Genomic DNA, 57,671 nt, shown 5'->3' with positions numbered 1-57,671 from the left:
AATAAAACATTTAAGTTTGATGAGCGTATCAGGGAAGGCTGGTTCTCGGCAGTATATTTTTTGAAAACAAAAGAAATTGCTGAGAAAAGGCTTCCCAATAATTATGTAACGATGCAGTTTTTTCAGAAAAAACATGCCGTTTTATGTGGAACCGATGAAGCTATTGCATTAGTACATACATTTGCGCATGAACCTGAAAAATTGGAAATCCACTCATTAAAAGATGGCGATAAGATTGCACCCTATGAAACGGTCCTGACCATTTCTGGAGCCTATCAGCATTTTGGCTTTCTGGAGGGGATTATTGACGGAATTTTAGCAAGAAGAACATCGGTAGCAACAAATGTATATAATGTCGTAAAAGCGGCCCGATCTACAGGTAAACAGAAGCCGATTATTTTTATGGGCGATCGTGACGATCATTTTACCCAGCAGGCAGGTGACGGTTATGCTGCCTTTATCGGCGGTTCAACAGCACAAGCAACTCATGCAATGAACGAATGGTGGGGGAAAAAGGGAATGGGCACAATGCCACACGCGATGATCCAAATGTTTCGCGGTGATGTTGTCGCTGCATCAAAAGCGTACCATGAAATGTATCCTGAGGATGAGCTTGTTACACTTGTTGATTATAATAACGACGTGATAACAGATGCGTTAAAGGTTGCCAGGGCATTCGGCACAGATTTAAAAGGTGTACGTGTTGATACATCACGGACACTTGTTGATAAATATTTTTTGCGAAATCATCATTTGATGGGCACTTTCGATCCGCGTGGAGCAAGTCCTGAACTTATATTTGCATTGCGAAAAGCACTGGATGAAGAAGGATATCCCCACGTAAATATTGTTGTAAGCGGCGGATTTACTGAAAAACGTATTGAACAGTTTGAAATGCTTGGTGTTCCCGTGGATATGTATGGTGTTGGCGGCAGTTTATTAAATATAAACATTGGCTTCACAGGTGATAATGTCCTGCTTAACGGCACACCAGAAGCAAAAGAGGGAAGACGGTACAGACCAAACCCACGTCTTGAACCAGTAGAATACAGCAGCCAGACGATTTAAAAACGAAAGCGGATACAAACCAGTGCTGGAAGTGGCCATATCTATCGGTTTAGCGGCATTTAGAGTTAACGCTTCCTGAGTAAGAGAAAATACAGTAACATTATTCTGACGGTGGAGAAAAAATAATTTATTTTACTCTTACTTTACTTTTGCTATAATTATGTAATAGCTACCCGAAAAGAAGGATGGCTAATCCTTTTTACACATAAATTTGGAGGTTCTTTTTTATGACAACTTACCATTTTATTGGTATTAAGGGGACAGGAATGAGTGCCCTTGCCCATATACTTTACGATTCCGGAGAAAAGGTGCAAGGATCTGATGTAGAAAAGCGTTTTTTTACACAGGAAGCATTAGAGGAGAAAAGCATTCCGATACTCCCTTTTTTAGAAGATAACATCAAAGATGACTATACGATCATTGCCGGAAATGCATTTTCAGAAGACCATATTGAAATTAAAGCTGCAAGAGAAAAGGGAAACAAATTTTATCGTTATCATGAGTTTTTAGGAGAATGGTTAAAGCAATATACAAGTATTGCGGTAACCGGTGCACATGGGAAAACATCGACAACAGGATTGCTTGCTCACGTTTTAAACGAAACATACCCAGTCTCTTATCTAATTGGTGATGGTACAGGTAAAGGCCATGTGGACAGCAAGTATTTTGTTTTTGAAGCATGTGAATATCGCCGCCATTTCCTGCAATACGAACCGAATTATGCGATTATGACGAACATTGATTTTGACCATCCGGATTATTTTACGAGCATTGATGATGTGTTTGATGCATTTCAATCAATGGCAGATCGTGTAAAAAAAGGAATTATTGCGTGTGGAGATGATGAAAAATTGCAGCAAATCCAGGCCAAAGTACCAGTAATGTATTATGGGTTTGCAAATACAAATGACTTTCAGGCGCAAAATGTAATTGAAACGGAAAGCGGTACGCAATTTGACGTGTTTGTGCGGAATACTTTTTATGACACATTTACGATTCCGTTTTACGGGGACCATAATATTTTGAATGCTTTGTCTGTCATTGCTATTTGTCATTATGAAGGCATGCAGGCTGAGGACATCAAAAAAATCAGTACGTTTCAAGGCGTTAAGCGCAGGTTTACCGAGAAAAAAGCGGGGACTCAGGTTTTAATTGATGATTATGCACACCATCCGAAAGAAATAGAGGCAACAATTAATTCAGCAAGAAAGAAGTATCCGGGGAAATCAATTGTCGCCATTTTTCAGCCACATACATTTACAAGGACAAAGACATTTTTGCAGGAGTTTGCCGATAGTTTAGATATGGCCGATCACGTATATTTATGTGATATTTTTGGATCTGCGAGAGAAGAAAGTGGAAAACTTACGATTCATGATCTGGAAAAGCTGATTAATGGCAGCACGATACTGGATTTGACACACACTGAGCGTCTGCTAAGCTATCCCGACAGTGTTTTGATTTTCATGGGAGCAGGAGATATTCAAAAATTCCAGCAAGCTTATGAGGAACAATTAAGTATGTATGATAATAAATTGAAAAATGCCTGATATGGAAGAGTCTATGTTAAATAGGTTGTTCAAAAAGTCATCAAATGATAAGCGGCATACTCGGGGGGAATTTTCCTTGGTGCTCTTATTAAACTGGCTCAACCTTTAAGACCCAGTTTGGCAACTTTTCGAACATGCACGTAAAGGCTCTTTTTCCACATGATGAATATACAAGCATTGCCAAGGAATTTATCCGTTTTTGTCGAAATGAATTGGACAAACCTGTATAGTTGAACAAGGAATAGGTTTAGTCCAATTTTGTTCGGGTATTATTTAAGTAATTGTTGGTATCTTAGTTAATACTAATGACTATCAATCAACATTACTGTATAAAATAAAATACATATATTTAGAAGGAGCTGAATTACATGGAATACTTATTAGCTATTGCTGCGTTTATTGCTGCTGTGGCCTTTGCAGTATTAGTAGCTTATTTAGCAATGACATTGGTAGCTGCCCGACGTACATTAAATAACGTAGCGGATACAATGGAAAATATGGAAAAACAAATGCGGGGGATTACCAAAGAGACAGAGGAATTATTAAATAAAACGAATAAACTAGCAGAGGATGCAAGTCAAAAATCCGCAAAAATGAATGGTCTTTTTGAAGGTGTAAAAGGTATTGGTGACACGGTAAAAGATTTCAATCAAACATTAAGACAAGTTTCAGCAAGCATCTCGAAATCTGCTTCCCAGAATCAAGACAAGGCATCACAGGCAGTGAAGTGGGGCGCAGCAATGATGGATTTATGGAAAAAAAATAAACATAAATAAATTTGGAGGAGGAGATTGTATGGGAGCCAAACAAGATGGTAATATAAACACGAAAGATTTTGTTATTGGAGCGCTAATTGGTGGTATTGTTGGTGCGTCCACTGCACTATTATATGCGCCAAAATCCGGTAAAGAACTACGGGGGGATATTAATCAGGGTGCCACCCAATTAAAAGACCGGGCGAATGATTGGAAAGATGTTGCCTATGAAAAAGGATCTGCATTAAAAGATAAAGCGTACAATATGGGTACAGAGGTGAAAGGCAAAGCAGTAGATTCCGCTTCTCAGCTATCAAAGAATGTTTCACAAAAAACACAGGAGTTAACCAAAACCGTCCAAAACAAGCTGCAGGATAAGCGGAATAAAGAGGACGAGGCATTACAAGCAGCTGAAGAAGTAGCCGAAGCAATTGAAGAAGCTGCAGATGAATTGGAAAAGAAATAACCTTTTACCATAAAAAGGAGCTGCCTTTTAAGGTTAGCTCCTTTTTATGTGTAATAAATGGGGGACGATCGCGTGTCGATTTAATCCTCCCAAATCAGCTCCAGATTATCGCCATCGTGAATGGTTTCATGAAAAGTCGCTGGCTGTTTGTTTTTATACAGTTTGAAATTTCCTGAAGCATTCGCTAAATCGATCTCAATATAACGAAAAATGTCTTGAAAAATATACGGTGTAACAGTTTGTCGTCTCACCTCAAGCTTGTCATTCGGCATAAGAAGTGTATCCTCGGATAATTCCTCCTGATTTCGATAAACTTTGTTGAATTGCTGCTTTACCAAAACCGGTTTGTTATTAAACGTGACCGTAATGGAATCCCAAAGTACTTCATGACACTGGTTAAGTATGTCATTAACAGTCGGATGCTTTCGTGTTTTGATGGTTATATGATCGCCATTTTTTAATGGTTGATTGATTATCGCTTTTTCGTTATTCAAGTACAGCTGTGTCCCACCTGTATTCTGCAGGATAACCTCCTTGTTATTTACATACACATGAAATGCTTGTACTGTTTTACGTTTTTCCGGAGCCAATGTTTCGATAAAGTCCTGAACGGTTCTGGTTTGGTTCCACTCGATGCTATCATTATCTTGCAGAATATAATCCTTTTCTTGACGAACCCCGTTGACATAGAAAGTAGTCGTGATTTGATAGGCTGTATCGTTGAAATAGATCGTAAACGATGAGACTTCGCCAACAAGCTCTTCCAAAGTAACGGTTGGTTCTTTTCCGTCCACGCCTTTTACAAGCGAAATGCTGTCACCATGATGAACGATTGTATCAACATTTGCTGGGCTGTTGTTTAACTGGACTACAGGCGCTTTTCCGTATTCGCCTGGTAGTGTGACGGTCTTGTCGTTTACCGTAACAATAGCTGCAACTCCTGGTCTTCCATACCATTTATTTATCTCAATTCCAGCCTGTACCAAACAATCGCCAATTGTTAATTGCTTCATTTCAAACAGTCGGATGGTTTGATTATTAACACTGATACTGACATAGTGTACTGGATTCTCTATAGCGGCAATGGCAATCCCGATTGGTGTCACATAATCAGGACCTGTCGGAAGTTGTTCTGTTTTTGTTATATGTTGGATCGCGTCAATTCCTCGTACCGCAACACGATTGGCTGGCAGCTGCAGTTTCTTTGCCAGAGCCGTGTTTATCCCTGGGGTCAAACTGCCACCGCCAACAAGCATGACAGCTTTCGGTGCCCGTGAGTTTAATTGAATGATTTCCTCGGCAATTGCACCTGCTAATCGTTCAACATCTGATGTAATGTCATGCATTAACGTAGTATGGTCAATCGTTGTTTCAAAGCCCAGGATGTCCTGAACGGTATCCTTACCATTCAATACAATTTCCTTTTTCGTCTGCTCTGCTTCTGGAAAATCCAATAAATAGTAATCACTGATCGCCTCCGTTATTTCATCGCCGGCAACCGGAACCATTCCATAGGCGACAACTGTACCCTTATCTGTTATAGCAATATCACTCGTACCAGCTCCAATGTCGACAAGTGCCACATTCAGCCGCCGCATTGATTCCGGGATAAGTACATGAATTGCCGCAATCGGCTCCAGGGTCAGTGCTTCCATTTCCAATTCCGCTCGTGATAACGCCGCTAAAAGAGATTCGACGACCACTTTTGGCAAAAATGTAGCAATAATTTCTGCTGCTGCCTTTTTGCCGCTCTGATCAATCAGGGAACCGATTACTTCACCATCAAGCTTATAGTGCAGTACAGAATAACCAACACAATAATAGTTTGTATAGTCACCATCATTTTCATTGTTGGCAAGCTGGCGCTGGGCCGCTTGGACAGCACTTAATTCCAAATGCTTGATTATATCGTTTTCTGCAATTGGCTGCTGGTTTAAATCAAGCTCAGCAGTTGCTTGAACCGTCTTAAGTGCCCTGCCGGCAGCTGCAACACAAACGGACGGTAATTCGCCATATGTCTGTTCGAGCTGCTGTTTAACATCATGGATAACGTCAGCAACTTCAATTACATTATGTATTTGCCCATCCCGCATTGATCGTTCCTTATGTTCTTTTGTATAGAAATCGATAATCGAAAATCTATCACTCTGTTTTTCTAATAAAATACCTGTTACGGATCTTGTACCAATATCCAGTGCAAAAATGCGCTCTTCCATCATGAAAAATCCCTTTCCAGAAAGAATATAGTTATAATTATAAACTTTTTGCTGACAAAGAAAAAATTTTTAGCTATAATTGTCTCTAATTATTAAAAATGTATTATATTTAGGAGGAGATTTTAGGATGAATGAAATGGAACAACTGCGCAATCAGTTAGACAGTGTTAATCTTGAACTGTTAGAGCTTGTAAATCGGCGTGCCGAGCTCGTTCGGCAAATCGGTGAAATAAAGGATAAGCAAGGTATGAAACGATATGATCCTGTACGAGAGCGGGATATGCTGAATAAGCTTGTCCAGCATAATGATGGTCCATTTGAAGATTCGACAGTGGAACACATTTTCAAAGAAATCTTCAAGGCTAGTCTGGAGCTGCAAGAGGATGATCATCGTAAAGCACTGCTCGTTTCGCGGAAAAAGAAACCGGAAGATACGGTGATCGATATTAAGGGAGAAAAGGTTGGAGATGGTAATACCCATTTTGTTTTCGGTCCGTGTGCTGTTGAAAGCTATGAGCAAACGAGCGCGGTAGCGGAGGCGGTTAAGCGAAGAGGGGTTAAACTGCTAAGGGGTGGTGCCTTCAAGCCTAGAACATCACCATATGATTTCCAGGGACTTGGAATCGAAGGACTGCAAATCTTGAAACGGGTTGCCGATGAATATGATCTGGCGGTGGTAAGCGAAATTGTTAATCCAGCACATATTGAAAAGGCGGTGGATTACCTTGATGTCATCCAGATTGGCGCACGTAATATGCAAAACTTTGAGCTGCTAAAGGCAGCAGGGGATGTCAATAAGCCTATATTATTGAAACGTGGTTTATCCGCAACAATATCAGAATTTATCAATGCTGCAGAATATATTATATCACGTGGCAATGGAAATATTATTCTTTGTGAACGCGGAATTAGAACGTATGAAAAAGCGACACGGAATACACTGGATATTTCGGCTGTTCCGATTTTGAAACAGGAGACACATTTACCTGTTATGGTTGATGTAACACACTCAACTGGTCGAAGGGATTTGCTGCTTCCAACAGCAAAGGCTGCTCTGGCAATTGGTGCCGATGGGGTAATGGCCGAGGTGCATCCGGATCCGGCAGTAGCCCTGTCTGATTCTGCACAGCAAATGGATATTCCAATGTTTGATTCGTTCATGGATGCTTTAGCTTCCTATACGGCAACAGCTGCCCGTTCATAAGCACAAAAGCGCAAGCGCCCATTTTGAGGAAGGACGACTAAAACCGGCACGTCCCCTTTCACCGATATTAACTTATCGTATGGAGGGGGAACACTAACAACCTGGAAATGGATTTTTCTAGGTTAGTTGTATAAATCTGTAAATTTTTCGCCTGCTTTACTAAGAAAAATAATGGCTGGTCAACATTTGATCAGTCTTTTTATTTTTTAATTGTTTATTTTGTGGTACAGTATGATATATATAACTTTAGGACGTGTCAACGTTAAAAATTTGGAGGTTTTAGCAAAATGAATATCACAATATATGATGTAGCAAGGGAAGCAAATGTATCGATGGCAACAGTTTCACGTGTGGTTAATGGAAATCCGAATGTGAAACCTGTAACACGTAAAAAGGTACTGGCAACAATTGAGCGGCTGGGATATCGGCCTAATGCCGTTGCCAGAGGACTAGCTAGTAAAAAAACAACGACAGTAGGTGCGATTATTCCGGATGTTTCCAGCATCTTTTTTGCCGAATTAGCAAGGGGTATAGAGGATATAGCAACAATGTATAAATACAATATTATTTTGAGTAATTCGGACCAGAACAAGGATAAAGAATTGCAATTGATCAATACGATGCTGGAAAAACAAGTTGATGGTATTTTATTTATGGGTGGAGACATTACTGAGGAGCATGTGAACCAATTTCAATCATCGTCTGTTCCAGTTGTACTGGCAGCAACATTTGACGAATCAGAGACAATTCCATCGGTTAACATTGATTATGAAGCTGCTGCCTATGAAGCAACGAAATTTCTAATCGATCAGGGAAATGACCATCCTGCTTATGTAACTAGTCAGGATGGAACGCTTATCAATAAATTGAAATTTGCTGGTTATACTCGGGCGCTGAAGGAGTCAGGTGCAACTGTCAACGAGGATTACGTTGTAGAAGGTGACTATTCGTATGATTCGGGAATAGAGGCTGCTGAACAGCTATTATCACATGATAAAAAGCCGGCCGCAATATTTGTCGCTTCCGATGAGATGGCATTAGGGGTTATCCATGGAATACAGGATAAAGGCCTAAACGTACCCGGGGACATCGAGGTGTTTGGTTTTAATAACACGAGAATCGCAACAATGGTCCGTCCCACACTTTCAACCATTGTCCAGCCAATGTATGATATTGGTGCAGTAGCGATGCGGTTATTGACGAAATATATGAATAAAGAAGATGTATCCGAGAAGAAGGTTGTATTGCCACACCGAATTATTGAAAGGGACTCAACAAATCGAAAATAATGCCGATATATAGAATGAGTCATATTGGAAGGGAAACGGCAGTTTAATCAGCTTGATGAGGATCCTGTGTGCAGTTTCCCGTTATTCATCTAGGTTTGGGGAGATTACGATGAGGAAAAGAGATATATTAACTCCAATCGGCATTACATTCGGATTTATTATGATTATGCTTGCCATTTTAACAAATGGTGGAAGCAAAGGGGCTATCACGTTTCTTGATGTTTCTTCCATTTTCATTGTAATTGGCGGGTTGATCGCATCATTGATGATTAATTTTAAAATGGAACAAATGAAGCTGGCAACAAAGGTATTGAAAGAAGCATTTCACAAAAACGATCAGCAGCTCCCACAATTGATCAAACTGTTTGTACAATTGTCGGAACGCGCACGCCGGGAAGGGATATTGGCCTTGGAAAATGAGCTGGATGAAGTGGAGAATCCGTTCATTAAAAAAGGTATATTGCTTGCTGTTGACGGGATTGAACCGGAAGTAATCAATGATATTATGAATGCGGAAATCACAGCAATGGAGGAACGTCATTATCAAGGACGAGCCATTATTGAAAAAGCTGGGGAATACGCACCAGCATGGGGAATGATTGGTACGCTGGTCGGACTGGTTCTAATGCTGAATAATCTTGAGGATCCTGCTACATTGGGGCCGGCAATGGCTGTTGCGCTTCTGACAACCCTGTATGGAACAGTGCTTGCTAACCTGGTATTTATTCCGATGGCAAGTAAATTGGAAGGAAAAACTGAAGAAGAAGTTTTTATGAAACAAATTATTATTGAAGGGATTATTGGAGTTCAGTCCGGACAAAATCCACGGATTCTGGAGGAAAAGCTTAGTGCGTTTCTCTCCAATGAATCGAAGCTGTCAGAAGAGCAGCAGGATGAAGCAGCGTTCGTGGAGGAGAGCGTCCATGAAGCGTAGACAAATAAAGAAAACGAGAAATAACGGTGCACCAAAATGGATGGTTACCTATTCAGACATGGTCACATTAATACTTGTCTTCTTTATATTATTGTTCTCCATGTCACAAATTGATTTAGTAAAATTTGAGGCTATTTCTGAGTCATTTCGGAACCGGATGGTTTTAGATTTTTATCCATCACCTGTACCGATGGAGAATCCAACTGAAAGTACGAGTGATCAGGAAAGCGGGAAAAATTCCAACGAGTTTGAGAACCCCGCACAATTGGAAAATTTAAATGACAGGGATGACGAAACTGGCGATAAAACAGATTCACTGGATAAATTAATGGAAGACGTTGAGAAATACTTGCATGAAAATAAGCTAGAAAACGTAATTTCGGCCAGCCGAACCGACCGTGGTGTCGTTTTGGTATTACAAGAGAGTATTTTATTTGACTCTGGAGAAGCCGCTATTCTCGATTCCGGGAAACCCTTTCTCAATAAAATAGGTACACTGCTTGAAGAGATGCCAAATCATGTGAAAGTAGAAGGACATACAGACAGCAGACCAATTTCGAATTTCCGCTACCCGTCAAATTGGGAATTATCCGGGGCAAGAGCCAGCAGTGTTATTCGTTACCTCATTACAGAGAACGATTTTGAGGAATCCCGTTTTTCCTCAGTAGGTTATGGGGAAACACGACCAATTGTACCGAACACCTCGAAAAAAAATTGGAGTAAAAACAGACGTGTTGAAATCGTCATATTGGAAGATAATACAGAACAGAATAATGGATAAAGGGAGATGACGTGCAGGTGCTATCTCGCTTTATCCATTTTAAATTTAAGTTTCTTTCCAGATTGATCGTTGGATGAAATGGACAATATCGGGCTGGCGCTGATGAATATTGTCAGCTCGACTAGTTCATTGATCACTGTTTATTTTTTGTGTACTTTAATAAACTAAGTAGAAATTTTGCATTTTTTTCTGTGATCTCCGCTTTTCTTGGAATTTCCGGTACGATCGCTGGATCATCATGCCAGGTATCCGGAAGCGTTACTGGTGCTTGCGGTTGCCATTGCTTGATCCATTTATCCGGAATATTGCCTGTCTTTGGATGACCTGTTTTCATGACATTCCAAATCTGGGCCCAAGCTCTTGGAACAACGCGCCAGATATCATAGCCACCACCGCCCAAAGCAATCCATTTTCCATCACAATACTGATGGGCCATTTCGTGTGCCAGTAATGGTATTTTTTCAAAAATGGTCATAGTAGCACAAAGATGTGTTAATGGATCATAGGCATGGGGATCTGCACCATTTTGCGTTACAATAACATCTGGCTTAAAATATGCACAAATTTCCGTTAAAGCGGATTCATATACTTGTAAGAAAGAGGCATCTTCTGTAAACGCATCAACAGGGAGATTGAAGGCATAGCCGTGCCCTTCTTTGATGCCGCGTTCATTGACATTGCCAGTACCCGGGAATAGATAGCGGCCTGTTTCATGGATACTGAACGTACAAACATTTGGATCCTCATAAAATGCCCATTGCACGCCATCACCGTGGTGTGCATCTGTGTCAACGTATAATACTCTTACATTATATTTTTCTCTCATGTATTTGATCGCGACAGCACCATCGTTGTAAACGCAAAATCCGGACGCCTTTCGCTTAAATCCGTGATGCAAACCGCCCCCCAAATTAAGTGCATGGGCTGATTTTTCTTCCAATACCGTGTCAACCGCATTTAATGAACCACCAACGAGAAAACTGGATGCTTCATGCATGTTTGTAAAAATTGGTGTGTCCTCGGTACCGAGACCAAACTCAAAACCTTCATCTGCAGACATTTTTCCGCTGCTTGCCTTTTTAACAGCCTGGATATATGCCTTATCGTGGAATAACGCGAGTTCCTCATCCGTCGCTAATCGTGGGGCAATGATCTCGTGTTGCTCAAGGGTGTTTGCTGCTTCCAACAGCTCTTTTGCCAATACTACCCGTTTTTGGTTAAAAGGATGATCCGAATGGAAATGATAGTTTAAATATGCATTGGAAAAAACAAAGGAAGAATTGCATGTCATAATTTTGGCCCCATTATATCGTTCGGCCACAAAAGTTCATATCCTGCCGCCCGTAAATCCTGTACAACTGGCATCGGATTCATCGTTTGAATGCGAAATACAAGAATTTTATAGTTCGGATCATCATGGTATGGGTAGACTAGCACAGATGTAATGTTTGTTTTGCGTTTCCCGAACACCGATGCTACTTCAGGTAAAATTCCCGGTTTATGCGGTACTTTTATTTCAATATGCGAACTCTGGACATTTGTTCCTGTCAGCTGAATCAATGTGTACAGCATGTCTTTCTCTGTAACAATGCCAATAAGCTCATTATTGCTTACAACCGGAAGACAAGCAAATTCCTCGTCGTAAAAAATACGGGCAATCTCCTCAACGAAATCAAGTGGATGAACCGTAACAACTGGCTGACTCATAATAGTTTGAATTTCATTTTGCAACTCTGTTTGTCCGGTATCCTCATTGAAAATGGATGGGCTGGCATCCCGGACATCACGATCTGAGACAATTCCTATGACGTGATTATGTTCGTTGGTAATCGGTATATGCCTGATGTGGTACTGCTGCAGCAACTTTAAGGCTTCGGCAATCGTTGCATTTGGCGGCAATGTCTGCATATCTGTTTTCATGATATTTTCAACGAGCATTTAGAATCCCTCCCTCATATTACGGTAATGGTGTCTTTGTAAAAAACGCAATGTATCAAATTGCTTAATGGATTCCTCCGGTACATTTTCACCAATTCGGACCATCAGACAGTTGGCTGGATGGGAAATGATTTCCGGGTCGTCTGTTGGGGCAGGGGATAGTCCGCCGGCTGCCATCATTTTTTCCATCACACTGCGGTATTGCCAAACACTTAATTTTGTTCCGTTTAAGTCCCAATGCCAGTAATACTCGGTAGATATCACAATATAGTTTTCCATATAGTCATCCATCATCGAAACCTGTAATAGGCCAGAGGCAATTTTTGCACCGCGATATTGCGGGATTACCTCGATGGCACCTAATTCGATCAGATCGTCCATATTAAATTCTGACCATCTCTCCAGCGGATCTGGATGCAAATATGTGACATAACCGATAATCGTATCACCTGTTCTGGCAATAATCAGTCTGCCTTCCGGGAAATCAGCAATATCCAATATGGCGGCAAATTGCTTTTTGGCGGGGCGGAAAGCGGTCAAGTCTTCATGAAACTGGTACTGTTTTAATTCCGTTGATGCTAGTGGCCCTTCAATGGTAATGATTCCACGAGCAGTATCACGTGTCATCTTGTGACAGGTTTTCGTATGGTTCATCCGATTATGTTCACCACCCTAAATTAAGTTACTAGCAGGATACACTACAAGTATACAGGATTGTGCACCTGATTTTTAGTAAAAGGGGGAATGTTTTAAATAAATTCATAAATAGTATGACAAATTTGTAAAAAGAAGTCAAAAAAATAAAGGAGGGAATTCCCTCCTTATGTGGATGTGCGAAATGCCGATCTTACCCTATGATTCATCTTCTGAGTCATCTCCGGAATCATCCGGTGTGCTGTCGGTATTCTTGTCCTCTTTCTTATCGACTTTTTTGTCAGCTTTTTTATCTTCTTTTTTTTCGGGTTTATCCTTTTTTTCCTTTTTAGGATCGGGGAAATCACCGAGTTTAACTTCACTGGATCCGGAAGATTCCAGTCCAAAATAATCAACTGCTTTTACAATATAAACGCCTTTTCCTTTTGGTACCGAGAAGCTTGTTGATGTAGTGCTGCCAATTAATGAGAATGACCCACTTGGTGCTGCTGCGCGATAGATACGATAACCGACAACATCGTTACTGGCCGATTTTGACCAGGAAAGCGTATTTCCGGAGCTGGAAACAGACGGCGGTGCTCCTGGGCTTTTCCCATCATCACTAATCGAACCACTACTTGCACCTCCACCTGTTGCACCGATTTTTTCCCACAGTTCCCGATTTGTTCTAGGGAATAAAACAGATAAATCGCTATATTTATCATATCCTTCCCGTTTTAAAAACTCCGGATTAAAGGCAAGCCCGCTCCCGGTCGTAAATTCTTTCGGCGTTTTTGGACCAGCTGCAACAGTTCTTCCATTTACTTTGACCAGACTGCCGCTGCCGCCTATCAGACTATCATCTGTTTTGGTTGGTACATATTTTGTGTTAAATATATCCGACTGTACCAATCCTGCCTTTTGACATAACTCAGACGGCAGCATTCCGGAAGTAGCACAGTAACTGCGTGAAGCAATACCATCAGGGCTTTTAAAGCTATTTCCCGGTGCCATCAAATCGGGATTAATCTCTGTCGCTTTGTTGATTAACTGCGCCCATAATTTGATGTTACGGTTACTGTAGCTCAGTGAGCATCCGCTGCATTGCAGACTTTTTGGTGTATCGTAACCCATCCACGTACCAAATGTTACATTTGGATTTGTGGCAACAAACCATGCATCTTTCCAGTCTTCTGAGGTTCCGGTTTTTCCTGCCCAGTCGACTCCGGGTTGATGTAACTGAGAATTCAGATATGCTGCTGTACCGCTGCTAATAACGTCACGCATTAAATCGATGGTTAAATAGTTTGTTTGCGGTGTGAAAACTTCGACCGGCTTCCCTTTATGTTGGTAAATAACGTCACCATCTTTTGTAGTGATTTTCTCAATCATATAGGCATCAACAAAATTGCCGTTATTTCCAAACGTGGCAAATGCATTAACATTTTCCTCAACTGTTACCGTCGTTGTACCAAGTGCCAAGGATTCATTATAATGGTCTTCCTCACTTAAAGTAGTTATCCCCATTTTTTCTAAATATTCCGTAGCGGGATCATTATTTAAGATCTTTTTGTATATTTTTACTGCCGGTATATTATATGATTGTGCCAGTGCCTGACGGGCAGACACAATACCATGGTAACCACCTGCATAGTTTTCTGGATGGTATTTTGCATCGATTTTATAGTCTAATATTGGTGTCCCTGGCTGAATGACGCCCGCTTCCATTGCTGGTCCATATACGAGCAGCGGTTTCATCGTACTTCCATTAGACCGGGGAGCGTTTGTTGCATGGTTTAGTTGACTCTCGGCACTATAACCGCGTCCACCGACAAAGCTAAGAATCTTTCCAGTTTTATTCTCTATTAGAATACCGCCGACCTGTACAGGATCCATGACTTCCACTTTTTCACCTTTTTTATTTTCCACTGTTTCCGGTTTGTCAGGCCCATAGTTGTCATATTCCTTTGCTATTTTCTGAAATGCTTCATAGGTCTTTTTGTTAATTGTTGAATGTATTTCATAGCCTTTTTGCCGCATATCACGGTCCGCCAGAATCATATATTCTTCACGTAATTTTTTATCATTTTTCAGGTCTTCTGCTGTATACCCATCATCTTTTGCCAACTTCTTGGCAAGAATTTCTTTTGCACGTTTTTCAAGTTCATAGGTCAGGTATGGATATTTTTCAATGGCAGATTTCGAAGCCTTTGTAAAATCAGCTGCAATATCGTAATTTAGTGCCTTGTCATATTCTTTTTTTGTAATATATTTTTCGTCATACATTCGTTTTAGTACCGACTTCATCCGATTTATACCGGGTTTCAAATCCTCTTTTTTCTTTAATCCGCCCTTATTGGCAAATGGTGTATAGTAAGAAGGACTCTGCGGCAATCCGGCAAGATAAGCTGATTGCGGAAGATTTAAATCTTTTGCATCAACGCCAAATACACCTTGCGCGGCCGTTTGAATTCCGGCAATATTTTGCCCTGAAGCATCACGACCATATGGAATAATATTCAAATAGGCTTCCAGGATTTGGTCTTTACTGAAGAAGCGTTCCAAGCGAAGTGATAATAATATTTCCTTTGCTTTCCGTTCAAAAGATACTTCATTCGTCAGTATCTGATTTTTGATCAGCTGCTGTGTTAATGTACTTCCGCCTGTTTTAACATCAGCATTGGTGGCTTCTTGAACAACGGCACGAACGATTGCCTTTGGTACAACACCTTTGTGCTCCCGAAAATTTTCATCCTCTGTGGCGACGACTGCATTCAGCAGTGTATCAGAGACATTTTTTAGTGAAACTTCTTCTCTATGTATGTCTGATTGAACATCACCGATATAGTTATTGTCGGCAAAATAGAGCTCTGACGTTTCTTCATAATTATAAATATCTTTTTCCATTTCGTCATAACTTCGGATTGGTTCATCTTTAACAAGTGAAGCGAAATAACCTGCACCAACACCAAATGCAAAGACGGCTCCGACTACACCGACAACGATGAAAATCAGGATAATATTCCAAACAATATCATACGTTACACGGGAGGAACGCTGGATTTTTCCGGCTTTCCACATCTCTTTCACTTTCTTGTTATATTTATGAAGTATTTGCTTGAAATTATCCACGATAAAAACCTCCTAAAATTCCATATTATATTATAGCATATGCGCTTTTTCAGTAGTACATAGAATATGAGATTTTCAGATTATCCTGATAAGAGCGATTGGTGTCCCTTTGTTTGAAAAGGTATAGTAATTTGACAATATTTATGTTAACCTTATTAATAATTAGTTTACATATATGGAGGTGCCGAATGAATCAAAGTCAGTCAAATTTACGAAAAGTCATCATATGTGCGCTGTTTGCAGCTATTACGGCCGTGTTAGCACAAGTTGAAGTACCGCTCCCGCTTGTGCCAATAAGTGGGCAAACATTGGGAGTTGGCTTAACCGCGACCATTATTGGCAGTAAGCTAGGGGCTATTGCAATGATATGCTATGCTGCTTTGGGAGTAGTCGGGGCCCCGGTATTTGCCGGTTTTAGTGGAGGTGCCCAGGTATTGATAGGACCAACAGGCGGCTACATTTTTGGATTTATTCTAACAGCTTTTGTCACTGGACTTATTTTGGAAAGGACAAGTTTCACTTTTTCCATGGCTATTGTTGCTAATATAGCAGGAATGATCATCACATTGCTATGCGGTACAATTCAATTGAAATTCGTTCTTGATTTGAACTGGTCACTCGCTTTAGCATCAGGCGTTTATCCTTTCATTGTAGTTGGTTTAATGAAAGCTGTTTTGGCCAGCTGGATTGGAATTTTGCTTAGAAATCGATTAATACGGGCGAATATCCTGCTGAGGCGAAAAGTGCTTGAAATATTAATTGCATTTTAATTGGAAGTGTGATAAAAATAGATAATACTATTTATATAAAAGGCATGGAAGGATCGAAGTAGTGAAGCAAATCCCTGTTGAAGCGAGCTAGTGGTGGTGGGAACTAGTATATATTTGCTGAACGAATTACAATCCGGAGCTTTTTTCTTTCGCAAAGAAAAACGGTGAGTGCATCGTTAACAACCCCAAAGTGGCATGTATGTGCAACAAGGGTGGTACCGCGAGCAAAATCTCGTCCCTTTACCGTTAGGGATGGGATTTTTTTATTTATTTTCTAGAACAGTTTAAAGGAGAATGAGCAAGATGAATATTTTGAGTGATTTACAAAATCGGGGATTAATTCACCAAACTACAGATTTACAGGGATTGGACGAATATTTGCAGAACAACCAGGTGACGTTATATGCCGGATTTGATCCAACGGCTGACAGTCTGCATATTGGTCATCTAGTTCCTGTATTAATGCTGAAACGGTTTCAGCGGGCAGGGCACAAGCCAATAGCTTTGATTGGCGGCGGAACAGGGATGATTGGTGATCCGAGCGGGCGATCAACCGAACGATCGTTAAATGAGGCTGCGGTCGTCAAAGGATACAGTGACAAAATCAAACAACAATTAGCACATCTGCTTGACTTTAATCATGGGGAGAATGCAGCAGTTGCCCGTAACAATCATGATTGGTTGGCGAGCATGACGATAATCGATTTTCTGCGTGATGCCGGGAAACACTTTGGGATTAACTACATGCTTGCAAAAGAATCGGTTTCAGCACGAATTGAGCAAGGAATTTCATTTACTGAATTCAGTTATATGATTTTGCAGTCGCTTGATTTCCTTAAGTTATATGAGCAGGAGCATTGTACATTACAAATCGGCGGTAGTGATCAATGGGGCAATATTACAGCTGGCATGGAATTAATTCGTCGAACAAATACGCAACCGGATGAGGAAATTAAAGTTTATGGGTTGACTGTTCCGCTTATTACCAAAGCCGATGGCACAAAATTTGGCAAAACTGCTGGCGGGGCTATCTGGCTCGATCCGAAAAAAACGACACCATATGAATTTTACCAGTTCTGGATTAATACGGATGATCGTGATGTGATTAAATTTCTACAATACTTTACGTTTTTGGAGCAGGATGAAATGGAACAACTGCAGCGGGAAGTGGAACAACATCCAGAAAAGCGGCTGGCACAAAAACGATTGGCAGAGGAAGTTACCCGAATGGTTCACAGTCAGGAAGCACTTGACCAGGCCCAAAAAATATCTGCAGCGTTATTTAGTGGTAACATAAAGCAGTTGTCTGCAGATGATATTGAGCAAGGTTTCAAAGACGTTCCAACATATGATATGGAAAAACAGGAAATTGGCATCATCGATCTTTTGGTGAACGCTTCCATTTCCCCGTCCAAACGACAGGCAAGAGAAGATGTCAACAATGGCGCAATTTATATCAATGGTGAACGAAACCAGGATGTGCAATACACGATTTCTTCTGGTGATCGAATCGGGGATAAGTTTACCGTTATTCGGAGAGGGAAGAAGAAGTACTTTTTGATCAAGTATCAATAAAATTAAAGCGAGTATCTTAGTTATCGGATACTCGCTTTATATAGGAAGTTTGTGTGACTTTGGGTGTTGGTTGTAGCTTTGAAATAAAGTTTGATAATTTATAAAAATGTTTAATACAATAACGTTGCCAAGATGGATTGTTACAATTCAACAAACAGGGCATATTGTTAAAGAATAACAAGGGGTTTGAGGAGTATTGAAAAGATATTAAGAGCAACTCAAGTAATTTTAGTAGTTATATTGCTTGCCATGATTGTGGTGTCCATTGTTGCCACCAGCCATCCTTCCGAGATAGAAAAATAAAAAAGGAAGATAACAAAAGTTGATTCCAGAAAAGGGCGCTTGACTTGAATAAAGGATTAGCGCCTGTATCCCTTTTTATGGCCATTTTGTCGAGGGACCTTTTCATATATTTATATACAATGATAATAACAAAACTGATTAAAAAGAAGGTACTATCTTGGAGATTGTTACTGATAAATTAATATACATAGCTTTATTTATTTTTATCATTCATTCTATTGAAACGCTCGCTTATGCTGTGAGGTTATCGGGTGCAAGGGTAAAGATGATCGCTTCTGCTTTATCCCTTTTTAATATAATGGTGATGGTTTCAAGATTGGCAAATATGATGCAGCAACCTTTTACGGGGAGTTTAATCGATACTGCGCCAAGTAATAATGCACAAGAGTTTGTAGCTACTCAATTTCGTTTTCTCATAGGGGCATCCACAGTTGGAACAATTTTTGGGATACTTTTACTTCCTACTTTTATAGCTCTATTTTCAAGGGCAATCATTCATTTATCTGAAGAAAAGGGCTCTGTTCCTTCTTTATTTAAAAGACTATTTTCCTTACAGTACATAAAACGCGGTATAACACATTTTACTTTACCAAAATTTTCATACCTAAAAGATACTAAAATCAAAGATATTCCAATAAGATTGTTTTTGGTAAATATGGTAATAACCGCAATATATACAATTGGTGTGTTATCTGCATTATATGCAGCATTACTAACACCTGAGCGTGCCTCAACAGCTATTATGGCATCCGGTTTAATAAATGGTATGGCAACAATACTGTTAGTTATTTTTGTTGATCCAAAAGTTTCCGTGGTTGCTGATGATGTTGTTAATCAGAGAGGTAGTTATCAAACACTTAAAAACATTTCCTTGATGATGGTTACATCAAGACTATTAGGTACATTGCTGGCACAATTGTTCTTTATCCCTGGTGCAAAATATATTGCTTGGTTCACACAATTTATAGTTTAAAATTCTTTCCACAATCGGACGTGGATCTGGAATAAGAATTATTATGATGAGTATTACACTTCTAATGGTGTCGTTTGCGACGACAACTGCAACAATTTAGTGGGGTGTCCCTCTAGGTGTAAGTATTTTTGCTAACAAAACAGGTACAACAATTATAATGCGTTCATTAGCAAAGGAACCAAAGACGAGTTAGAGTTGTAATTTGAGCTATACAACTAACGGGAACGCTTGTTAAATAAGAATGTGTCTTTTGTAAGAGGATAATTACCCAATTTGCAACTACCCAGAACGAGTAGAGACATTAATATAACTGTTACTTTCTATATCTACATAGGATTACCCTGTTTGTAGTACTGGTGGTGTAAGAATTTATCCAAAAAACAGATTGCGTCCGATGTCAGTTTAAAAATGATACTGAAGGAACAAAAAGTAAAAAAATAAATGTGTATAAACATTGATTTCGTGGTATAATTAACATAGAAAGATGATAAGTGCATACACTAATAAAGACCGCCCATGCTGTTACATGGAGCGGTCGCAATAGACCGAACCCCATCAAGAGGGGCTAGGCAGCTTAAGGAAAAAATAATCCCTCAGCGCTGGTCAAACGCATATGAGGGGTTATTTTTTATGGTTTTTGTCAGACATAATAAACGCCACCAACATCCCGAAGGATATCATCAGCGTTAGTGCACTAACAATGTCCATTGGCAAGCACCTCCCTCCCTGGGAAGTCTCTAAGCGTTGACTAACGGCAGATCGACAGTGCTGCCAAACCCCTCATGCGAAGCCAGTCTATTGTGTTTTATTATAACATATAGCTATCATTTATACTGTAATTAATTAGGAATTTTTTGTCTTCTTCAAACTGGCATTAATTTAACAACAGCTAGTATAAATCATTTGTTCAGTAAACGGGTGTTTTTGCTGAAAAATGTACCAATTCATGAGGACTAATCCGTTTTAAACAATCTTTTTTCAAAAACCATCAAAAAAACCCTGGAAAACGTTGATGCAACGTTTTCCAGGGTTTAAAATACTATCGATTTCCCGACATTTCAATTAACGTGAATAGAATTCAACAATCAGTGCTTCATTTATTTCTGCTGGAAGCTCTGAACGTTCTGGGTAACGTGTATACGTACCTTCCAATTTATCCTCATCAAATGATAGATATTCTGGTACGAAGTTATTTACGTCAATTGCTTCTTTCACGATATCAAGGTTGCGTGAACGTTCGCGCAAACCAATAACTTGACCAGGTTTTAAACGGTAAGATGGGATATCTACACGTTTACCATCTACCGTAACGTGACCATGGTTTACCAGTTGACGAGCTTGTCTGCGTGTACGTGCTAAGCCAAGGCGAAATACGATGTTATCCAAGCGGGACTCTAGTAACACCATGAAGTTTTCACCATGGATACCTTTCATTTTACCAGCTTCATTAAACGTATTTTTAAATTGACGTTCATTCAAGCCGTACATGAAGCGCAGTTTTTGTTTCTCTTGCTGTTGCAAGCCATATTCCGAAACCTTCTTGCGTTGGTTCGGGCCATGCTGCCCAGGAGCGTAAGGACGTTTATCTAATTCCTTACCAGTTCCAGTTAATGAAATGCCAAGACGACGTGATTTTTTCCATACGGATCCAGTATATCGTGCCATTAGACATTTCCTCCTTTATAGTATATTTGCATAAAAAAAAGTGCGTGTTCCGGCGCTGCTCATTTTGTTTTCATGTACCATCGCTCCAGCAGCAGAGAGTTACACGATACACCTTCTGAACTTGTTTCAAAAGGAACAAAATGATGACATACGTGGTTCACATAGGCCGCTTTTATTTTACACAAGGAACAGTATATAAGTTTTATCAAGGAAAGTCAATGATTTTAGCAAAATACACAATAGAAATAAAGTTTTCTTATATTATTTTATAGGAAAAAATAACTATATAGTTTATACTTTATGTATAAAGACCCATTTCAAAATAATTTAATATTCAAACCCAATTATCCTCATGACAGGTGGTAATATGATGAGTGTGAGCATACAATGGCAAGAAAAATTAAGAAGTATATTTTTTGAACTGATAAAGGAAGTGCCAACCTGTTCGTATGATGAACTTCTTTCCCGGCTTATTATGAAACTGCAGGATAGTCTAAAGGTTTCCGTTATAGTGATTTATGAACATGATGACTGGAATAATACGTTTAAGCAAATTACTAGTCAAATGTTGCAGCTTAACGAGCAATGTCTTTTACGAGACGGCAACTTGGCTATTCATCAGAATAAAATTGTCCGTGTTCAAGAAGCGTTTAACCCCCCGGGTACAAAGGAAGCATTTATAATCCCGATTACACCCGAATATAAGCCGTCGAGCTTCGTTGGATTGTCCATTCCGGCAAGCTGTGACCCGGGAGCAGATAAATTACTCTTGTTACTGAAAAACGAGTTAGAGCATTTTATGGGTATTTTGAACTATTTTCGGGGGAGGAGAGACAGCGAGAGCAGGAATGAATTTTTGTTTTACTTAACAACCCGCTTTTATTCGTTAACAAATAAAAACGATATATTAATCGAAATTATCAATTCGTTAAAAATAAGATATCCAAAATTTACATACTATCTCTTATTATCACAGGATTACCAGGTGGATCATTCGCTTCCTGTTAAAACGATTGAATATAGTGATGATGAGACAAAACGGGTTAGCACCCAGGCATTTATATCCGGTGAGGTGCAATTGGAAGATCGTGTGCGGGAAAAAAATACTTGCTTATATGCGCCGTTAAAAGGCAGTCAAGGTGTTTACGGCGTTCTGCAAATCGTTACGCCAAGAGTGGTTAACTTTCCTGATGAAGAAATTGAATTTATGAGGCAATTTGCAAATGCTGCAGGGAAAGCAATTGAAAACGTAACCCTTTACTCCTATTCGAAACGACTGATATCGGATCTAAAGATGATTAATGATGCCACACATCAATTAAATTCAAATCTAAAACTTTCAGAGATAACAGCAATCGTTAAACAGCAAATCATTGATACATGTCGTACATCGCAGGTCGGGTTTATTTATTATCTTGAAGAAGAGGGAAAATTTGATATTTTACCTGGAAGTACCGACTATCATTATTCAAAACAAGGTCGCCAGTTTACAAAGCACATGCTTGATGAATTGGAATGGAAAAAGGAAGCCATTTTCAGCGGTGATTTTAAAGAGATGCTCAAGCTTCCATTTTGTTCCGTAATGGTGATTCCAATGCTCAATTCCGGGAAAATTCATGGCATGGTTACGATTATGCATGAAGAGGCATACTATTTTTCTTTTGAAAGCTTTAAATTAATGCAATCATTGATTCAGCATTCCACATTAGCATTGGCAAACGCAATTTTGAAAGATCGATTAGAGAATGCAGTTATTACAGATTATCTGACAACATTATATTCAAGAAATTATTTGGATGAGAAAATTCAGCTTCATATGGCAACTGCTGATCGTGGTGCATTAATATTATTTGATATCGATGATTTTAAGATGGTTAACGACACATATGGACATAACACTGGTGATGACGTCATTAAACAAGTTGCTGAAATTATAAAAATAAATTTAGGTAATGATGATATACCTGCACGGTGGGGCGGGGAAGAACTGGCTATCTATTTGCCTGATGCAACAGTGGATGACGGCGTACAACTGGCGACTCAAATCAGAAAGCAGGCAGAAACTACTACCAATCCGTTAATTACACTCTCCTGTGGGGTGTCAACATGGACCAATAATACCAATGATTCTGTGAAGGAATTGTTTATCCGGGCTGACAAAGCATTGTATGAAGCAAAAAGTGTTGGTAAAAATTGCGTTGTCAAAGAAAATGAACGAAAAAACAGTATCAAGTGAAGAAGAGGGGAATGAATGAGAATTTAAAAGCTGCGGTTCCAGTATGGCTGACCGCAGCTTTAAGGTTTAGGCTTAACTTAAAAATCCTTCGACGATCTTGGCAAATTTTTCAATATATACTTCATCTGTCTTATCAAACCGGTTTGTGCTTGGACTGTCAATATCCAATACACCGTAAATCTCATTATTTATGATTAAAGGTACAACAACTTCGGAACGGCTCGCACTGTCACAGGCAATATGTCCAGGAAATTGGTTGACGTCCGCTACCCGTTTGGTTTTTCGCTCTTTTATCGCGGTTCCGCACACACCTTTTCCAAATGGAATGCGGATACAAGCAGGCAATCCCTGAAAGGGGCCCAGAACGAGTTCGTCATCTTTCCAAAGGTAAAAACCAACCCAGTTTATGTCAGGTAAAAACTGATTTAATAATGCAGATGCATTAGCCATTATCGCAATTGGATCTGTTTCACCTTCCGATAGGGCTTTTAGCTGTTTAAGAAGCAGTTCGAAATCTTTCACTTTATCACCGGAATACACTTGTGCTTGAAACATTCTTCATTTTCCTTTCTGCTGGTGAATTTCGACATTGGTTTGCAGGAAATGTCGAGAAGAAATTGCAGGATTATCGTCCACTTTGTCGTAAATATGAAGTAAGGAGATGAAAACATTGAAAAATAACCCCTCAAAACAAAAGGTTATCGATGCAGCCTCTTCCCTGTTTTTTCAAAAAGGGTTTCACGGCACATCGGTACGTGACATTGCTGATAAGGCTTGTGTTAACGTTTCGCTGATTAGTTATTATTTTAAAAGTAAGCAAGGACTATTGGAGCACGGTGTAACACAATATTATGAGACATACCTTAAGACAATCGAGGACACACTGCAACAGTCTGAACATGACACGGAATTAAGCCGATTGAAAAAGTTAATTGAAACTATTATACAGTACAGACAAAATAATCATCAATTTTCTTGTTTTATTCTGCGTGAGCTTTCTCTTGATTCCGTGTTTGTCAGGGAAATGGCCGTTACATACATAGCAAAGGAAAATTATTATATAAGCAATGCATTTTTCGCGATATTGGGCAAACATAAAAAACAGGAATTGGACAGGCAGTTTTTGTTAATGCAATTGAAAGGGATGTTAATTACCCCATATATACTGCAGAACGAATGGAAAAATCAAGTGATTGGCGAGCACTCTCACCAGATGTTTGTCCGTAAATATGTGCAAACGATTCATGAATGGCTGGATTTTATTGTTGCAGATTAAGGAAATGGGCGACCTATTTCTTTTTTTATAGGTAAGAAAGTAATAAGAATCCGGGCTCTATTCCACTCATGTCAGGGTAGTCCATGTCCGGCTCCAGCGCCCAGCGGCTAGTGTGCTTCCTTCACCTCCGTACGATAAGTCAACATCGGTTCGGGGAAGGAGGAAGGCCGACTAAGAACGGCCTTTGCGGCCAACGTCGGCATACTCCTTTTGCAGGGGCATGTTTCCTTTATCTCCTACGGTAGGAATGTTCGGTTAAAACCGCCGCTTTGCGCGGCAACACCGAACCACCCTGCTTGGCAGGGCGCAGCATATACGCCGCTAACCGGGCGCTTCCGCCTTTGTTCCGTCTTTTTAAATAAAAAATTTGTCAAATCGTGAATTTATTTGGTTTTTTTTAGCCAAAATTGCTGTTTACGTGGTATCATATTAATAATAAAGTCTGAGTTTACATATTTAATTTTTGAGCGTGGGTTCAAAAGTAGGATAAAAAAGGATTGAAAAGTACACCAAGGTGTCATTTTACCGGACGTTTTGAACATACCTGTTTTTCAAGAGATTTAGGGAGTTACCCTCTTATGCAGGAAGGAATATTAGGAGGATTTGTATGGCATATATCATCGGAACGATATTAGTTATTATTGCATTAATTATTGTTGGCCTTATTTTACGAAAACGGGTATATGATGTTGTAGATCGGCAGGAAAGCTGGAAACTGGATATTATGAACCGGAATATTGCTTCTGAATTGCAGCGCATTAAAAGTTTAAATTTATCCGGGGAAACACAGGAAAAGTTTGAAGCATGGAAAGAACGTTGGGAATATATCGTAACGCGTGAGTTGACTGATGTTGAGGAGCTTTTGTTCGAAGCGGAGGAAGCTGCTGATAAATACCGTTTTCCAACTGCCAGAAAAATTTTGCGCAAGTCAGGGCAAACATTGCAATCGATTGAAGAAAATATTGAAAAGATATTACAGGAATTGGACGAATTGCTTGAATCAGAGGAAAACAGCCGGCTGGAAATTGAACATATCGAACCAGAAATAAAAGCATTGCGAAAAAAATTGTCACAGCAGCGGTATTTATATGGCAAGGCAGAGGTTCGCTTTGATGTGGCAATGGATGAGCTCGAAGAAAAACTGGCAAAGTACCATGGCCTCACCAAATCCGGTGATTATTACGAAGCACAGCAAATTGTTGATGAATTAAAAGTGGAGCTTGAATCACTTCAGCAGCAAATGGCAGAGTTTCCGTCCATTTACAAAGCCTGTACCCAGGAGTTGCCTGCACAACTAGATGATTTATATACTGGATTGAAGGGCATGAAGGAGGATGGCTACCGTGTGGAACATCTGGGATTTGAGAAGGAAATACATAGCTATCAGCGCCGTTTACTGGATTGCGTCCGCTCATTGGATAAAGGCAATTCCGAGGATGCAAAATTGATTATTCCCGAGATGGATGAGCGAATAAAAGAAATGTATGTGCTGCTGGAAAAAGAGGCAATTGCCAAAAATTATATGGAAACACAAATTCCAAACTATCAGCATTTACTGAATGAATTAGGTACCTCTTTTCATGAGACAAAAGCAGAAGTGGAATCATTAAAAAGGGCCTATTATTTTGAAGATGGAGATATGGAAAAATATTTAACGCTGGATAAAGCTATCTCCCAACTCAACAAACAACTGGAAGACCTGTCCGCAAATATGGAAAACGAAAAAAAGTCACATTCAGAGCTGCGCGACAGCTTGGAAGCCGGTTTTCAACAGATTGAAACACTGCAAGCGGAGCATGAAGAATTTAAAAACCGGATTCGGAATTTGCGAAAAGATGAACTGGAGGCGAAAGAAAAGCTTTCCGAAATGAAAAATCAGCTTAGCAACACCATGCGTAAATTAAATAAAAGTAATATCCCTGGGGTTCCCACATTTATTTGGAACTTGTCGGAGGCGGCAAGCGAAAAAAATATGCAGGTTTTGAAGGCGTTGGAAAAACAGCCATTAGATATTACAGAAGTTCAACAAACATTGGCGGAAGCGCAAAGGAAAGTTGATTCACTAATGGAACAAACCGATATAATGCTTGACCAGGCGTATCTAACGGAGCAGGTAATTCAATATGCGAACCGGTATCGCAGCAAATATCCACTCCTGGCAGCAAAATTGGCTGAATCCGAACGATTATTCAGATCATATGAATACGAATTATCACTGGAACAAGCTGCAAAGGCGCTGGAAGAAATTGAGCCAGGTGCCTTAAAACGAATTGAGGCATTTCAAGAAGAGGTTATGAATTAGTTACACGGAAGGCTGTCTTATGGAAATGATGAAATCCGTTTCCCTGAGCCAGCCTTGTCTATTTTTTACAAAAGAGGTTGGATAAATGATCTATCTAGATAATAGTGCTACAACGAAACCATATCCTGAGGTAATAAAAAGTTTTCAACAAGTATCGGAAAACTATTTTGCAAATCCTTCTTCGATTCACCAGTTTGGTGGAGAAGCGGAAAAACTGCTGCTGAAGGCGAAAGAACAAACAGCAAAGATTTTACGGGTTGAACCGGACGAAATAATTTTCACCTCTGGAGGCACGGAAGGTAATAATACAGCGATTAAAGGAATTGCACTCGAACATCAGACGCGGGGAAAACATATTATTACGTCAGAAATTGAGCATCCATCGGTATTGGAAGCATGTCACGCTTTGGAAACATTAGGATTTGCGGTGACATATTTACCTGTTAACCAAAATGGTCTCGTATCCATAGCGGATGTGAAACAAGCTATTCGAAACGATACGATTCTGATTAGTATTATGCATGTTAATAATGAACTCGGGTCAGTTCAGCCGATTGAAGAAATCGGTTCTATTGCAAAAAACAATCCGAAATTGTTTTTCCATGTTGATGATGTACAAGGATTGGGAAAACTCCCATTAAAACTGAAAAATAGCGGGATTGATCTATGTACGATGTCCGGTCATAAAATTCATGGTCTGAAGGGTACAGGTATTTTATATGTTAACAAACGCACGAAATTATTTCCATTATTCCATGGTGGTCACCAGGAACGGAATATCAGATCCGGAACCGAAAATTTGCCCGGTGCAGTCGCTATGGCAAAGGCATTACGTTTAATTTCCGATAAACAGAAAAATAATAATGGGGAAATGACCAAATTACGGGATTATCTGCGCACTGAATTGGAAAAGATTCATGGGGTTGTGATTAATACACCAGAAAATGCGGCACCGCATATCATCAATTTTTCTGTTCCAGGCTTGAAGCCGGAGGTTATTATTCATATGCTTGGCGAGCAGCAAATTTATATCTCAACAAAATCGGCATGCTCATCAAAACTAACGGATGAGAGCAGGATTTTAGCTGCCTGCGCGTTGGACAAAGTACGGACAACGTCAGCACTGCGGGTAAGTTTATCGTATGATTCAACAAGACAAGAGGTTACAGCCTTTTTACAGGCACTGAAAAAAGCAGTTGATCAATTAAAAGAGGTAATGGAGTAGATAGCATGGAATTCGATCATATATTAATCCGGTATGGTGAAATGGCCTTAAAAGGAAAAAACAGAAAAAAATTTATCGTTAAATTACAAGAAAATATCCAGCGGAAATTAGCCGATTTCCCTGACGTAAAAGTAACAAGGACACAGGGAAGAATGTTTGTCCTGTTGAATGGAGAGGATCCTGTCCCGATTGTTGCCAAATGTAAAGAAGTGTTTGGGATTCATAGTCTGAGCTTGGCAATCAAAGTGGAAAATGATGAAACAAAGATAAAAGATGCGGCACTATATGCATTAACCACCAGTGAAAATGTGAAGACATTCAAGGTTTCTGTCAAACGAATCGATAAAAACTTTCCGATTCATTCACAGGAAATGAACCAGGTAATCGGAACCCATTTACTAGTCAATACTACCAGATATAAAGTCGATGTACACAATCCGGACCTGGAAGTAAAAGTTGAAATTCGTACGGAAGCAACATATATTACAGCAAGCATCATTCCTGGATTAGGAGGATTGCCGGTCGGAACTTCCGGAAAGACATTACTCATGCTTTCTGGTGGAATCGACAGTCCCGTTGCAGGATTCCTGGCAATGAAACGTGGTGTCGAAATTGAAGCAATTCATTTTCACTCCCCGCCATTTACCAGTGAGCGTGCCAAACAAAAGGTGCTTGATTTAGCCCGTAAGCTAACGGAATATGGAAATACGGTTAAGGTGCATATTGTCCCATTCACCAAAGTACAGCAGTCCATCTTTCGCGAAATGCCCGATGGATATGCTATGACGATTATGCGGCGAATGATGTTCAGAATAAGCGAAATACTTTGTGAAAAGGAACATATTTTATCGATTACAACTGGTGAAAGTCTCGGTCAGGTAGCCAGTCAAACAATGGAAAGTATGAATGCCATTAATGAAGTGACAACTATGCCGATTCTCCGGCCGCTAATTGCTATGGATAAAAATGACATCATTAAGGTATCCCGAACTATTCATACGTATGATATCTCTATTAGACCGTATGAAGACTGCTGTACGATCTTTGTCCCGAAATCACCTAAGACCAGGCCTGGAAGGGAAAAGGTAAATTATTTTGAAGGGCAAATGAATATTACGGAAATGCTTGAAGAAGCTGTTCGAGGGATTGAAACAGTAAAGGTAACAAATAAGAGTGATACTGTTGGAGAATTCGATGATTTATTTTAGTTACTTCCGGTTTTTTGAGATTATGCTGAATATGTTTATAATCTCATAAAGGTGTAAAAACAAGTTGGCAATTCTAACAGGAACTACCAATAGAAAAATTGCATGTTTGTCCCCCTTGTTACACATTATATAAGTACCAAGGAGGTGAGGAACATGGCTTCTAATAATAATTCAAACCAATTAGTTGTACCTGGTGTACAACAAGCATTGGATCAGATGAAGACTGAGATTGCTCAAGAATTCGGCGTACAACTTGGTGCCGATACTACCTCTCGTGCTAACGGTTCTGTTGGTGGAGAAATCACAAAACGTTTGGTAACAATGGCTGAACAACAATTTAGCGGACGTCAACAATTTTAAATGAAATGGCTAAGAAGGCTACCTCGGGTCGAGGTAGCCTTCTATTTTAACTTACTATAATGTCTTTTGTTTACAAGAATGTTCTCTTCACACGATCCCAGTAAGAGTTATTTTTTAATTTGACAGTCTTTATTACTTTATCACTGAGGGTAACCGTGATGTTTTTAATGTTCTTTATCGGGAATGCTTCATTGTCCAACCCAATAATTGGATGATCATTACCATCCTGAATAACATCAAGCCCCAGTTTCCGGTCTTTATTCAATACAAATGAGGAACCGAGCGTGCGATAACGATTATTGTTAAGTGAAGCAAGTTCCGAAACTTGGAAACAAGGTATCTTTGGATCAATTACTGCACCACGGGTTGATTTGTTGTAGCCAGTTGACCCGGTCGGGGTTGCCACGATTAACCCATCACCACGGAATGTTTCAAAATACATATCATCGATCCGAACATCAATGACGATTGTTTTAATAATGGTAGAACGAATACTAATCTCGTTTAGACAGTAAAAAGATGTTCCGTCATTAACCTGAACCGTTATAACCGGGAATTTGCGTACCTCCATTTCTTCATTCACCATTGTATCAAGCATCGCTTCAAAATTATCCATATTGAAATCACAGTACAATCCCGATTCATCTGACCTTGTTATTCCAGCGTATAAACAATCCTGACGAAATCCCGTTTTGCGAACTGCCTGCAAAAACGCGCCATCTCCGCCAACACTGATAATGATACTTGCATCTTCTGGATCGGTAACAATGGAAAAACCATTTCCTTGAGCTAAATCAAATAACGGCTTTAATGTACTATCCAAGTCATTTTCTCGTCTGTAATAAAAATAGATATTTTTACGGTTTGGCATTGTTTGATTGCCTCCATTTTCAAGTCTGCTGTTTATTAAGTTTATCACGTTAGTGCCATTTTTTCACGCATTAACGGGCTATAGGGCTATAATATCCCCATCTTTAAGCGAGTGTAAACCAAAAACGTGAAGGGGAGATAAATAGCCCGTAAATATCCGATTTTAGGAACAAGGACTAAAAACCCACGTGCACTGATGACGTCTTTGTGACCGCATTGCACAGGCCTCAGGCTAATTCAGTGGCAGAGTAAGGGCAGGCTGGAACCGTCACGTCCGCATGCCTTCGCCTTTCTAGTACATCTTGTGCGAAGGAACCCACCGCTGAATGAGGTTTCACTTTATCATACATGCGATTTTTTGGTTAAAAATTGTTGAACTGATACAAAATAGTAGTGAATGAATTTTTTTCCTATATCAGGAGTTGAGAACTTTGTTTTGGATTATTCTGTTCCTATTCATTTTCGGTAGCGGAATTCTGCTATTATTTTCGCGTGTCTATATATCATTTTCATTGGAGTATAGCGATGATAAGCCGATTTCAATTGTCTATGTCCGGTTGTACGGGATCCGTTTTTTAAAAAGAAAAATTGACCTGTCCGAACTGGGAACTGCAGATGTATGGAAAGATCAATTGGCTAATAAAAGCTTTAAGGAAAAACTGGAAGTAATTCATCAGGTGATGCAAAGCTTTTTTGACATTGTTAGTGATACGATGATGGCTATGCGAATATTTTTAGATAAATTATCTATTCATAAAATTGAATGGTACTCCCGGTTTGGTACTGGGGAGGCCAGCACAACGGGATTAGCAGCCGGGGGATTATGGACAATAAAAGGGGCGCTGATCGGTTTAGTAGATCATCTCAGTCATGTACATTGTTTACCAAATATTGATGTTCAACCAGATTTCCAGAGCAAATACATTTATTCAAAATTTGATTGTATGGTATCGATCAGAATAGGACAAGCTATACACGCACTTATTAAAGTGATACGGAAGTCGTCGTTTCGTAAAAGAGAAGTATTGATATAAAAGAGGATATGAACAAAGGCGCTGGAGCCTGACGTGGCCTACTTTGCTGTAAGCATAATAACGCCTCAAATTTTATATTTTCTTTACTATTCAAAAAGGAGGATCCCGAAATGAGTGAACATCCAATTCAAGGTTTAATGACAACGGCAATGGAAAATTTGAAAGATATGGTTGAAGTTAATACGATTATTGGTGATCCAGTTGAATCGCCTGATGGAAGTGTGATTATACCGGTTTCAAAGGTTGGATTTGGTTTTGCGGCCGGTGGCAGTGAATTCAGTGGGAAAAAGAAAGGCTCGGACTCGGATCAAGGAGATAGTGGTGGCGGACAGAAAGAGATGCCGTTCGGTGGTGGTAGTGGTGGTGGTGTATCAATCACACCCGTCGCATTTTTAATTGTCAACGCTAAAGGTATCAAAATGGTTCATCTGGACGGGAATACCCATTTAATAGAAAAGATGCTGGATTTTGCCCCGCAGGTAGTCGAAAAAATACAGCAGCTGCTGAAGGAATCAGGAAGATCTAAGAAACCAAAGAATCAAAACAAGGATAAGGATAAGGAAGAAGAAGATAAGCAGCACTCCATTTATGATATTTAACGTGCCGTTCACAAAGTTGTTTCTATTTTTAAGTACATGATATTGGACACTACATGCCAACTTATTCATAATAAGAAGTGAGAATAAATGCAAATAAGAAGGGAATGATTCATATGGCAAATGTTACATTCCATCAAGATCCTGTCACACTTCTTGGTACAGAAATAAAAGTGGGGGATAGTGCACCCGACTTTACTGTATTGTCCAATGATCTGAAAGAAGTTTCATTAACCGATTATCAGGGCAAGGTGAAGCTTATTGCAGCTGTACCATCCGTTGATACCGGAGTATGTTCGGAAGAGACGAGGCGCTTCAATGAAGAAGCTGAAAAAATTCCGGGTGTACAGGTATTGACGATCAGTATGGATTTACCTTTCGCTCAGACACGTTGGTGTGCTGCTAATGGTATTAAAAATCTTGACACTCTATCGGATCATCGTAATGCCGATTTTGCTGAAAAATATGGTGTCCTGATTAAGGAACTACGGCTACTCGCCCGGGCTGTTTTTGTGGTGGATTCCAATAATAAGGTTACATATGTCGAATATGTAGATGAAGTAACAAACCATCCCGATTATGAAAAAGCATTGGAAGCAGCTAAAACTGCAAAGTAATGACAGATTGTCTCTCTTGCTATCGGAGTAAGAGGGACTTTTTATGCACTGAACCAATACCTCTTAAAACAGATCTCTCCTTCTAAATCTTTGTACATGAGCCCCTTTCTTTTGTTACAATAAGTACGCCTAGCGGGAAGGAACGGAGGAACAGCAAATGGAAAAATCAAACGTTGAAATACTTTTTACGTGGATTGATCATACTACAGAGACTATTCAACAGCATGCTGATGAACCTTATTTGGACAGTTTAGCAATTGCCCTTGAATGGCTTTTTTATGAGGAAACTTCCGAGATGGATGATGATATTGCAAGACAAAAAATACAGAAAGCACTAAAGGATATCAAACTTGATCAATATACAACTGAAGACATTCAAAAGGCCGTACAGTTTGCTATTTTAAAAGGAATGAAGGACTCGACACAGCCACAGCACTTGATGACGCCTGACACAGTGGCGTTACTAGTTGGGTATCTGGCTGAGAAACTGAACAAGAAAAAAGAAAAGCTTAGGGTATTTGATCCTGCCTGCGGGACGGGAAACCTGTTGACTACAGTAATTAAACAATTGAAACAGCAAACAGAGGTGTTTGGCAGTGAAGTTGACTCCACGTTAATTAAACTTGCTTTATTAAATGCCAATTTGCAAAAACAAAATGTTGAATTTTTTCATCAGGACAGCTTACGGCCGTTTCTATTGGACCCGGTTGATTTGGTTGTCGCTGATTTACCTGTCGGGTATTATCCGGATGATGTTCGGGCAAGTGACTATGAATTGCAAGCGGCTGAAGGTCATTCATACGCCCACCATCTATTTATCGAACAAAGCATGCATTATACGAAAGAAGCAGGATATGTAATTTTTGTCATTCCAGATTTTTTATTTGATAGTGATCAGGCGGACAAGCTGCAGGCCTTCTTGCAAAAAAACGCGCACATTATTGGGGTTTTAAGCTTGCCGGAAAGTGCATTCAAGTCTGAGAAAAACGGGAAAAGCATCCTGGTATTGCAAAAAAAAGGTGACCATACGAGTGGGCCAAAACAGCCATTGCTCGTAAAGCTGCCATCTTTTAAAAATGCCAAAGCAATGGATGATATTCTAGATCAAATCAATGGTTGGTTTGCCAACTATTTAAGCTAAGGGGGATGGAGTTAGATGCGTAATATTTTAGCAATAAATGCCGGAAGCTCTTCATTGAAATATCAATTGATTGAAATGCCGGAGGAGAAGGTATTGGCAAAGGGCGTTTTCGAGCGAATCGGGTTAACGGATCCGATCTTCACCATTACAATCAATGAGAATAAAGATAGCGTAATAGCGGACATACCGGATCATGAAGCAGCAGTAAAATGGCTATTGGAAAGATTAAAAACATCGGGCGTTATTAACTCACTGGATGAAATAAGTGCAATTGGTCACCGGGTTGTGCATGGTGGAGAACGTTTTACTGATTCTGTAAAAATAACGGATGAAGTTATCCAGGAGATTGAAGAAGTATCAGAATTGGCTCCTCTTCATAACCCGGCGAATTTGACTGGAATTCGAGCGTTTCAAGAAGTTTTGCCAAACGTTCCAATGGTTGCGGTGTTTGATACAGCATTCCACCAAACTATGCCGGAAAAATCGTATTTATATAGTTTGCCGTATGAGTACTATAAAAAATACGGTATTCGAAAATATGGATTTCACGGTACCTCTCATAAATATGTGTCACAGCGGGCATCTGAATTACTTGGAATTCCGTTAGATCAATTACGGCTCATTTCATGTCATTTAGGAAACGGTGCAAGTATCGCTGCAATAGAAAAAGGAAAGTCGATTGATACATCAATGGGATTTACCCCACTTGCAGGCGTTACAATGGGAACTCGCTCCGGAAATATCGATCCTGCTTTAATTCCATATATCATGGAAAAAACAGGACAATCGGCTGATGAAGTAATCAACGTGTTAAATAAACAAAGTGGTATGCTGGCATTATCAGGGTTTTCGAGTGATTTACGTGATATTGAAGAACAGGCAGGTGTTAATGATCGGGCGGAGCTTGCTTTGGAGGTCTTTGCAGCACGAATTCATAAATATTTAGGGTCGTATGCTGCCAGAATGTCTGGTGTAGATGCGATTATTTTCACAGCAGGTGTAGGAGAAAATAGTGTGACAATCCGGGAGAAGGTGTTAACCGGGCTGGAATTTATGGGTGTTTACTGGGATCCATCGCTAAATAATATTCATGGTAAAGAGGTATTTATCAATTATCCGCACTCACCGGTAAAAGTATTGGTGATCCCAACTAACGAAGAAGTCATGATTGCCCGCGATACAGTACGCTTGACGCCTTGATACTTTCCTCAGCTGATGGATAATTTCTTTTTAAAAGTAAAGAAAGTATATAAATTTAGGCTTTATTCTGCTTACGTCAGAGTTGGCCATGTCCAGCTCCAGCGCCCAGCAACTAGCAAACTTCACACTCCTTCACTACGATAAGTCAACATCGGTAAAAGGGGAAGTTCGGTTAAAACCGCGACGTCCTGTCGCAACACCGAACTGACCTACGTCCTGTAGGCCTCAGCTCACCGTGTTTCCTTTATCTCATTGCGGAGTGCTCCAGTTTGTACGTTGCTAAACGGGCGCTTGCGCTTTTCTTATTGGAGAGGGGATAGGACGATGCCACATCAAATAGCGTATAAATCGTTAAACTGCATGATTATTACAATTAGTGACACAAGAACAAAGGAAACGGATAAAAGTGGAAGGTTAATGACTGAATTGCTTAAACAGGCTGGACATCAGGTTCAATCGGCAGAAATTGTTCCGGATGAAACATCGGCTATTGAAAACAAGGTGAAAGCTGGAGCCGAAAACCCAAATGTGGACGTGATTTTGACAAATGGTGGTACAGGTATATCCTTTCGTGATGTAACAATTGAAACGATAAAAGACATGCTGGATAAAGAAATGACTGGCTTCGGCGAAATTTTCCGGATGTTAAGCTATCAGGAAGACATAGGCTCGGCAGCCATTCTTTCTCGAGCTATTGCTGGTGTAATCAATCGTACAGCAATTTTTGCGACGCCTGGATCAACTGGTGCAGTAAAGCTGGCGATGAATAAATTAATTCTTCCTGAACTATCACACGTCGTTCATGAAATTAACAAAGATAAAGAATAACAGCACCGCCTTCACATGGAAGGCGGTGCTGTTAGTGTATTTAAGGGGATAGGAAAGTATAAAATTATAGCTCTATTCAGCTTGCACCAAGGTGGGCCACGTCCAGCTCCAGCGCCCAGCGGCTAGTGGACAACACCCGCCTCCGTACGATAAGTCAACATCGGCTCGGGTAAGAAGGAAGGCCGACTAAGAACGGGCTTTGCGCCCAACTCACGTCTACCCCTTTTGCAGGGGCATGTTTCCTTTATCTCCTACGTAGGAATGTTCGGTTAAAACCGCTGCTTTGCGCAGCAACACCGAACCACCCGCGTTGCGCGGGCGCAAGCACATACGCCGCTAAACGGACGCTTGCGCCTTTGTTCATAATGAAAATGCGGGCTGTTTTAGGCTTTTTATCTGACGACTAATACATCACAATTAGCATAACGGGTAATGCTTTCGGATACGCTGCCAATTAAAAATCGTTCAACAGCATTCATTCCGGTTGCACCGCAGATGATCAAATCTGCCTTAAAGTCACTTGCCACATCCTTGGCAATTTTCACTTTTGGTGAACCGTATTCGACACAGCGTACTAAATTTTCAATACCGGCTGCCTTTGCCTTATCCGTGTAATTATCCAGTAGTTCTTTTGCATAATCCTCTGCGCGTTCTGCAAGGGTACGGTCATATGCTTCGGCCGTTGCAAATGTACGAGAATCAACAATGTGGGTGAGAATAAGTCTTGCCTTATTACGTTTTGCAATATTTAATGACTTTTGAAATGCTACCTCTGAAGCTTCTGATCCGTCAACAGCGACAACAATATTTTTGTATGCAAAGTCCATTTCGCATCTCCCCTTTTTTCTTCTTACTAATCTATACCCCTTTTTCAATAATGATAATCACCAGTAAATGTTTATTATAAAGTTCGACACCGCTTTTGTTGAAACTGGAAATAGAAATCTTAATTTTTGTTGCTATTTTGTGCACATACTAATCATGGAGGTGATTTTTTGGCTGATCATAATAAACTTCATGAAGACAAAAAAGGGATTGCAACAGTACAAAATCAGTTAATGGAAAGCTATCAAAGCGGTGTCATTGAAGATAAGGAAAACTTGTCAAACAATCGGAGCATCCACACGTTCAATAACCAAAAGAAATAGTATTCATCAATCCATCCCGGGCAGCTGGGGGTGGATTCGTTACATATAAATTGGAACAATATGCTGGTTTCGTCTTTTCACTTTGCTTCTTTTAGCTATTATATTATGTTATAATTCCATTCATGATAAGGGTTCACTTCTTTTAAGCAAAAGGAGGTAATTAATTTGGGGCACGCTCTTATAACGGCAGGAACATCTGGACTGGGAAGAATGGTTACGGAAGCATTTCTCTCGGCAGGACACCATGTTACCACAACATATCGCAGTAATTATGATAAAGCAATGAAGGTAAAGCAGGAACTGGCAGCTTATCATGATGCATTACATATTGTTCAAGCCGATGTCACAAATAAAAGTGATATTGAAACCCTGGTGGAAGCTGCAAGAGAAAACCATGGTGGGATCGACTACTTAATCAATAATGCCGGTCCGTTTATATTCGAACGAAAAAAATTAGTTGATTATACGGAAGCTGAATGGCATGAAATGATTCATGGAAACCTGGACGCGATTTTTTATTTGTTAAAATTAACGATTCCCTTTATGCGTGAGCAAAAATTTGGCCGAATTATCAATTATGGATTCCAGGGTGCAAATAGTGCATCAGGCTGGTTGTATCGTTCTGCTTTTGCCGCGGCAAAAAGCGGGCTTGTCTCATTGACGAAAACGGTTGCCTTTGAAGAGGCGGAGTATCATATCACATCCAATATGGTGTGTCCAGGCAATATTGTCGGAGAAATGAAGGAATCAACTATTATGGAAAGTCGTAAAAAATATGATGATACGACACCAATTGGAAGATCCGGGACAGGGGAAGATATTGCAAGGACCATTTTATTTTTATGTGATCAAGATTCTGACATGATTACCGGGTCTGTTTTTGAAATCACAGGAGGTCTTGATGTCATCCACCGGTATCGTTAAAATGATGCAATATCCGAAAGACTTTGATACAATGGAAGTGCTTTCATGTTAGTTGTAAAACAGATAGGAAATATTACTATTTTTAGGGGAGGCTTTTACAATGAAAATAGGGGTACCAAAGGAAATTAAAAACAATGAAAACCGGGTTGCCATGACACCAGCTGGCGTTGTCACATTAAAAAATGCTGGCCATGAGGTATATGTGGAAACGGGAGCAGGGTCAGGCTCCAGCTTTACCGATGAACAATATGCGGCTGCAGGTGCTATTATTACGCCAACAGCAAAAGAGGCTTGGGCACAGGAAATGGTCATGAAAGTAAAAGAACCGCTTCCTGAGGAATATGAATATTTTTATGAAGGACTTATTTTGTTTACATATTTACATTTAGCAAATGAACCAGCGTTGACAAAAGCAATGATTGATAAAAAGATCGTTGGAATCGCTTATGAGACCGTGCAATTGCCAAACCGGTCGCTACCATTGCTAACACCGATGAGTGAAGTTGCCGGCCGAATGGCAGCGCAAATTGGTGCGCAATTTTTGGAAAAATCCAAGGGTGGCAAAGGTATTTTACTTGCAGGGATTCCCGGGGTAAAGCGCGGAAAGGTAACGGTGATCGGTGGTGGTGCGGTTGGAACAAATGCAGCTAAAATAGCAATTGGTCTTGGCGCGGATGTTACGATTATTGATTTGAATCCGGAGCGTTTGCGGGAGCTTGATGATTTATTTGGTTCGTCCGTTAATACGGTGATGTCCAATCCGATGAATATTAGTGAAGCGGTTGCCGAATCGGATCTCGTTATTGGGGCTGTCTTGATTCCTGGCGCAAAAGCACCAAAGTTAGTGACAGAAGATATGGTACAGGCGATGCCAAACGGATCCGTTATCGTTGACGTTGCCATTGATCAGGGCGGGATTTTCGAAACAAGTGACCATGTAACAACGCACGATAACCCAACATATACGAAGCATGGTGTTCTACATTATGCGGTAGCAAATATGCCTGGAGCTGTTCCGCGCACATCAACAATTGGCCTGACAAATGTCACTGTTCCTTATGCATTACAGTTAGCTAATAAAGGCTACAGGCAGGCGTGTCTGGGTAATCAGGCATTGCGCAAAGGAATTAATACGTTAGACGGGTACGTGACATATCAGGCGGTTGCAGAATCGCATGGCCTGCATTATGATTCTGTCGATGCATTATTGGAAAAGGAATAACGAATATTACGAAATGTAATTCCAGCATGAGGGAATTATGTGTACAGAAAAATAAGCTTGGCTTGAGATGATAACTGTTGCAGCAAATTTTGCATTGTGGAAAATTTGCTGTTTTTTAATATGTCTAGGAAATTATAAAATTTTTATGCTGTGAATAACTGTGCGGCCGAATCGGCCACGTCCAGCTCCAGCGCCCAGCGGCTAGTATGCTTCCTTCACCTTCGTACGATAAGTCAACATCGACTCCCTTTGGTCGTCGTGTTTCCTTTATCTCCTACGGCTCAGTCCAGCATATACGCCGCTAATCGGGCGCTTGCGCCTTTGTTCTTGGGTTTTTGGAGGAATGCTGAAGTTTTGGGAAATGTGCTGAAGTTTGGCCGAAGTTAATGAACTGGGACTGAAAAATGATGAAGATTCTTGGAAAGTGCTGAACCAAGCCAGAAATTCGCTGAACCCCTTGAGCAAAACCTGCCACGACATAAAAAAGAGGCGAATCCATCTCAGGATACAACCTCTTTTCAATTACTCTATTATTTGCAGTTCCTTAGGTGACTTGGTTAACTGTTCCGGTCCCTTAGCTGTCATGAAGATCATATCCTCAATTCGTACGCCCCCAGTATTTGGAACATAAATTCCCGGTTCAATTGTGAAACACATACCCTCTTTTAGAGCCAACTCGTTTTTACTATGCATCGATGGGTATTCATGGGTTTCGATCCCTAATCCGTGTCCAATTCGATGGGTAAAATATGCCCCATAACCGGCTTGTTCAATATGTTCACGTGCAGTTAAATCAATTTTTCCGACGGGTGTTCCTATACGAGATGCTTCGATTGCTTTTTGTTCAGCCTGAAGTACCGTATTGTAGATGGTTTTCTGTTCATCCGTGATCGATTTATATGCAACGGTTCTGGTAATATCAGAACAGTACCCTTCAAAAATAACACCAAGGTCAAACAAAACCAGATCGCCTTTTTCGATCGTTTTCATTCCAGGATTGCCATGTGGGGAAGCGGTTTGTGCGCCGGACAACGCCATTGTGGAGAAGGACATCCCTTGAATGCCCTGCTTTTTCAGTTCGTATTCAATTTTGGCGATAATGGCTAATTCACTAACACCTTCCTGGATAGCATTAATCCCTGTTTCAATACCAAAATCTGCAAGCTGTGCTGCCTGTTTCAATAACGTGTATTCTTTTTTGCTCTTGATCACACGTGAATCGGCCAGAATTTCCTTTGCATCAACCAGACTTGTCTGCGGCAGGATCCGTTGCAATGCTTGAAATCGCTCCAGGGTAATCTGATCATATTCAATTCCGATTGATTGTGGAGTGTTTCCGGCATCGTCAATGAAATTTCGTAATAGCTGCCATGGATTCTCATCATCGTTGTATCCTAAAATTTCAAACCCCCATCCTGCCCGTTTGGCGTCCGGTTTTTCCATTGCCGGCACAATTAACAAAGGGTCATGAAAGCTGCTTACATAAACACCAATGACCCGTTCGTGAGGATCCGTATAATAGTTACTTAGGTAATAAAAATTGGCAGCAGATGTGACAAACATCCCATCTAAATCCTGCTCTTTCATTTTTGCTAAAAGTGTTTCGATTCGATTTGTCATGATTTCACCTCAAATACGTAATATATAAATAGTGTTCAAAAGGAGGATAACAAGAACAGCTTCGTTAGACGATGAGTGAACGGTGTCAGTTGGAGACTACGATTGCTATCGTCAACAAAAGGGATGTTCTTATTTGCTGGACTTTTTGAACTTCCATTATAATGTAAGTATACCAAAATTCATTTTGATTCATAAATGTTTAGGATTTTGATAAAAAAATTGAAACCTATGCAATCCTGGTTCGTAATACCTAACAAACAGGATTCTTTATAGATAAGAGGTGAGATGATGGGGCTATTTGGTAATCTGTTTTCAAAAACGCAACAAGCTAAAACGGCACCAAAAGAACGAACACCGTTAACCATTAAAGTTGGCGATATTGTGACCTTTGATTTGAGAGATTATGAAGTAGTTGGCAAAATTACGTATCGTGACGGCGGTTATGAATGGTTTGGTTATCAATTGGTGGAAGGCCATGATACAATATGGTTATCTGCAGAAATGGATGAAGAATTGGAGTTAGGTATTTACAAAAAGATCAAGCTGCCGGTTACGAAGCCATATCCAAATGAATTAACGTGTGAAAACAAGCGATACTACTTGGAAGAACGTGGCACAGCAAGGGTTACCGGTGAAGGTCGGAGTGCCAATCTTCAAGGGATCGAAACGGATTATGCAGATTACAGTGATGAGGAAGAAAAGCACTTTTTAAGTCTTGAATCCTGGGGAACAGAAATTGAAGCAAGCTATGGTTACCCAATCGAAGCATATGAATTAAAAATTTTAGCAGGATCAAAATAGAGGAGGAGTAAAAATGTTTAAATTTTTTAAACGTGTATCAACCGTAGTAAGTTCAGAGTTAAATGCGTTACTTGACAAGGCAGAAGACCCGGTGAAAATGCTGGACCAATTCATGCGGGATATGGCAGAAGATATCCGTGAAGTGGAGGCAGCAGTAGCAAAACAAATTGCCAATGAAAAAATGCTGAAGCGGAAAGCCGATGATGCACAAGCACTTGTTGAAAAACGCCAAAAGCAAGCGGAACAAGCAATTGAAGCAGGTAATGATGATCTCGCCCGCCGTGCATTACAGGATAAAAATGAACATGAAAGCCAAGCGCAAACTTTAAAAGAATCTTGGGAACGTGCGAAAAGTGATGCGGAAATTTCCCGGAATAAGCTGGATGAGATGAAAAAAGAGTACCAGGAAATGAAACTGAAAAAGGATTCCCTGCAAGCACGGGCAGAATCAGCCAAAACACGGACAAAAATGAACCGTACCATGTCTTCCATTGGCGGTGATGAGTCAAGACAAGGCTTTGAGCGAATGGAAGAAAAGGTACTCCAGTTTGAAGCAGAGGCTGAAACAAGTGAGGACTTATCACGTGCCAGCCGTACATTGGACGACGAATTTGAAGAATTGGAAAACAATAATGTTGATGATGAATTAGCTACGCTTAAAAAGAAAATGGGTAAAGCGTAATTTGACGTAATAGAACAAAAGCGTAAGCGCCCGGTTAGCGGCGTATGGACTGGACTGAGCCGTAGGAGATAAAGGAAACACGGTGAGCTGGAAGCGAACCGATGTTGACTTATCGTACGGAGGTGAAGGAAGTCCATTAGCCACTGGGCGCTGGAGCTGGACGTGGCCGATTCGGCCGCCCAGTTATTCACAGCATAAAAATTTTAAAAATTCCTAGACACAGAACAAACAGGGACAGGGATATCTGAATAATGGCCTGTCCCTCATTCTTGAGATGAAGGGGGAATCTGTTTGCGAAAGAAGTTGAGTGTTTTTGTTGGATTATTATTGATTATGCTAATAGCCACTTCTTGCTCATCCCCTTTCCAAGAGTTTTCTAACCGAGGCATGTCGGAGGAAGAAGTAACGATAACAACTGATGATATTCCAGAAGAGCCGGATAAACAAGAACTTATATCTAAAATTAAAGGAAATACAAGTGAACAAATAGATGATGTGATTGAGGCAAACTTTTCGTTAATGGATGTTGTTTCCGGAGAAGGGAATCAGCATGCAGAAATTTACGCAACGAAACGTTTTGCATTATCGGAACTTGCAACTGTCCTTATTGACGCGATGGAGCCGGAAAAGGCTAGTGAGGTAAAGGATAATCAGCAGATTTTTATTTATCCGGATCACTTTGTTACTTTAAAGGAAAGTGAAGAGGATGACAATGTTTTACTGATTGAAGTTGCGGAGGATGAATTTGTCCGGAGAAATTATTCACCAAGCTTTTTAGGTACATATTTTACATTTAGGCTTCTAGATAGTTTGTTTGGTAATAATTGGAGTAATAGAAGGGCAGAAACGTGTCGAGCGGGTGACTGTTACGGTGGATATACCGGGAAAGGCTATTATCCGGACGGAAAACCAAAACGGGGAAATACAACATTTAGAGGCGGCGGACCTGGAGCAGGAAAATAAAAGGAGTTGGTGGAATGGGACCATTTATTGCGACATTTATTTATTTTGTAATCTCAGTTGTTATTGTGTTAATTGGTTTAGTGATTTTTGAAATCCTAACGAGAAAATATAAAGATATGGATGAAGTACTTAAAGGAAATCAGGCAGTAGCATTATCAATTGCCGGCAAAATCATTGGTATTTGTATCATTTTAGCATTCGCGATTTATCATAGCACCGCGATTTATGAAACACTTATTTGGGGTGTATACGGTATTCTTCTGCAAATGATTGCTTATTTGTTATATGATTTGTTTACGAGGAAATTCTCGGTTGAGGAGCAATTGCTGAAAAATAATGTTGCGGTCGGGATTATTTCCATGAGTGTTTCGATCGGACTGGGCTTTGTTATCGGGGCATCAATTACATAATAATGAAACTTCATAGGTGGAGGTATTATTACCAAGATGCTAGATAAAATATAGAGATAAAATTGCGGTCTGCCATGTGCATGACCGCATCGTTATTTATAAAGTGTGGAGTGGAACAGATGAGTGAACAAGCCATCAGGAAAAGCAAGCTAATTTATTGGTCGTCGGGGATCGTATCGATTTGCGGGATCATTTTTGAAGTATTGTTCGGGGCATTAGGTTCTTACATATTAGGTGACGGGGTAAAACAATACACATTAACGATCTCGTTGTTCTTAACCGGAATGGGAATTGGAGCAAGCTTAAGTGAACGGGTAATGAAAAATTTAATTATTACCTTTATTTGGATTGAGTTTGGGGTAGCGATCATTGGCGGTTTCTCAAGCTTTACTATGTTTGGGATCACAGCTTTTGCCCCAGACGGAACAGATGCCTTTTATTTGTATTTGATTACGTTTTTAGTTGGTGCTTTGACAGGTGTTGAATTGCCAATTCTTATCCGGAAGGCAAATGAGATTGGAGTAACATTAAATAAAAGTACTGCACGTGTGCTATTTTCCGACTATGCTGGCGGACTTGTCGGCGGATTATTATTCGTATTTCTCTTACGTCCACAATTTGGCATGGTCAAATCAGCATTTTTAGTCGGTTGTGTAAATCTGATTGTAGCCTTAATTGTTTTATGGCTGTTCAGGAAAGAAATCCGGTCCTTTTTACTGCATGCGATAGTTGGGGGAGCAATTGGTATTTTATTGATCGCCGGTTTGTTTTTCGGGGAAGAAATGGCATTTACATTTGAGCAAAAGCTTTACCACGATCCGATCATTCATATGGAAGAAAGCAACTATCAAAAAATTATTCTAACCCATGATCAGGGAGACACAAGGTTGTATTTGGATGGCTCCTTGCAATTCAGTTCAGCTGATGAGTATCGTTACCACGAAGTGCTGATTCACCCTGCAATGGGCTTTGCCAAATCGCACGAAAATATTTTAATTTTGGGTGGCGGGGACGGAATTGCTGCCAAGGAAATTTTAAAATATAAGGATGTAGGGAAAATTACCCTGGTTGACCTTGATCCGGCGGTAATTGAACTGGCAAAAACAAATCGGCAATTGCTGAAGCTGAACGAAGGATCATTATCAAATGACAAAGTGGAGGTTCTCAATCGGGATGCCTTCCAATTTTTAGAGGGTTCAGATGAATGGTATGACGCTATCATTGTTGATCTGCCTGATCCGAATAATGAAAGTTTAAATAAACTATATACGAAGGAATTCTATTCCCTTATACGGAACCATTTAAAACCGGACGGGACAGCTATGATTCAATCCACAAGTCCGGTATTTGCAACCGAAGTATACTGGACCATATCAAAGACAGTAGAATCAACTGGTTTACATGTCAAAAACTTGCATGTTGATGTACCAAGCTTTGGCAATTGGGGCTTCGTGATGGCTAGCAGAAAGGAAATTCATTTGGATAAGATTGAGATCCCCGTTTCAACCCGGTTTTTAACAACGGATATGCTGTTAAGCTTGACTGATTTTGGTAAGGATGAAGATAATGAAATTATAAATGCCGATGGGAACATGGTTGAATTACAGCCAAATACGTTAATCGATCCAAATCTTATCCAACTATATGAAAATGCATGGAAAAACTACTAAACGGGTAGAGGATATAGGTAAGTTTTATCGAATATAATACAGTAGAAGAATTTTGAAAGGGGCGAGAAGAATGAAATTATCATTCCATGGACAAGCAGTTGTAAAGGTTGAGACGGCGGATCATACCATTTTGTTTGATCCGTTTATCTCAGGTAATGAGAAGTGCGATTTGAATGCTGACACAGTTAAGGCGGACGTCATTTTGCTGACCCACGGGCACAATGACCATGTTGGTGACACGGTGGAAATCGCCAAGCGGAACGATGCGTTAGTTGTTGCGCCGAATGAGCTGGCGAATTATTTAGCTTCCAAGGGGCTGAATACACATCCAATGCATATTGGTGGTGCACATGAATTTGATTTTGGTAAGGTGAAGTTCACTCAGGCATTTCATGGATCATCTTATACGGAGGAAGATGGAACGATTATTTATACTGGTATGCCTGCGGGGATATTACTGACTGTAGAAGGAAAAACGATCTATCATGTTGGAGATACAGGGTTATTTTCGGATCTGAAATTAATTGGCAACAGAAATGACATTGATGTTGCCTTTGTTCCAATCGGTGACAATTTTACAATGGGACCGGAAGATGCGTTAGTTGCAGCAGATTGGATCCAGGCAAAAACAGTCGTTCCGATTCATTATAATACATTTCCGGTTATTGAACAGGATCCGTATTCTTTCGCTCGTGAAGTGAAAACCGGAAAAGGTATAGTGATGGAGATTGGCGGAGAGATGGAATTATAATTAACCTTAGCAGAATGCACCTCATTTGGAGGTTGTATTCTGCTAAAGGTATGCTCCTATTTTTCTGTTGAAAATTCAGATAAAACTAGTAGATTTTTATTAATCTTTATACTATAATAGGACAAAGTGTGATTATAATTTAACGCTTGTAAAGTTAGGAGTAGTATAACCAACTAACCTTTCCCGATATCGAAACAAGTTTAGCGTAATTTGTATATTCCCCAAGGAGTAAAAAAATGACCACTTTATTCTTCTTGCTTGGCCTCATCTTCGGTTCATTCTTTAATGTTGTTGGTCTGCGTCTGCCACAAAAAATACCTTTTTCTAATGACCGATCCGTTTGCCCGCAATGTAACCACACATTATCCTGGTACGAGCTCATTCCAGTTTTATCATACATATTGCAAACTGGTAAATGCCGGTATTGTAACGGTGAAATATCACTAATTTATCCTGTAACTGAATTATTAACTGGGGGTTTGTTTGCCTTTAGTTACGACTTGATTGGTTTCAATCTGGAACTAATCGTTGCAATTCTGTTGATCTCCATGCTCGTAATTATTTTAGTTTCCGATATTACTTATCTGCTGATCCCTGATAAAGTTTTGCTATTCTTTCTGCCAATATTTATCATCATCCGTATCATCCAGCCGCTTGATCCATGGTGGTCACCAATAGTCGGTACAATCGTGGCGGTAGTTATGATTACCGCTGTTATCATCGCAAGTCGTGGTGGCATGGGAGCAGGGGATATGAAGCTGTTTGGAGTGCTGGGGGTCATTTTAGGGACTAATAAGGTAATCCTGGCATTCTTCCTATCGTGTATAACCGGGGCAACTATTGGTATGGCACTTATCCTGTTTAAACGAATTAGCCGGCAACAGCTGGTGCCATTCGGGCCTTTTATTGTCGTAGCGGCTGTTATTACTTATTTTTATGGGGATTCTCTATTAAACTGGTACTTCAATTTTCTTTTATAGGCGGTTGACCGCGATAGCTCGGGAAGTATGGGCAGAGAGCGATCGTCAATAACGTACTCGCTTAAACAGGCCGTGTGCGAGAGTGAAAATGGCAGTGACTTCTGTAATTAATAGAATTTGAGCGTCTATTCTTGTCGTCTGCCTTCTATTAAAATCCAAAGAATGGTTTCTTGTTTTCTGATTCCCACTCCATTAAGCATGAATTTTTTTTCGCATCATAAGCTGAATAATGGAGGTGATAAGATGCGGCACTATACTGTATTACGTTTATTATTAGCTTGCTTTTTTCTTTATTTTGCTTGGCCGCTTATTCCCCAGGCAGCATCTCAATTGGAAATTGTTTTCTGGGGCATCTGGCTGATCTTTCTTCTACTTGTAGTTGGTGCAAATCTTGCTACACTTTTACGAATGACCAGCCCACCGGTTATGGAACAGGAACGCGTTAGAAGCCGGGAAACGGTTAATCATTGAGGTAATCGGCAATCATCTGTATAATAAAGTCAATAATAAAAGACTAGTACAGTTGAAAGTCGGTGAGTGAGTTGGCAACAAAGCATGAGCAAATATTACAGCACATTATGTCTTTAGGTATTGGTAAAAAAATCTCCGTACGGCAAATTGCCAAGGACTTAAATGTAAGTGAGGGTACGGCATACCGTGCAATAAAAGAAGCGGAAAGCCAAGGATTGGTCAGTACAATTGAACGTGTCGGTACGATAAGAATTGAACGGAAGAAGAAAGAAAACTTTGAACGGTTAACATTTGCCGAGGTTATTAACATTGTTGATGGACAAGTTCTGGGAGGGCGCGAGGGGTTACACAAAACGTTGAACAAATTTCTTATCGGTGCCATGCAGCTCGATGCTATGATGCGTTATACGGAAGCCGATTCACTCCTGATCGTCGGGAACCGGGTGAAAGCACATGAATTGGCGATAAAGGAAGGTGCGTCCGTACTGATTACGGGGGGGTTTGATACAGCCGATCATATTAAACGTCTGGCCGATGAGAAACAAATTCCAATCATGTCAACAAGCTATGATACGTTTACCGTTGCGGCAATGATTAACAGAGCGATATATGATCAGCTAATTAAAAAGGAAATAGTTTTTGTTGAAGATATTTCTACGTCGCTTGACCATTCTTTCTTTTTATACGCGAAGGATCCACTGGAACGATGGTATGAGCTTAATGAGATGTCAACCCATACAAGGTTTCCGGTTGTAGATGAAAAGAATCGGGTGATCGGAATGGTAACGTCCAGAGATATTATCGGAAAAAAACGTGTGATGCTGATCGAAAAAGTAATGACAAAGAATCCGACAGTTGTCCAGGCGAAAACGTCTTTAGCTTCTGTTGCCCATATGATGGTTTGGGAAGGAATCGAGTTGGTTCCAGTTGTTAACCAATCTTATGAGCTGCAAGGAATCGTTTCCAGGCAGGATGTGTTGAAGGCATTACAGCAAATTCAGCGACAGCCGCAAATCGGGGAAACGATTGATGATATTGTCTCTTCAAATATTAACACTGTGGAGGGTGATCATACGATTTTCCAAGCTGATGTGACTCCGCAAATGACAAATCAGCTGGGAACGTTATCTAATGGTGTTTTTACCACGTTAATGACCGAAGCAAGCAGCCGATTGCTTCTGCATGCTAAAAAAGGGGATCTGGTCGTTGAAAATATTACAGTATATTTTTTAAAACCGGTTCAGATTGACAGCAAATTAATCATCAAACCAACTTTACTGGATGTGGGAAGGATTTACGCAAAAATAGATGTTGAAGTGTATAATGAGCAGAAATTAGTTGGCAAAGGACTGCTGATGGCGCAATTAATTGATCGTTGATGGGTTTTAACCAAAAGAAGCTGGCTGTTCCCAGGTAGCCAGCCTAGTTTTCTTTCGGATATAAACGTCTCCATTCATTTCGATAATGTTTCGTTTCTTTGATACCACGGATTAATTGCATACCGCCAAGTATGACAAATACAATTCCAATAAATAATGAAAGTCTTGTTTCATAGTATAAATACTGATTGATTCCAAAAACAAGCACAAATATACCAAGACATATTCTTGACTTGGCGTGAAAATAGTGTTGCGTTAATTTGTCTTTGCTTCTTGAAATGGCTACCCAGTAGTAAACAAATAAAACAAACGAGAGCACAATAATAATCGGGAAAATAACCATAAATTCTCTCTCCTGTATAGATTTCATATGTTATAATGAGACATTATCTATTGTAACTCGTTTAAATGAATTAAGCTAGAAGAAACCATTTATACAGATAGGAGATAAACAATGACTTTCGATAAAATAATCCAAGCCATAAATGACCATAATACGATTATCATTCACCGGCATGTAAGACCAGACCCTGATGCATACGGGTCACAGGTAGGACTGTGTGAATTAATCAAACAAACTTACCCTGACAAGCATGTATATGTTGTTGGCGAAGAGGATCCATCTTTACGTTTTTTAGCTCGAATGGATACGATTGATGACAGTGTATACCATGGGGCACTTGTGATTGTATGTGATACAGCGAATACGGAGCGGATTGATAATGAACGGTATAAAAAAGGCGAGCTGCTGATTAAAATTGACCATCATCCAAATGTTGACCCGTATGGTGATGTTATGTGGGTGGATACCGGTGCAAGCTCGACAAGTGAAATTGTTTACGATTTTTATTTATATGCGAAAGAAAAAGGCTATCAGCTGAATGATGAAGCAGCAAGACTTCTTTATGGAGGGATTGTCGGGGATACGGGGAGGTTTCTATTTCCAAGTGCAACCAAAAAGACGTTTCAATATGCAGCAGAGCTTGTAACATATAACTTCGACCGTACAGCGCTGTATGATGGAATCTATCGTATTGATGATAATGTTGCCAGGTTAAAAGGTTATATCCTGCAAAACTTTACCTTGACACCATCCGGTATGAGCACCATAAAATTATCAAAGGAATTATTAAATGAATATCATATGAAGCCGATAGAAACAAGCCAAATAGTTGGTGTATTAGGTGATATTGCAGGAATTAAAGCATGGGTTATTTTTATTGAAGAAGACGATTTAATCCGTGTCCGTCTTCGTTCAAAAGGGCCTATTGTGAATACGATCGCGGCTAAGTATGATGGTGGCGGACACCCGATGGCGGCAGGCGCATCCGTTGCAAAGTGGGAGGATACGGAACAGGTCATTCAAGATCTTGATGAGGCATGCAGGAATTATCAAGGAAAATAATAATGTGCTGTTTTCCGGTGGAGAGGAAAACAGCACATTCAAATACAACACTTGCACGGTTGGCTAGCTGCTAATCTTTTCCTGAAGTGGCATGAACCAGCATCCGGTATTTGTTTGATCACAATGTACATGTAAATGGTATTTCGCAATATCGCGTTTAATTAAGCGTATAAGCTCACTCGATTCGGCATATACCGTTTGACCGGATTTTAGCTGATTGATTTTTTCGTCTCTAATTCGGCTTTGTGGCATGATAAGCATGCAAACCCACTCCTTCCAATGAATTAGTATATGAAAGAAACTACTGTAAGTGAACCTTTGATCGACTACTTTTCTATATGAGGATGTTCAAAAAGTCCGGTGAAAATGACACTTCGAATTTCTTCGTTGGCTTGTTTCTCCGCTGCTCATGTATCTAATTGCATACATTCCGCTACTCGAAACTACGCCGCCTCGAACTTCTCGGTCCTTTTCATCCTCCTTTTTGAACACACTCTATATATATATTATATTAAAAAGCAGCAATTCCTACTATAGATTTTTGGAAAATTTCACAAAATAGCCATGTTTAGCTGGAGGTTTTTGCTTCAACCTCTATTTTTACCGTTTGCGTAATTGCTATTTTTGTTACCGTAAAAGAATAAGTGAAGTCATTAATGGCAAATTCCTTATTTTCAATGGTGGAAGTTAACAGCTCACTACTTTCATCAATAATACGGACTTCCTGCCCGATAATTTGGTTTATTTCCGCCTTAATGATGTCTTCCATTTGATGGGCTGTCAGATGATCCAGTTTTAAATTCTTAGCATTTGTAACAGTTACTTCAATTGATTCAACAGTTAATTCCTTTTTGTTTTTTTCGTCCAAGTCTTTTTTATCCTTTAACAGTGCATCGTTTTGATTTTTTAAATCCGTTACTTGTGACTTTAATTCCAGGTTATTCTCCAGCAACCGTTCGTACATGGTGTTATACATATAGGCAAAAACACAGTAGGCGATAACAGCCCCAATTAGTGCCCCCACGAAAAAACGCTGCCAGATTGCTTTTTTATGATAGGGAGGAATATGCATCAGGTTACATCCTCCTGAATAAACCAGCTGATTAAAATAATTGCTGTTTTGACACCGCCCATTGCAGATAAAATGAGTAAAATTTGCTTGAATACATCGATTGCCTGTCCGTCCAGTCCTTTTTCAAAGTTGGCAATTGCATCGAATGTACCGCCAATCGCTGCAACGATCGCCCAAACACGTAAACGTTTCGCAATTTGTCCCATTGCAGAAAACGGGGCTTCACCTGTTGCAAATGAGCCAATACTGCCGATAATCGCCCCGCCAATCAGGACACCAAAGGCAATGAAATAACAATGTATGAATGAAGCAATAAATCGTTCTTCCATCAATACGCTCTCCTTTATGGCATACTTCTCACATTATATGTTTGACTGGGACAAGATATGTTTCCTGCGTGGTAGTTGTGTTTATCCCGTATTAACGTCCGGTAAAACCCCACCCCAAAAGTAGAGCGGTTTATATAGATTATAGGTGGGGGGTAACAGCCTGATTAAAGGATCAAAGACTAATAACGCCACGCCTTTTTTTGATCGGCGTCAAGGGGGCCACACTAACATTCATTCGGGGGGAGAAAACCCCAATAAATGAAGTTTTACTTTCTGTCAGTTATAATAAAATATGGAGAAAGAAAAGGCGGGATCCTATGGCAGCTTTTACACATTTACAGGTGCTGAGCGGATATAGTTTGATGAATAGTACGATAACCGTAGATAAATTAGTAAATAAAGCAAAAGAGCTGGACTTTCAGGCGCTTGCGCTAACAGATGAGCAGGTGTTATCGGGTGTAATCCCCTTCTACAAGAAATGCAGGCAAGAAGGGATAAAGCCGATAATTGGAATGACGGTCTATGTCAAAAGCGATGAGCAACGGGAAGATACGTGTATTTTACTAGCTAAAAATAATCAAGGCTATCAGCAGCTTGTTAAGCTATCATCCTATATTCAAACAAACCAGTATGATGCAATTGAAAAACAAAACCTGCAAAAGTTCACAACGGGAATAATCGGTATTTTTCCAGCTACAAATGCAAAACTGAAATCATTAATTCAGTCTGAATCACATGAAGAAATAAGCGCATATATAGATACATGGAAAAACTGTTTTGCTGCTAATGATTTTTACCTGGGAGTTGCAGATCACGGCGGGAGGGAAGAAAAAGAAATAAATGCATCGCTTAAAGCTTTTCAGAACCAAGGTCCGTTACCAGTCGTTGCGATAAATGATGTACGTTATTTGGATGCAAAAGATGATATCGCCTATGACTGCTTACAAGCGATGAAAGTTGGCAAGCAGTGGGAACAGCGAATAACCGATCCCTCTATAAAGCAGCATCATTTACGTTCAGAGACAGAAATGGAAGTCGCTTTTCAAGACTGGCCGGAGGTTTTAAAGGAGACAAAACAGATAACCGAAGCATGTACAGTTACCTTTGATTTTCATGCGCGCATGCTCCCCTCATTCCCCGTTCCAGAACAAATGGATGCACATACGTATTTAGAAAAACAGTGCTGGAATAAGCTGGAACATAAATATAAGGAAATAACAGAGGATATTGCCGGTCGGCTGGCATATGAACTACAGGTCATTAAATCCATGCAATTTAGTGATTACTTTTTGATTGTCGCCGATTTTATTGCCTTTGCCAAGAACAATCATATTATGGTGGGACCGGGAAGGGGATCTGCTGCCGGATCACTGGTTGCCTATGTTTTAGGGATTACGGAGGTTGATCCGCTTAAATATAATTTGTTGTTTGAACGGTTTCTTAACCCGGAACGAGTTACCATGCCGGATATCGATGTTGATTTTTCCGATCACAGGCGTGATGAGGTAATTGACTATGTTCGCGATAAGTATGGTACAGAACACGTGGCACAAATCATTACGTTTGGCACGTTTGCTGCCCGTTCACTTGTAAGGGAATTAATTAAAACGATCGGAATTGATCAGCAGGATGCCCAATTTATATTGCGGGAAATCCCTGTCAATACCCATAAATCTATTGTGGACTATGTTCGGGAATCAGCCGATTTAAAGCAATATATTAAGCAATCGAATAAACTTAAGGCTTTATTTGCGATTGCAGCCGTACTGGAAGGCCTGCCACGGCACATCTCAACACATGCGGCCGGGGTTGTTATTAGTGAAAAGCCGCTAATGGAGCATGTTCCATTGACGGTTGGCGCAAATGATACAAGGTTAACACAATATTCGATGAACAATTTGGAGGCAATCGGGTTATTAAAAATCGACTTTTTAGGTTTACGTAACCTGACCCTTCTGGAGCGGATTGTTCAAACGATTCATTATACAGCAAAAGAGACGATTGAGCTGGATAAATTACCGGAAAATGATGCTGCTACTTTTTCGTTATTGCAAAAAGGGATGACAAATGGTGTTTTCCAGTTGGAATCACAGGGTATGAAGGAAGTTCTGACAAGATTAAAACCGACATCGTTTGAGGATATTGTTGCAGTTAATGCCCTGTACCGTCCAGGTCCAATGGAATACATTCCTGTCTACATTGCCCGGAAGCACAAGCAGGAGAGAGTGGTCTATCCACACCCGGATTTAGCATCGATTATGGAAAATACGTATGGCGTCCTTGTTTACCAGGAACAAATTATGCAAATTGCTCATAAGATAGCCGGGTTCTCACTAGGTCAGGCAGATATTTTGCGGAGAGCAGTCAGTAAAAAGCTGGATTCGGTCATGGCTGAACAGAAGGAAGCATTCTTAAAAGGATGCTTGGCAAACGGGTATGAGCAATCAGTTGCTGAAGAAATCTTTGCCTGGATCGTTAAGTTCTCTAACTACGGATTTAACCGGAGCCATGCTGTAGCCTACAGTATGATCGCATATCAGCTTGCCTATTTAAAAGCGCACTATCCGGTTAGTTTTTTTGCAGAAATATTAAGTTCGGTTGCAAATCAGCAGGATAAAGTACTAGCCTATATGAAAGAGGCAAAAACGTTTCAACTGACCGTATTAGCCCCTTCGATTAATCGAAGCTTTGGAAAATATTCTGTAGAAAATAACAACATCCGTATGGGACTGCTATCGATCAAAGGGATTGGCAATCAAGTTGTCAAGGAAATTGTGCGGGTCAGGAAGCAAGGCATGTTTAAAAACCTATTTGATTTTTGCATGCGTATCTCGCTACGTATTGTTAATCGGCAAGCACTGGAGCTGCTTATACTGGCAGGGGCATTTGATGACACGTACGCCAACCGGGCAAGTCTTTTGGCATCAATCGATCAGGCATTGGAGCAAGGGGAGCTGTTTCGTGAATTTCGTGACCAGCCCTCGCTGTTCCATGACAAAATTGAACTTGAAGCAAACTATGTAGAAATGGAAGATTTCACTGTCATGAGGAAATTGGCAGATGAAAAGGAGCTGCTGGGGATTTATGTTACGAGCCATCCATTAACCGCCTATCGTACAGCGCTCCAGCACCATCATTATATGACAATGACTAATGCGAAACAAATGATCGGGAAGCGTAATGTAAAAAGTGCTGTAATTGTTCAGTCGATCAAAACAATCCGCACCAAACGTGGTGATCCGATGGCATTTATCACAATTGGGGATGAAACGGATGATCTGGAGGCGGTTGTTTTTCCTGACGTTTTCCGCCAGGCTCGGTCACTGCTTGAAGAAGAAAAACCCATTGTTGTCAAGGGGAAAATGGAATCAAGAAACAACCGGGTCCAATTGCTTGTGTCAGAAGTGCAGCCATTTGCCGAGGATAAAATAAAGCTAAACCGGCCGGAACGATTATTTATAAAGGTAAGCGAGCAAAATAGTGGCGAGGCATTAAAAAAGATTAAAGATACTGCCCATACATTTCCGGGCGGCACGCCAATCATCATGTATACGGTTGAGACAAAGAAAACATATCAGTTGGCAAGCACGTATAATGTCCATCCCGAACCTGAATGTATCAATGTTTTAAAATCTTATTTCGGGAATACGAATGTAATCTTAGAAGAGCAAAATTAACTTGCTTTACTTTACACCATATTGCCATCTGTTATAACCTGAATTTTGCAGTTGAATTGATGAAAAAACAGCCTTGAATCTATGTGAATACTGGTTTCTTGGCTGTTTCTGTTTGTCATAAAGTTGTTGTGTTTTCTACCCCTTTTTGACCTCACCTAAAATTTTTTTAATTTCCCCTAGAGACATGTATTTCTTCCCAAAATCTAAATTTAATTCTTTTCCAATAGCTGCAAGTATTTCGTCATAATGATCAAACAGATAGTAATTTTCCTGGATATGGCTACACGATGCCTTTTTCAGGCTTTCTATTATAGCTGTAATGGAATGTTTTCCTTTCAGGCGATGTTCCAGTACCCGTGCAATTACGAGTGATACGAAACAAGTAAGGAAATGGGCTTCAATATGTTCCGGTCTTGATAGGTATACCGGTCGGCTTTCCAAATCGCTTTTAGTCACTCTGAATGATTCTTCTATTTTCCAGAGACCTCTATATATTTCAATGATTCGCTCATCCGATTCTTCAAACTCACTGGTTATGATGGCATAATAACCGTCAAATGCTTCTTCCTTTCTTAGCTTTTCTTCATCAAGAAGCAGTGCCTCTTTGGCATCTTTCAGTATCTCGCCTGTTTTCTTGTCAAAGGTCAAATTTTTCACGTATTTGGCAGCACCAACAGATGTCGCCTTATTAAACCTAGAAGGAGAATCGATAAGATCTTTCGCCTTTTTCAGCGCAGGAGCACGATCTGCTTTTGCTTTCTGTGCATATTTTTCGCTATAGAAAATAACTTGTTTTTCATCGACTCTTTTCTTCAGTTTCTTCCCATTTCTTGATGTGACGGTAATCTCTCGTGGATAGAGCCTTGATTTGATTTTGAAACCTTTACCAATAGTGCGGTAATTATTCTGATCAAGGACATAATCTTTGAATTTCTTATTGGCACCACGGACAGAATAACTAAGGACGTATCCATTTTTGGCCGAAAGGGTGTACCAAATATTGTCACCAGTAGTCATTCCTTTATCTGCCACTACAATTGTCCGACCAAGTGAGAAATGACGTTGGATATTTCCAAGCATCGGGATTAACGTTTGTTTGTCAAGCATGTTTCCTGGATGAAGACCGTATGTAATGGGAATACCGTTCGTGTCTATAAATAATCCCATCTGAACAATTGGATCGGGGCGGTGTTCTTTAGAAACTCCCTTTTTTCGTAAATCATCAGGATCATCAATTTCAAAGTAATAATTTGTCACATCATAATAGACAAGGCTTGTATTTCGGTCATATTGTTCCTTTATCCGTTCATGAATCCATAATTGTAGTGCATCTTTATGTTTGTTGAAGAAGGGTAAGCACCGATAGACATCATCCAACGAGAAATTAGTATTTTCAAAGAACGTGTCCTTGTTTTCGTATGTTTTCTTTTTGGAGCCAGGATAAAGTAATCGGGCAAATACAAGAAGTTTCATAATGCTGTTCGCATCGTAGCCACTTTTGATATGGCGCTGACGATTTGTAAGAAAGGTATGGATGCCAAGCTCGTGATAGATCTTACTTAACGCGGCATAGCCAAAGTTCTTTCGGTTGGATTCATCCTTTTCGAGCCTATCCTCATTACTGACGCGAAAGGTCATCGTGAACTTATCTTCATTTTGTTGTTGATTCATCTGTTTTACCTTTGTTTCAAAAAAGGCAATTGGATCATCGTACTTTTTTTCCAATTCATCAAGATACCCAAGGGATTCAATCGTTTTGGACTTTGATTTTTTGGTAACCTTGTCACGATAGCCATGAACAATGGACAAATAAGTACGACCCGTTCTTTTGTTTTTCACTTTTTTGAGAAACATCCACGCACCTCCTTCTTGTCGATTCCTTATGTATACTACCATTATATCGTTATATACAACCATAGTCAACATAAATATGACAATAAAATAAAATAAAAACACCCGTAATCATCAATAAAATCAATGATTACGGGTTAGCGATTGATTAGAGGTTCTGCAAAACTAGGG

At 40.1% G+C, this 57,671-nt stretch carries 52 protein-coding genes and 1 other annotated feature (1 of these 53 only partly in view); of the genes, 37 read left to right on the top strand and 15 right to left on the bottom strand.

The genetic code is table 11. From position 1 onward, the window contains the following. The 4 genes from CZ382_RS09345 to CZ382_RS09330 all read left to right on the top strand — a co-directional run. Positions 1-1,068, top strand: partial view of a nicotinate phosphoribosyltransferase gene (locus CZ382_RS09345; RefSeq protein WP_088050899.1) — the 3' portion only. 48 nt of this gene lie to the left of the window's left edge; only the last 1,068 of its 1,116 coding nucleotides appear in the window; its start codon lies off the left edge, out of view; the stop codon is at positions 1,066-1,068. Positions 1,069-1,295: 227 nt separating this feature from the next. After that, positions 1,296-2,618, top strand: a complete 1,323-nt coding sequence (gene murC, locus CZ382_RS09340; RefSeq protein WP_088050898.1) for a UDP-N-acetylmuramate--L-alanine ligase — start codon at positions 1,296-1,298, stop codon at positions 2,616-2,618. Positions 2,619-2,986: 368 nt separating this feature from the next. Beyond that, entirely contained in the window at positions 2,987-3,394 is a 408-nt protein-coding gene (locus CZ382_RS09335) for a DUF948 domain-containing protein (RefSeq protein WP_088050897.1), read from the top strand. Positions 3,395-3,413: 19 nt separating this feature from the next. Next, positions 3,414-3,839, top strand: coding sequence for a YtxH domain-containing protein (locus CZ382_RS09330; protein WP_088050896.1), 426 nt, complete (start codon positions 3,414-3,416; stop codon positions 3,837-3,839). Between the two features lie 80 nt (positions 3,840-3,919). Here the strand turns inward: CZ382_RS09330 and CZ382_RS09325 are convergent, their stop codons facing one another. Beyond that, entirely contained in the window at positions 3,920-6,058 is a 2,139-nt protein-coding gene (locus CZ382_RS09325; RefSeq protein ID WP_327365177.1) for a cell division protein FtsA, read from the bottom strand. Positions 6,059-6,182: 124 nt separating this feature from the next. Here CZ382_RS09325 and CZ382_RS09320 point away from each other — a divergent pair, with 124 nt between their 5' ends. The 4 genes from CZ382_RS09320 to motS all read left to right on the top strand — a co-directional run bounded on the left by CZ382_RS09320 (position 6,183) and on the right by motS (position 10,263). Beyond that, positions 6,183-7,259, top strand: coding sequence for a bifunctional 3-deoxy-7-phosphoheptulonate synthase/chorismate mutase (locus CZ382_RS09320; RefSeq protein WP_088050895.1), 1,077 nt, complete (start codon positions 6,183-6,185; stop codon positions 7,257-7,259). A 287-nt stretch (positions 7,260-7,546) separates the two neighbouring features. Next, positions 7,547-8,548 carry a catabolite control protein A gene (gene ccpA / locus CZ382_RS09315; protein ID WP_088050894.1) on the top strand — a complete coding sequence of 334 codons (1,002 nt, stop codon included), beginning with the start codon at positions 7,547-7,549 and terminating at the stop codon, positions 8,546-8,548. Between the two features lie 109 nt (positions 8,549-8,657). After that, positions 8,658-9,482: a flagellar motor protein MotP gene (gene motP / locus CZ382_RS09310; RefSeq protein WP_088050893.1), complete on the top strand. Its 825-nt coding sequence runs from the start codon at positions 8,658-8,660 to the stop codon at positions 9,480-9,482. Then, entirely contained in the window at positions 9,472-10,263 is a 792-nt protein-coding gene (gene motS / locus CZ382_RS09305; RefSeq protein WP_088050892.1) for a flagellar motor protein MotS, read from the top strand. The genes motP and motS overlap by 11 nt, the downstream gene beginning before the upstream one ends. 133 nt (positions 10,264-10,396) lie before the next feature. On the opposite strand, the gene CZ382_RS09300 is transcribed toward motS, so the two are convergent. The 4 genes from CZ382_RS09300 to CZ382_RS09285 all read right to left on the bottom strand — a co-directional run bounded on the left by CZ382_RS09300 (position 10,397) and on the right by CZ382_RS09285 (position 15,966). Continuing rightward, entirely contained in the window at positions 10,397-11,554 is a 1,158-nt protein-coding gene (locus CZ382_RS09300; RefSeq protein WP_088050891.1) for an acetoin utilization protein AcuC, read from the bottom strand. Beyond that, positions 11,551-12,201: an acetoin utilization AcuB family protein gene (locus CZ382_RS09295; RefSeq protein WP_088050890.1), complete on the bottom strand. Its 651-nt coding sequence runs from the start codon at positions 12,199-12,201 to the stop codon at positions 11,551-11,553. The genes CZ382_RS09300 and CZ382_RS09295 overlap by 4 nt, the downstream gene beginning before the upstream one ends. Beyond that, complete coding sequence (locus tag CZ382_RS09290) at positions 12,202-12,855, bottom strand: GNAT family N-acetyltransferase (RefSeq protein WP_088050889.1); 654 nt, start codon at positions 12,853-12,855, stop codon at positions 12,202-12,204. Positions 12,856-13,053: 198 nt separating this feature from the next. After that, entirely contained in the window at positions 13,054-15,966 is a 2,913-nt protein-coding gene (locus CZ382_RS09285; RefSeq protein WP_327365173.1) for a transglycosylase domain-containing protein, read from the bottom strand. A 188-nt stretch (positions 15,967-16,154) separates the two neighbouring features. Between CZ382_RS09285 and CZ382_RS09280 the strand changes: the two genes are divergently transcribed. From CZ382_RS09280 to CZ382_RS09270, 3 genes are all read left to right on the top strand, one after another. Further along, complete coding sequence (locus CZ382_RS09280) at positions 16,155-16,736, top strand: biotin transporter BioY (RefSeq protein ID WP_088050888.1); 582 nt, start codon at positions 16,155-16,157, stop codon at positions 16,734-16,736. Between the two features lie 36 nt (positions 16,737-16,772). Beyond that, positions 16,773-16,979, top strand: a binding site (T-box leader). A 60-nt stretch (positions 16,980-17,039) separates the two neighbouring features. Next, positions 17,040-18,311 carry a tyrosine--tRNA ligase gene (gene tyrS, locus CZ382_RS09275; RefSeq protein WP_088050887.1) on the top strand — a complete coding sequence of 424 codons (1,272 nt, stop codon included), beginning with the start codon at positions 17,040-17,042 and terminating at the stop codon, positions 18,309-18,311. A 460-nt stretch (positions 18,312-18,771) separates the two neighbouring features. Beyond that, entirely contained in the window at positions 18,772-19,587 is an 816-nt protein-coding gene (locus CZ382_RS09270) for a lipid II flippase Amj family protein (protein WP_088050886.1), read from the top strand. 1,062 nt (positions 19,588-20,649) lie between these two features. Here the strand turns inward: CZ382_RS09270 and rpsD are convergent. Beyond that, positions 20,650-21,252 (bottom strand): 30S ribosomal protein S4, encoded by a 603-nt coding sequence (gene rpsD / locus CZ382_RS09265; RefSeq protein ID WP_088050885.1) that lies wholly within the window; start codon positions 21,250-21,252, stop codon positions 20,650-20,652. A 370-nt stretch (positions 21,253-21,622) separates the two neighbouring features. On the opposite strand from rpsD, the gene CZ382_RS09260 reads away from it, so the two are divergent. Further along, the gene (locus CZ382_RS09260) at positions 21,623-23,488 is read left to right on the top strand and encodes a sensor domain-containing diguanylate cyclase (protein WP_159457781.1); all 1,866 of its coding nucleotides are present in this window, start codon (positions 21,623-21,625) and stop codon (positions 23,486-23,488) included. A gap of 72 nt (positions 23,489-23,560) precedes the next feature. Here CZ382_RS09260 and CZ382_RS09255 read toward each other — a convergent pair whose 3' ends face one another. Further along, positions 23,561-24,043 (bottom strand): GAF domain-containing protein, encoded by a 483-nt coding sequence (locus CZ382_RS09255; protein ID WP_088050883.1) that lies wholly within the window; start codon positions 24,041-24,043, stop codon positions 23,561-23,563. Between the two features lie 106 nt (positions 24,044-24,149). Between CZ382_RS09255 and refZ the strand changes: the two genes are divergently transcribed. From refZ to CZ382_RS09230, 5 genes are all read left to right on the top strand, one after another. Beyond that, a complete protein-coding gene (refZ, locus tag CZ382_RS09250) occupies positions 24,150-24,764 on the top strand; it encodes a forespore capture DNA-binding protein RefZ (RefSeq protein WP_407701303.1) in 615 nt (204 codons plus the stop codon). A 607-nt stretch (positions 24,765-25,371) separates the two neighbouring features. After that, positions 25,372-27,066 carry a septation ring formation regulator EzrA gene (gene ezrA / locus CZ382_RS09245; RefSeq protein WP_088050881.1) on the top strand — a complete coding sequence of 565 codons (1,695 nt, stop codon included), beginning with the start codon at positions 25,372-25,374 and terminating at the stop codon, positions 27,064-27,066. An 85-nt stretch (positions 27,067-27,151) separates the two neighbouring features. After that, positions 27,152-28,291 (top strand): cysteine desulfurase family protein, encoded by a 1,140-nt coding sequence (locus CZ382_RS09240; RefSeq protein ID WP_088050880.1) that lies wholly within the window; start codon positions 27,152-27,154, stop codon positions 28,289-28,291. Positions 28,292-28,296: 5 nt separating this feature from the next. Further along, positions 28,297-29,499, top strand: coding sequence for a tRNA uracil 4-sulfurtransferase ThiI (gene thiI, locus CZ382_RS09235; RefSeq protein WP_088050879.1), 1,203 nt, complete (start codon positions 28,297-28,299; stop codon positions 29,497-29,499). 153 nt (positions 29,500-29,652) lie between these two features. Next, positions 29,653-29,859, top strand: coding sequence for an alpha/beta-type small acid-soluble spore protein (locus tag CZ382_RS09230; protein WP_088050878.1), 207 nt, complete (start codon positions 29,653-29,655; stop codon positions 29,857-29,859). Between the two features lie 70 nt (positions 29,860-29,929). Here CZ382_RS09230 and CZ382_RS09225 read toward each other — a convergent pair whose 3' ends face one another. Beyond that, on the bottom strand, positions 29,930-30,730 hold the full coding sequence (locus tag CZ382_RS09225; RefSeq protein WP_088050877.1) for an NAD kinase: 801 nt from the start codon (positions 30,728-30,730) through the stop codon (positions 29,930-29,932). A gap of 430 nt (positions 30,731-31,160) precedes the next feature. Here CZ382_RS09225 and CZ382_RS09220 point away from each other — a divergent pair, with 430 nt between their 5' ends. The 6 genes from CZ382_RS09220 to CZ382_RS09195 all read left to right on the top strand — a co-directional run bounded on the left by CZ382_RS09220 (position 31,161) and on the right by CZ382_RS09195 (position 36,145). Continuing rightward, positions 31,161-31,763, top strand: coding sequence for a DUF2953 domain-containing protein (locus tag CZ382_RS09220; protein WP_088050876.1), 603 nt, complete (start codon positions 31,161-31,163; stop codon positions 31,761-31,763). A gap of 110 nt (positions 31,764-31,873) precedes the next feature. Continuing rightward, positions 31,874-32,362, top strand: coding sequence for a GerW family sporulation protein (ytfJ, locus tag CZ382_RS09215; RefSeq protein ID WP_088050875.1), 489 nt, complete (start codon positions 31,874-31,876; stop codon positions 32,360-32,362). Between the two features lie 113 nt (positions 32,363-32,475). Next, the gene (gene tpx, locus CZ382_RS09210; RefSeq protein WP_088050874.1) at positions 32,476-32,976 is read left to right on the top strand and encodes a thiol peroxidase; all 501 of its coding nucleotides are present in this window, start codon (positions 32,476-32,478) and stop codon (positions 32,974-32,976) included. A gap of 157 nt (positions 32,977-33,133) precedes the next feature. Further along, on the top strand, positions 33,134-34,117 hold the full coding sequence (locus CZ382_RS09205) for a class I SAM-dependent methyltransferase (RefSeq protein WP_088050873.1): 984 nt from the start codon (positions 33,134-33,136) through the stop codon (positions 34,115-34,117). Positions 34,118-34,132: 15 nt separating this feature from the next. Continuing rightward, positions 34,133-35,317: an acetate kinase gene (locus CZ382_RS09200; protein WP_088050872.1), complete on the top strand. Its 1,185-nt coding sequence runs from the start codon at positions 34,133-34,135 to the stop codon at positions 35,315-35,317. A 324-nt stretch (positions 35,318-35,641) separates the two neighbouring features. Then, positions 35,642-36,145 (top strand): MogA/MoaB family molybdenum cofactor biosynthesis protein, encoded by a 504-nt coding sequence (locus CZ382_RS09195; protein WP_088050871.1) that lies wholly within the window; start codon positions 35,642-35,644, stop codon positions 36,143-36,145. Positions 36,146-36,537: 392 nt separating this feature from the next. On the opposite strand, the gene CZ382_RS09190 is transcribed toward CZ382_RS09195, so the two are convergent. After that, positions 36,538-36,972, bottom strand: coding sequence for a universal stress protein (locus tag CZ382_RS09190; protein WP_088050870.1), 435 nt, complete (start codon positions 36,970-36,972; stop codon positions 36,538-36,540). A gap of 168 nt (positions 36,973-37,140) precedes the next feature. Here CZ382_RS09190 and CZ382_RS23950 point away from each other — a divergent pair, with 168 nt between their 5' ends. From CZ382_RS23950 to ald, 3 genes are all read left to right on the top strand, one after another. Further along, positions 37,141-37,293 (top strand): hypothetical protein, encoded by a 153-nt coding sequence (locus tag CZ382_RS23950; RefSeq protein ID WP_188724542.1) that lies wholly within the window; start codon positions 37,141-37,143, stop codon positions 37,291-37,293. 165 nt (positions 37,294-37,458) lie between these two features. Further along, positions 37,459-38,217 (top strand): SDR family oxidoreductase, encoded by a 759-nt coding sequence (locus CZ382_RS09185; protein ID WP_088050869.1) that lies wholly within the window; start codon positions 37,459-37,461, stop codon positions 38,215-38,217. A 100-nt stretch (positions 38,218-38,317) separates the two neighbouring features. Beyond that, positions 38,318-39,439, top strand: a complete 1,122-nt coding sequence (gene ald / locus CZ382_RS09180) for an alanine dehydrogenase (protein WP_088050868.1) — start codon at positions 38,318-38,320, stop codon at positions 39,437-39,439. Positions 39,440-39,961: 522 nt separating this feature from the next. Here ald and CZ382_RS09170 read toward each other — a convergent pair. Continuing rightward, a complete protein-coding gene (locus CZ382_RS09170) occupies positions 39,962-41,059 on the bottom strand; it encodes a M24 family metallopeptidase (protein WP_088050866.1) in 1,098 nt (365 codons plus the stop codon). Positions 41,060-41,347: 288 nt separating this feature from the next. Between CZ382_RS09170 and CZ382_RS09165 the strand changes: the two genes are divergently transcribed. From CZ382_RS09165 to CZ382_RS09125, 9 genes are all read left to right on the top strand, one after another. Then, complete coding sequence (locus CZ382_RS09165) at positions 41,348-41,860, top strand: DUF4178 domain-containing protein (protein WP_088050865.1); 513 nt, start codon at positions 41,348-41,350, stop codon at positions 41,858-41,860. Between the two features lie 13 nt (positions 41,861-41,873). Then, positions 41,874-42,542 (top strand): PspA/IM30 family protein, encoded by a 669-nt coding sequence (locus CZ382_RS09160; protein ID WP_088050864.1) that lies wholly within the window; start codon positions 41,874-41,876, stop codon positions 42,540-42,542. Between the two features lie 291 nt (positions 42,543-42,833). Further along, entirely contained in the window at positions 42,834-43,505 is a 672-nt protein-coding gene (locus CZ382_RS09155; protein WP_088050863.1) for a DUF4247 domain-containing protein, read from the top strand. Between the two features lie 14 nt (positions 43,506-43,519). Further along, positions 43,520-43,915, top strand: a complete 396-nt coding sequence (locus CZ382_RS09150) for a DUF350 domain-containing protein (RefSeq protein WP_088050862.1) — start codon at positions 43,520-43,522, stop codon at positions 43,913-43,915. Between the two features lie 119 nt (positions 43,916-44,034). Further along, positions 44,035-45,585 (top strand): polyamine aminopropyltransferase, encoded by a 1,551-nt coding sequence (locus tag CZ382_RS09145; RefSeq protein ID WP_088050861.1) that lies wholly within the window; start codon positions 44,035-44,037, stop codon positions 45,583-45,585. Between the two features lie 70 nt (positions 45,586-45,655). After that, complete coding sequence (locus CZ382_RS09140) at positions 45,656-46,336, top strand: metal-dependent hydrolase (protein ID WP_088050860.1); 681 nt, start codon at positions 45,656-45,658, stop codon at positions 46,334-46,336. Between the two features lie 236 nt (positions 46,337-46,572). Further along, positions 46,573-47,316 carry a prepilin peptidase gene (locus CZ382_RS09135; RefSeq protein ID WP_088050859.1) on the top strand — a complete coding sequence of 248 codons (744 nt, stop codon included), beginning with the start codon at positions 46,573-46,575 and terminating at the stop codon, positions 47,314-47,316. A gap of 243 nt (positions 47,317-47,559) precedes the next feature. Next, the gene (locus CZ382_RS09130) at positions 47,560-47,787 is read left to right on the top strand and encodes a hypothetical protein (RefSeq protein WP_088050858.1); all 228 of its coding nucleotides are present in this window, start codon (positions 47,560-47,562) and stop codon (positions 47,785-47,787) included. Between the two features lie 71 nt (positions 47,788-47,858). Beyond that, entirely contained in the window at positions 47,859-49,166 is a 1,308-nt protein-coding gene (locus tag CZ382_RS09125) for a DRTGG domain-containing protein (protein ID WP_088050857.1), read from the top strand. A gap of 43 nt (positions 49,167-49,209) precedes the next feature. On the opposite strand, the gene CZ382_RS09120 is transcribed toward CZ382_RS09125, so the two are convergent. Beyond that, on the bottom strand, positions 49,210-49,509 hold the full coding sequence (locus tag CZ382_RS09120) for a YtpI family protein (protein ID WP_088050856.1): 300 nt from the start codon (positions 49,507-49,509) through the stop codon (positions 49,210-49,212). A 111-nt stretch (positions 49,510-49,620) separates the two neighbouring features. Between CZ382_RS09120 and CZ382_RS09115 the strand changes: the two genes are divergently transcribed. After that, positions 49,621-50,571 carry a DHH family phosphoesterase gene (locus CZ382_RS09115; protein WP_088050855.1) on the top strand — a complete coding sequence of 317 codons (951 nt, stop codon included), beginning with the start codon at positions 49,621-49,623 and terminating at the stop codon, positions 50,569-50,571. 63 nt (positions 50,572-50,634) lie between these two features. On the opposite strand, the gene CZ382_RS09110 is transcribed toward CZ382_RS09115, so the two are convergent. The 3 genes from CZ382_RS09110 to CZ382_RS09100 form a co-directional block, all read right to left on the bottom strand. Beyond that, positions 50,635-50,832: a hypothetical protein gene (locus CZ382_RS09110; RefSeq protein WP_088050854.1), complete on the bottom strand. Its 198-nt coding sequence runs from the start codon at positions 50,830-50,832 to the stop codon at positions 50,635-50,637. 307 nt (positions 50,833-51,139) lie between these two features. Further along, the gene (ytrI, locus tag CZ382_RS09105) at positions 51,140-51,643 is read right to left on the bottom strand and encodes a sporulation membrane protein YtrI (protein WP_088050853.1); all 504 of its coding nucleotides are present in this window, start codon (positions 51,641-51,643) and stop codon (positions 51,140-51,142) included. Beyond that, complete coding sequence (locus CZ382_RS09100) at positions 51,643-51,972, bottom strand: YtrH family sporulation protein (protein WP_088050852.1); 330 nt, start codon at positions 51,970-51,972, stop codon at positions 51,643-51,645. The genes ytrI and CZ382_RS09100 overlap by 1 nt, the downstream gene beginning before the upstream one ends. Positions 51,973-52,289: 317 nt before the next feature. Between CZ382_RS09100 and dnaE the strand changes: the two genes are divergently transcribed. Further along, positions 52,290-55,649, top strand: a complete 3,360-nt coding sequence (gene dnaE, locus CZ382_RS09095; RefSeq protein WP_088050851.1) for a DNA polymerase III subunit alpha — start codon at positions 52,290-52,292, stop codon at positions 55,647-55,649. Between the two features lie 135 nt (positions 55,650-55,784). On the opposite strand, the gene CZ382_RS09090 is transcribed toward dnaE, so the two are convergent. Continuing rightward, positions 55,785-57,503 carry an IS1634 family transposase gene (locus CZ382_RS09090; protein ID WP_088049902.1) on the bottom strand — a complete coding sequence of 573 codons (1,719 nt, stop codon included), beginning with the start codon at positions 57,501-57,503 and terminating at the stop codon, positions 55,785-55,787. Positions 57,504-57,671 lie beyond the last annotated feature (168 nt).

Source organism: Virgibacillus dakarensis, from assembly GCF_900155625.1.
GTDB lineage: Bacteria > Bacillota > Bacilli > Bacillales > Amphibacillaceae > Lentibacillus_C > Lentibacillus_C populi.
Note: the sequence above shows the minus strand (reverse complement) of the source record. Positions and strands in the feature narration are given on the sequence as shown.

Excerpts from the sequence above, each read along its gene's own strand:
- CZ382_RS09330 (WP_088050896.1), top strand. The coding sequence starts at position 3,414 with ATGGGAGCCAAACAAGATGGTAATATAAACACGAAAGATTTTGTTATT.
- CZ382_RS09130 (WP_088050858.1), top strand. The coding sequence starts at position 47,560 with ATGCGGCACTATACTGTATTACGTTTATTATTAGCTTGCTTTTTTCTT.
- tyrS (WP_088050887.1), top strand. The coding sequence starts at position 17,040 with ATGAATATTTTGAGTGATTTACAAAATCGGGGATTAATTCACCAAACT.
- CZ382_RS09300 (WP_088050891.1), bottom strand. The coding sequence starts at position 11,554 with ATGACATGCAATTCTTCCTTTGTTTTTTCCAATGCATATTTAAACTAT.
- CZ382_RS09205 (WP_088050873.1), top strand. The coding sequence starts at position 33,134 with ATGGAAAAATCAAACGTTGAAATACTTTTTACGTGGATTGATCATACT.
- CZ382_RS09260 (WP_159457781.1), top strand. The coding sequence starts at position 21,623 with ATGAGTGTGAGCATACAATGGCAAGAAAAATTAAGAAGTATATTTTTT.
- CZ382_RS09160 (WP_088050864.1), top strand. The coding sequence starts at position 41,874 with ATGTTTAAATTTTTTAAACGTGTATCAACCGTAGTAAGTTCAGAGTTA.
- CZ382_RS09120 (WP_088050856.1), bottom strand. The coding sequence starts at position 49,509 with ATGGTTATTTTCCCGATTATTATTGTGCTCTCGTTTGTTTTATTTGTT.
- ezrA (WP_088050881.1), top strand. The coding sequence starts at position 25,372 with ATGGCATATATCATCGGAACGATATTAGTTATTATTGCATTAATTATT.
- ytfJ (WP_088050875.1), top strand. The coding sequence starts at position 31,874 with ATGAGTGAACATCCAATTCAAGGTTTAATGACAACGGCAATGGAAAAT.
- CZ382_RS09150 (WP_088050862.1), top strand. The coding sequence starts at position 43,520 with ATGGGACCATTTATTGCGACATTTATTTATTTTGTAATCTCAGTTGTT.
- motS (WP_088050892.1), top strand. The coding sequence starts at position 9,472 with ATGAAGCGTAGACAAATAAAGAAAACGAGAAATAACGGTGCACCAAAA.
- ytrI (WP_088050853.1), bottom strand. The coding sequence starts at position 51,643 with ATGCATATTCCTCCCTATCATAAAAAAGCAATCTGGCAGCGTTTTTTC.
- CZ382_RS09335 (WP_088050897.1), top strand. The coding sequence starts at position 2,987 with ATGGAATACTTATTAGCTATTGCTGCGTTTATTGCTGCTGTGGCCTTT.
- CZ382_RS09090 (WP_088049902.1), bottom strand. The coding sequence starts at position 57,503 with ATGTTTCTCAAAAAAGTGAAAAACAAAAGAACGGGTCGTACTTATTTG.
- CZ382_RS09190 (WP_088050870.1), bottom strand. The coding sequence starts at position 36,972 with ATGGACTTTGCATACAAAAATATTGTTGTCGCTGTTGACGGATCAGAA.
- CZ382_RS09170 (WP_088050866.1), bottom strand. The coding sequence starts at position 41,059 with ATGACAAATCGAATCGAAACACTTTTAGCAAAAATGAAAGAGCAGGAT.
- CZ382_RS09295 (WP_088050890.1), bottom strand. The coding sequence starts at position 12,201 with ATGCTCGTTGAAAATATCATGAAAACAGATATGCAGACATTGCCGCCA.
- CZ382_RS09115 (WP_088050855.1), top strand. The coding sequence starts at position 49,621 with ATGACTTTCGATAAAATAATCCAAGCCATAAATGACCATAATACGATT.
- ccpA (WP_088050894.1), top strand. The coding sequence starts at position 7,547 with ATGAATATCACAATATATGATGTAGCAAGGGAAGCAAATGTATCGATG.
- CZ382_RS09100 (WP_088050852.1), bottom strand. The coding sequence starts at position 51,972 with ATGGAAGAACGATTTATTGCTTCATTCATACATTGTTATTTCATTGCC.
- ald (WP_088050868.1), top strand. The coding sequence starts at position 38,318 with ATGAAAATAGGGGTACCAAAGGAAATTAAAAACAATGAAAACCGGGTT.
- CZ382_RS09230 (WP_088050878.1), top strand. The coding sequence starts at position 29,653 with ATGGCTTCTAATAATAATTCAAACCAATTAGTTGTACCTGGTGTACAA.
- CZ382_RS09135 (WP_088050859.1), top strand. The coding sequence starts at position 46,573 with ATGACCACTTTATTCTTCTTGCTTGGCCTCATCTTCGGTTCATTCTTT.
- CZ382_RS09200 (WP_088050872.1), top strand. The coding sequence starts at position 34,133 with ATGCGTAATATTTTAGCAATAAATGCCGGAAGCTCTTCATTGAAATAT.
- tpx (WP_088050874.1), top strand. The coding sequence starts at position 32,476 with ATGGCAAATGTTACATTCCATCAAGATCCTGTCACACTTCTTGGTACA.
- rpsD (WP_088050885.1), bottom strand. The coding sequence starts at position 21,252 with ATGGCACGATATACTGGATCCGTATGGAAAAAATCACGTCGTCTTGGC.
- CZ382_RS09110 (WP_088050854.1), bottom strand. The coding sequence starts at position 50,832 with ATGCTTATCATGCCACAAAGCCGAATTAGAGACGAAAAAATCAATCAG.
- CZ382_RS09145 (WP_088050861.1), top strand. The coding sequence starts at position 44,035 with ATGAGTGAACAAGCCATCAGGAAAAGCAAGCTAATTTATTGGTCGTCG.
- CZ382_RS09195 (WP_088050871.1), top strand. The coding sequence starts at position 35,642 with ATGCCACATCAAATAGCGTATAAATCGTTAAACTGCATGATTATTACA.
- thiI (WP_088050879.1), top strand. The coding sequence starts at position 28,297 with ATGGAATTCGATCATATATTAATCCGGTATGGTGAAATGGCCTTAAAA.
- CZ382_RS09290 (WP_088050889.1), bottom strand. The coding sequence starts at position 12,855 with ATGAACCATACGAAAACCTGTCACAAGATGACACGTGATACTGCTCGT.
- CZ382_RS09225 (WP_088050877.1), bottom strand. The coding sequence starts at position 30,730 with ATGCCAAACCGTAAAAATATCTATTTTTATTACAGACGAGAAAATGAC.
- CZ382_RS09165 (WP_088050865.1), top strand. The coding sequence starts at position 41,348 with ATGGGGCTATTTGGTAATCTGTTTTCAAAAACGCAACAAGCTAAAACG.
- refZ (WP_407701303.1), top strand. The coding sequence starts at position 24,150 with ATGAAAACATTGAAAAATAACCCCTCAAAACAAAAGGTTATCGATGCA.
- CZ382_RS09240 (WP_088050880.1), top strand. The coding sequence starts at position 27,152 with ATGATCTATCTAGATAATAGTGCTACAACGAAACCATATCCTGAGGTA.
- CZ382_RS09280 (WP_088050888.1), top strand. The coding sequence starts at position 16,155 with ATGAATCAAAGTCAGTCAAATTTACGAAAAGTCATCATATGTGCGCTG.
- CZ382_RS09325 (WP_327365177.1), bottom strand. The coding sequence starts at position 6,058 with ATGATGGAAGAGCGCATTTTTGCACTGGATATTGGTACAAGATCCGTA.
- dnaE (WP_088050851.1), top strand. The coding sequence starts at position 52,290 with ATGGCAGCTTTTACACATTTACAGGTGCTGAGCGGATATAGTTTGATG.
- murC (WP_088050898.1), top strand. The coding sequence starts at position 1,296 with ATGACAACTTACCATTTTATTGGTATTAAGGGGACAGGAATGAGTGCC.
- motP (WP_088050893.1), top strand. The coding sequence starts at position 8,658 with ATGAGGAAAAGAGATATATTAACTCCAATCGGCATTACATTCGGATTT.
- CZ382_RS09255 (WP_088050883.1), bottom strand. The coding sequence starts at position 24,043 with ATGTTTCAAGCACAAGTGTATTCCGGTGATAAAGTGAAAGATTTCGAA.
- CZ382_RS09320 (WP_088050895.1), top strand. The coding sequence starts at position 6,183 with ATGAATGAAATGGAACAACTGCGCAATCAGTTAGACAGTGTTAATCTT.
- CZ382_RS09140 (WP_088050860.1), top strand. The coding sequence starts at position 45,656 with ATGAAATTATCATTCCATGGACAAGCAGTTGTAAAGGTTGAGACGGCG.